The organism is Herbiconiux sp. (genome assembly GCF_023264855.1).
Classification (GTDB): domain Bacteria; phylum Actinomycetota; class Actinomycetes; order Actinomycetales; family Microbacteriaceae; genus Herbiconiux.
In genome coordinates, this window is sequence record NZ_JAHFUW010000010.1 from 1 (window position 1) to 57,420 (window position 57,420).

Genomic DNA, 57,420 nt, shown 5'->3' on the forward strand with positions numbered 1-57,420 from the left:
GGCGGCCATAGCGAGAGGGAAACGCCCGGTCACATTCCGAACCCGGAAGCTAAGACTCTCAGCGCCGATGGTACTGCAAGGGGGACCTTGTGGGAGAGTAGGACACCGCCGGACTTACTTCACAAAATGGCCACCCAGCAATGGGTGGCCATTTTGCTTTAACATCACCAACAGAGGAGCTGCCATGACGGAGCCGGACGACGAGAAGCGCCAGGGCGGCAAGACGCCGCACACGCCTCGACAGGGTGGCGACAAGCGACCCTTCGAGCCACGACGCGACAAGAGCTCGCGGCCGGACCGCGGTTCCCGTCCGGAGCGATCCGGTGGGCAGCGCCCCGATCGCGGCGGACGGCCGTCGTCCGGGGGACCGGGGGAGCGTCGGCTCTGGACCAAGGACGGCAAGCCGGCCCGCAACGACAAGGGCGCTCAGCGCCCGGAGCGGCCGCCGATGACCGAAGAGGAGCTGCGCGCCCGCGAGCTGCGTTCGGTGCGGACTCGGCACGACGATCCGCTGATTCCAGATGACGTGACGCCGCGCGACCTGGACAAGGTCGCGCGCAACGAACTGAAGACGCTCAACAAGGAGAACGCCGACGAGGTCGCGCGGCACCTGGTGATGACCGCTCGATTGATCGACGAGGATCCCGAGCTCGCTCACCAGCATGCGGTGTCGGCCTCGCGCAGGGCGGGACGAATCGGGGTGGTGCGCGAGACGCTCGCCATCACGGCGTACCGCACGGGAGACTTCGCTCTCGCGCTGCGGGAGCTTCGCACCTACCGCCGGATCACCGGCTCCAACGAGCAGCTGGCACTGATGATCGACAGCGAGCGGGGGATGGAGCGGCCCGAACGCGCGCTCGAGGCCGGCCGTTCGGTGGAGCGCTCGACTCTCTCCGTGCCCACGCAGGTATCGGTGGCGATCGCCATGTCGGGCGCCCGGCTCGACCTCGGCCAGACGGAGGCGGCCCTCACGGAGCTGGAGATCCCGCAGCTGAACCCGGACGTGGCCTATTCGTACAGCCCAGATCTGTTCGACGCCTACGCCGAGGTGCTCGAGGAGCTCGGTCACGACGCCGAGGCCGCGACCTGGCGCGAGCGCGCCCAGCGTGCGGACGCGGCCCTGAACGGCGAGGCCGACGACGAGATCGAAGTGTTCGAGGTGGAGGACCTGGAAGACGAGGGTCTCGAGATCGACGATGATGACGAGGAGAACGCAGCCGGTGGGCCTGTTCCGAGCGAAGAAGACTGACACCGTGGATCCGCTCGAGGGGATCGACGCCGTTCTCGCGGATCTCGACGGGGTGGTCTACGCCGGCCCGAACCCGATTCCGCACGCCGTGGAGGCTTTGTCGCAGGTTCGCGCCCAGGGGTTGCGCACCGGGTACATCACGAACAACGCCTCGCGTACCGACGCTCAGGTGGCGGAACACCTCAGCAGCTTCGGCCTGACCGTGGCGCCGGAAGACGTGGTGACCTCGCCGCAGGCGGCCATGCGCGTGCTCGGCACGCTCGTCGAGCCCGGCTCCACCGTTCTCGTGGTCGGCGGCATCGGGCTCGTGAGCGAACTGGAGAAGGCCGGGTACGTGGTGACCCGATCCGCCGACGACAAGCCGGCCGCCGTGTCGCAGGGCTTCGCACCCGACGTGGGCTGGACCCAGCTCGCCGAGGCCGCGTTCGCCCTGAGTGACCCCGCCGTGCACTGGGTGGCCACGAACACCGACTGGACCATCCCGGTTGCCCGCGGCATCGCCCCGGGCAACGGCACGCTGGTCTCGGCTGTGCATACCGCGGTGGGGCGGCTCCCGGTGGTCGCCGGCAAGCCCGAGAAGACGATCTTCGAGGTCGCGACCGCGCGCTTCGGTGCGTCGAATCCGGCGTTCATCGGCGACCGGCTCGATACCGACACCATGGGGGCCAAGCGCGCGGGACTGCGCGCCATCCACGTGCTGACCGGCATCGACCGGGCGAAGCAGGTGCTGGCCGCCCCGAAGGACTCTCGGCCCGACTTCATCCTCGAAGACCTGCGGCAGCTGTTCGAACCGTACCCGGCGACCCAGCGGTCGAAGGACGGCTCGGAGACCTCGGTGGGCGCCTCGGTGGTGCGGATGAGCGGCTACGTCGTGCGGGTGGTGAAGGCCGGCGACTCGTCGACCGATCTGCTGCGCGCCGGCTCGGCGGCCATCTGGGACTCGGGTCTGTCGATCCACGCGCTCGACGTCGATCCGGCGCTCTACAGCTGAGCGGGATGCGGTGCCGGCCGACGGTCGCGCCGGGTGTCCGGGGTACGCTGGAACAGTGGACACGGATGCGATCGAGACGGAGGGGGCCGGTGCCGACGACGCCCTGCTCCCGCGGCTCCGCGTGATCGAACAGCAGCCCCTGGACCAGCGCGCGACGGCCTACGCCCAGGTGCACGACGAGCTGAAGGCCCGCCTCGAGGGCGGAGACACCTCGCCGTCGGATGGGTAGCGCCGATGGGTAGCACCCGGCTCGACGCCGTCGTGGCGGCGCGCGGTTTGGCGCGGTCGCGCACGCACGCGGCCCGGCTGATCGCCAACGGCTACGTGCGTGTGGACGGCGTGAACGTCGTGAAGGCCTCGTTCCCCGTCGAGGAGGCGCAAGAGGTGACGGTCGACTCGGTCGACCGGTACGTGAGCCGTGGCGCGCACAAGCTGATCGCCGCGCTCGACGCCTTTCCGCAGGTGCGGGTGACCGATGCGCTCGCGCTCGACGCGGGGGCCTCCACCGGCGGCTTCACCCAGGTGCTGCTGGAGCGCGGCGCGCGCCGGGTGATCGCCGCCGACGTGGGGCACGGTCAGCTCGATCCGATCATCGAGCGCGACCCGCGGGTTGTGGCGGTGGAGGGGTTCAACCTGCGCTACGCGACCGCCCAGACGTTGGCCGGGGCATCCGGAGTCGCGGATCCGGTCGATCTGGTGGTGGCCGACCTGTCGTTCATCTCGCTCGGGCTGGTGCTCGCACCGCTGCAGACCGTGGCGAAACCCGAAGCCGACTTCGTGCTGCTGATCAAGCCGCAGTTCGAGGTGGGGCGCACGGGCATCAAAGAGGGCATCGTGCGCAACGCCGACCTCCGCTCCGATGCGGTGACGAACGTCTTGTGGGCGGCGTACGATCTGGGGTTGTCCACAGGCGGGATCATCCCGTCCCCCATTGCGGGGAACGCGGGCAATCTCGAGTACCTGGTCTGGTTCAATCGGGAAGCCGGATCGCATCCGACAGAATGGTTGGACCGAGTGGCCGAGATGACAGGAGCGTGACGCGTGCCGTCTGAGCGATACATGCTGGTGGTGCTGCACACCGGCCGCCGCGACTCCGTGCTCGCCGCCCAGAGCGTCTGCCGGCAGCTGCGCGACGCCGGGGTGACGCCCGTCGTGGCGCCCTTCGACGACGACGACAATGCCGAGGTGCTGGCCGAGCTGGGCGAGATCGTGTTGCTCGGCGAGGGTGTGTCGATGTTCGACCTCGAGCTCGTGATCGTGCTGGGAGGCGACGGAACCATCTTGCGCGCCGCCGAGATCGTGCGCGGATCCGCCGTTCCGCTGCTCGGGGTGAATCTCGGGCATGTCGGCTTCCTCGCCGAGAGCGACCGGGAAGACCTGGCCGAGACCGTGAACCGCGCGCTGGCACGGGACTACGAGGTGGAAGAGCGGATGACGCTTTCGGTGCGGGTGAAGGTGGGCGACGAGGTCGTCTACGAGAGCTGGGCGCTGAACGAGGCCACGGTCGAGAAGGCCAGCCGCGAGCGGATGCTCGAAGTGGTGGTGGAGGTCGACGGCCGGCCGCTCTCCAGCTTCGGCTGCGACGGAGTGGTGATGTCGACGCCCACCGGGTCGACCGCCTACTCGTTCTCAGCCGGGGGACCGGTGGTGTGGCCGAGTCTGGACGCACTGCTGATGGTGCCGCTCAGCCCGCACGCGCTGTTCGCCCGCCCGCTGGTGGTGGGGCCGGAATCCGCCCTCGCGGTGGAGGTGCTCGACCGTACCCAGGGCGGCGCCGTGCTCTGGAGCGACGGCCGGCGGATGTGGGACCTGCCTAAGGGTGCCCGAGTAGTGGTGCGGCGTTCGCCGACCCCCGTGCGGCTGGCGCGACTGCATCGGGCGCCGTTCACCGATCGCCTGGTGCGCAAATTCAACCTGCCCGTGAACGGGTGGAGAGGGCCGAGCGACCGTGATTGAGGAACTCTCCATCCGCGACCTCGGGGTGATCGGCGAGGCCGTGCTGCCGCTCGGCCCCGGCTTCACCGCCGTGACCGGCGAGACCGGCGCGGGCAAGACCATGGTCGTCTCCGCGCTCGGCCTGCTGTTCGGTGAGCGAGGCGACTCGGGGTCGATCCGTTCGGGTGCGGCTCAGGCCTGGGTCGAAGGACGCCTGCTGGTCGACGCCGGGGGCGACGTGGCCGAGCGCGTGCGCGAGGCCGGGGGAGACCTCGACGCCGACGGATCGGCCGGCGGAACGGGGGAGCTCATCCTCTCGCGCTCGGTGGCGGTGGAGGGACGCAGCCGCGCCGTCGTGGGTGGCCGCTCGGCACCGATCAGCGTGTTGTCGGAACTCGGCGCGTCACTGATCGTGGTGCACGGGCAGTCGGATCAGCTGCGCCTGAAGGGGCAGTCGGCCCAGCGCGGAGCCCTCGACAGCTTCGCCGGCGCCGAACTCGCGGCCCGGCTGAGCGAGTACCGCAGCCTGTACGAGTCGTGGCAGGCGCACGCCTCCGAGATCGAGGTGCTCGTCACCGAGCGAGCCGCGCGCATCCGCGAGGCCGAGCAGCTGCGGGCCGCGATCGACGAGATCAGCGCGGTGGCGCCCGTCGACGGGGAAGACGAGGAGCTGGCGGAGCTCGCCGGCCGCCTCACGAACCTCGAAGACCTGCGACTGGCCTCGGCCGAGGCGCGCGAGAACATCTCGAGCGAGACCGGCGAGCTGCCCGACACCATCGGGCTGATCGACGCCGCCCGGCGCAGCCTCGAGCGCGTGGCCCACCATGACACCGCTCTCGCACCGATCGTGGAGGCGCTCGCGAACGCGAGCTTCATCGTCTCGGACATCTCGACGCAGCTTTCGAGCTACTCGGCGGCACTCGAGACCGACGAGGTGGGCCGGCTCGACCAGGTGCAGGATCGCCGCGCCGACCTCACCGCGCTGATGCGCAAGTACGGCACGACTCTCGCCGAGGTGATCGCCTACGCGGCCGATGCCGAGCCGCGGCTGCTGGAGCTCGACTCGGACTCCGACCGGATCGAGCAGCTCACCTCGTTGGTCGACGACGAGCTCGCCGAACTGAACCGCCTGGCCGACGACGTCAGCGCTCTGCGGCGTGCGGCCGCCGGCACCCTCGCCGACGCGGTGACCGAGGAACTCGGCGCGCTTGCGATGCCGAACGCGAAGCTCGTGGTCGACGTGCAGCCGCGAGACGAGCTGGGCACGACCGGGCGCGACCTGGTGCAGTTCTTGCTGCGCCCGCACGAGGGCAGCGAACCGCGGCCCCTCAACAAGGGCGCCTCCGGTGGTGAGCTCTCGCGGGTGATGCTCGCGATCGAAGTCGTGCTGGCCAGCGCCGACCCGGTGCCCACGTTCGTGTTCGACGAGGTGGATGCGGGTGTGGGCGGCGCCTCGGCCATCGAGATCGGGCGCCGGCTTGCAGTGCTCGCCCGCACCTCCCAGGTGGTCGTGGTGACCCACCTGGCCCAGGTGGCGGCCTTCGCGACCAACCATCTGCGGGTCGAGAAAGACCAGGACGGTCCGGTGACGGCATCCAATGTCGTCAAGCTCGACGGGGAGCACCGGCTGGCCGAGATGGCACGCCTGCTCTCGGGTCTGCCCGACTCCGAATCCGGTCTCGCCCACGCGGCCGAACTGCTCGCTACAGCCCAGAGTCTCGCTGTGTCACACTGATACGAATTCGGGGGCTGAGGGGCGGGTTCGAGCGTGGCACGGTTGACGAACAAGGAGCTGGCCGAGCTGGTCGAGCAGCTCCAGGCCGAGAACGAGCAGCTGCGCGCGGCGGCCCGCGCGGAGGCCGACACCGTCGAGATCGAGTCGGCTGACGACTCCGCACCGCGAGTGAAGCGGCGGCGCGGCCGGCAGCGGGGCCGCACCGTGGCATCCGTCGCCCTCGTCGTGATCGGGCTCGTGCTCGCACCGGTGGCGCTTGCCGGGAACTGGGCGCAGGGTCAGCTCGCCGACACGGACACGTTCGTGGCGACCTACGGGCCGCTGGCACAGGATCCCGCGGTGAAGGCTTTTCTCGTCGACGAAGTGATGACCGTGGTGAACGAGCAGGTCGACTTCCAGCAGTCGACCAGCGACGTGTTCGACGCCGTGAACGAGCTGGGTCTGCCGCCGACGGCCGCCGCGGCACTGAACGCCCTCAAGCAGCCTGCCGCCCTCGGCCTCCAATCGCTCGCGACCTCGGTGGTGACGCAATTCATCGATTCGCAGGCCTTCGAAGACATCTGGGCGCAGACCCTGCGGCTGACCCATCAGCAGCTGATCGCCGCGATGACGAACGACCCGGGCAGCGCGCTGCGGATCTCCTCGACAGGGGAGCTGACCATCCAGCTCGGGCCGGTGATCGACGCCGTGAAGGGCGCGATGGTGGCGCAGGGGCTCGGGTTCGCCGAAGCGATCCCGTCGGTCGACATCGGAGTGACCGTGGCGAAGTCGTCGAGCCTCAGTCAGCTGACGCTGATCTACGGGCTCTCGGTGAGCATCGGGCAGTGGCTGCCGCTGGTGGCGCTGCTGTTCCTGGTGGCGGGCGTGGTGGTGGCCAAGCGCCGCACCGTGACGCTGTTCTGGACGGGACTCGCGCTCGGCGTGGTGATGGTGCTGATGGGGATCGCTCTGCGGGTCGGGCAGGTGATCGTGGTGGCCTCGACGGCGCAGTACGTGCCGGGGCCCGCCATGGCGGCGATCTACGACGGGGTCACCTCACTGATCGCCTCGTCGATCGTGGCGCTGGCCGTGCTCGGGTTCACCGTGATGCTGATCAGCTGGGCGCTCGGGCCGTGGCGGCCGGCGCCGGCCGTGCGCTCGGCCTTCGTCGAGGGAGCCAACCGGCTGCGGCGGGCGGGGGACCAGCGGGGGATCTCCACCGGGTCGTTCGGGCGGTTCCTCGGGCGGCAGCGGGTGCTGATCCAGGTGCTGATCGGGCTCGGTGCGGCGGCGCTGATCGTGTTCATCCGGCCGCTGAGCACCGCGCAGATCATCTGGACCGCGGTGGTAGCGCTGCTGCTCCTGCTGGTGGTCGAGGTGCTGCAACGGCCTCCGCTGCCGGCGATCGTCGCGCTCGACGACGAACTCTCCGGCTCGTCCGATGACGAGCATCCCGATACGGCTGATAGGGTGGAACTCCGTGGATGACGCTGATTACACGGACAAGACGAACGACACGACAATGACGAAGCACATCTTCGTCACGGGGGGTGTCGTCTCCTCTCTCGGCAAGGGCCTCACCGCCGCCAGCCTGGGAAATCTGCTGACGGCGCGCGGCCTCAAGGTGGTCATGCAGAAGCTCGATCCCTACCTGAACGTCGACCCGGGAACGATGAACCCGTTCCAGCACGGCGAGGTGTTCGTGACCGACGACGGCGCCGAGACAGACCTCGACATCGGGCACTACGAGCGCTTCCTCGACATCAACCTGAACCAGGCCGCGAACGTGACCACGGGGCAGATCTACTCCAGCGTGATCGCCAAGGAGCGCCGCGGCGAGTACCTCGGCGACACCGTGCAGGTCATCCCGCACATCACCGACGAGATCAAGCGCCGGATGCGGCTGCAGGCGCACGACGCCTCGCGCCCCGACGTCATCATCACCGAGATCGGCGGCACCGTCGGCGACATCGAGTCGCAGCCGTTCATCGAGTCGGCTCGCCAGGTGCGCCACGAGCTGGGGCGCAAGAACGTGTTCTTCGTGCACGTCTCGCTGGTGCCCTTCATGAACGCCTCGGGCGAGCAGAAGACCAAGCCCACGCAGCACTCCGTGGCCGCGCTCCGCTCCATTGGCATCCAGCCGGATGCTCTGGTGCTGCGCAGCGACCGGCCCGTCTCCGAGGGCAACAAGCGCAAGATCGCGCTGATGTGCGACGTCGACGAGCAGGCCGTCGTGAACGCCATCGACGTGCCCTCGATCTACGACATCCCGACCATGCTGCACGAGCAGGGGCTCGACGACTACATCGTCGACCACCTCGAGCTGCGCGAGAAGGCCGGCGACGTGGACTGGTCGGGCTGGCAGCCGCTTCTGGACGCCGTGCACGAGCCCAAGCATGAGGTGACCATCGGGCTGGTGGGCAAGTACATCGATCTGCCCGACGCCTACCTCTCGGTGACCGAGGCGCTGCGCGCCGGCGGGTTCGCGCACCGGTCGAAGGTGACGATCAAGTGGATCCCGTCCGACGAGTGCGAGACGCCCGAGGGCGCCGCGCGCGAACTCGGCGACGTGGACGGCATCTGCGTTCCCGGCGGATTCGGCGTGCGCGGCATCGAGGGCAAGCTCGGCGCGCTGCGCTTCGCCCGCGAGAACAAGATCCCCGCGCTCGGCCTCTGCCTCGGCCTGCAGTGCATGGTGGTGGAATACGCCCGCAACGTGACCGGGCTGCCCGGCGCCTCCTCGAGCGAGTTCGACCCCGACACCGAGTTCCCCGTGATCGCCACCATGGCCGAGCAGGTCGACATCATCGCCGGGGGAGACCTCGGCGGCACCATGCGACTGGGGCTCTACGAGGCCGTGCTCGCCGACGGGTCGATCGCGGCCGAGGTGTACGGCGCATCCGTCGCCTCCGAGCGTCACCGCCACCGCTACGAGGTGAACAACCGCTACCGCGAGCAGATCGCCGAGTCGGGCCTGTGGTTCTCGGGGCTGTCGCCGAACGGGCACCTCGTCGAGTACGTCGAGCTGCCGCGCGAGGTGCACCCGTACTACATCGCCACCCAGGCGCACCCGGAGCTGCGCTCGCGGCCCAGCCGGCCGCATCCGCTGTTCGCCGGCCTCGTCGGAGCCTCGCTGGAACGCCAGGAGGCGACCCGGCTGTTCCCGGTGCAGGACGCGGACGCCTGAGGATCCGGATGACTTCTGCCTCTGTGCCCGGTGAGCCCGAGCTGCTCGCCGACTCGCCTGCGCCCGTGGAGGTCTCCTCGAGCGAGGTGATGTTCGACGGGTACGTGTGGGACGTGCGCCGGGAGACCTTCGCGTACGGCGAGGAGACGCTGCGGCGCGACTTCGTGGATCATCCGGGCGCCGTCGCGATCTTCGCGCTGGACGACGAGGACCGGGTGCTGCTGATCAAGCAGTACCGGCATCCGGTGCGCCGGCGCGAATGGGAGCCGCCGGCGGGGCTGCTCGACATGGAGAACGAGTCACCGCTGGAGGCCGCCAAGCGGGAGCTGGCCGAGGAGGCCGATCTCGAGGCGTCGTCGTGGCATGTGCTGAGCGATTACCTGACGACGCCCGGGGGCAACAACGAGGCGATCCGGATCTTCTTGGCCCGGGGCGTGCGCGCCACCGGCTCGGTGTTCGAGCGCGAGGGCGAAGAGGCCGACATGGAGCTGCGCTGGGTGCCGCTCGGCGAGGTCGTGGATGCCGTGCTGGCGAGCCGGGTGCAGAACCCGTCGCTGGTGATCGGGGCGCTCGCGGCCGAGGCGTCGCGTTCGCGGGGCTGGGCGACGTTGCGGCCGGCGGATTCGCCGTGGACCGCGCATCCGCTGCACCGCGGCGACGCCGGATAGCACGGTGAGCGACGCCGACGCCCTCGCCGGGGGCGGCGACTCCGACGGGGTGGCCGGGGCCGACGCGGTCGGCGCCGACATGGTCGCCGAGGCTTCTGCCCGGGAGGCGGCGGATCGGGATGCGCTGGAGCGGGCGGTCGACGGATTCCTCCGGCACGTGACGGTGGAACGGGGACTCGCGGCGAACACCGTGGCGGCGTACCGGCGCGATCTCGGGCGGTACTCGGAATGGCTTCGCGAGCACGGCATCCGGGACGCCGCCGCTGTGGCCGAGCGCGATGTGAGCGCGTTCACCCAGGACACCCGCGGGGAGGGCGGGGCTTCGCTGAGCGCGGCGTCGGTGGCGCGCATCCTGTCGACGGTGCGGAGCTTTCACCGGTACCTCGCCGAAGAGGGGATCGTGGAGGTGGATGTCGCCCATGAGGTGAAGCCGCCGAAGCTCGCGCTGCGGCTGCCCAAGGCGATCACGATCGCCGAAATGGAGCGGCTGCTGACGGCGACCGGGGGAGACGACCCGGTGGCGCTGCGGGATCGCGCGCTGCTCGAGCTGCTCTACGCGACCGGGGCACGGATCTCGGAGGTCGTCGACCTCAACGTCGACGACGTGCAGGACGGCGACATGCTGCGGGTGACCGGCAAGGGCAGCAAACAGCGGATCGTGCCCGTGGGCAGCTTCGCACGTGTGGCACTCGACGCGTACCTCGTGCGAGTGCGCCCGCTGTTCTCGCCGCGGGGGAAGGCGACCCCGGCGCTGTTCCTGGGCATCCGGGGGCAGCGATTGAGCCGGCAGGGAGCATGGCTTGTGATCCAGGCCGCGGCTTCCCGGGCGGGGCTCACCACGCACATCTCGCCGCACACCTTCCGGCACTCCTTCGCCACCCACCTGCTGCAGGGCGGGGCGGATGTGCGGGTGGTGCAAGACCTGCTCGGCCACTCCTCGGTGGCCACCACCCAGCTCTACACCCACGTCACCGCCGACACCCTGATCGACGTGTACCAGTCCTCGCACCCCCGCGCCCGCTGAATCACCGTGTGACAACGCTGTGAGCCAGCCGGACGGCCGGTACAATCGATCAAGCCCGCCGGGATGGCGGACAGGAACGAGGAGAGCTTCGGTGCCGACCAGGAACACCAGAACGGCTAAGAAGAACACCCAGGTGGACGAGCTGACCGGCCTCGACCTGCCGAAGATGGGCCCCACCGGGCGGCCTGTGACCGAGTTCCCGGTACCCGCACCGTTGTCGTCGCACGGTCCGGCGCGCATCATCTCGCTCTGCAACCAGAAGGGCGGCGTGGGCAAGACCACCACGAGCGTCAACGTGGGGGCGGCGCTCGCCGAGTACGGCCGGCGCGTTCTGGCCATCGACTTCGACCCGCAGGGCGCGCTCTCCGCCGGGCTCGGCGTGCTGACCCACGACGCCCCGACCATCTACGACCTGCTCCTCGGTTCGATCAAAGACCCGGCCGAGGCCATCCAGCACACGAGCGTTCCGGGGCTGGACATCATCCCGGCCAACATCGACCTCTCGGCCGCCGAGGTGCACCTGGTGAGCGAGGTGGCGCGCGAGTCGATCCTGGCTCGTGTGCTGCGCAAGGTCAGCGACCAGTACGACGTCATCCTGATCGACTGCCAGCCCTCGCTCGGGCTGCTGACCGTGAACGCGCTCACCGCGAGCCACGGCGTGCTCATCCCGCTGGAGTGCGAGTACTTCGCGCTGCGCGGCGTGGCCCTGCTGGTGGAGACCATCGACAAGGTGCGCGACCGGCTGAACCCCGCCATCCAGCTCGACGGCATCCTCGCCACGATGTACGACCCGCGCACCCTGCACTCGCGCGAGGTGCTCGAGCGCGTGGTGGAGACCTTCGGCGACAAGGTGTTCGAGACCGTGATCGGCCGCACCGTGAAGTTCCCGGACGCGACGGTGGCGGGCAAGCCCATCACCCAGTTCGCGCCCGAGCACTCCTCGGCGAAGGCCTACAAGCAGCTGGCCAGAGAACTGGTCGCCCGTGGCGCGATCGCCTGAGCGGATGACGGCGGGGCCGGGCCTCGCCGCCGTGGTGGCGGAGCCTCCGGGGGAGGCGGCGCCGGGCTTTTCGCTGAGCCTGGACAACTTCGAGGGCCCCTTCGACCTGCTGCTCTCGCTGATCACGAAGCACGAGCTCGACATCACCGACATCTCGCTCAGCCGGGTGACGGACGAGTTCATCTCGTACCTCAAGGGCCTGGACTCGGCCGAGGAGCTGGACCGGGCATCCGAATTCCTGGTGGTGGCGGCGACGCTGCTCGACCTCAAGATCGTGGGGCTGCTGCCGCAGGGTGAGCTCGTCGACGCCGAAGACGTGGCGCTGCTCGAGGCGCGCGACCTGCTGTTCGCGCGGCTGCTGCAGTATCGGGCGTTCAAGATCGTGTCGTCGTGGCTCGCCGAGCACTTCGACGCGGAGTCGACGCGGCGGCCTCGCTCGGTGCGGCTCGAGGAGAAGTACCGGCAGCACACGCCGGAGCTCGTGTGGACGCTGACGGCCGACGACTTCGCGGCGCTCGCCGCATTCGCGCTGGCGCCGCGCGAGGTTCCCACGGTGGGGCTGGAGCATCTGCACGCCCCGCTGGTCAGCATCCGGGAGCAGGCCGCGCACGTGGTGACGCTGCTTCGCTCGGCGGGGGCGGCAGGGACGATCGTGTCGTTCCGGCACCTGATCGCCGGCATCGACGAGAAGGGCGTGGTGATCGCGCGTTTTCTCGCCGTGCTCGAGCTGTATCGGCGCGCCGCGATCTCGTTCGAGCAGCTCGAGCCGCTCGGGGAGCTGACGCTGAGCTGGACCGCCGAGAACTGGAGCGAAGACGACCTCGCCAACCTGGGAGCTGATTATGACAACTGAGGCGGATGTGACGGAACAGCCGGATGTGACGGATCAGCTCGACGGGATCGAGCCCGAGGTGCACGCTCCGGCGGCGATCGACGTCGACCGGGCGCTGGAAGCGATCTTCATGGTGGCCGACGAACCGCAGAGCCTCGTGTCGCTCGCCACCGCGCTGTCGCGGCCCGTGCCCGTGGTGCGTCAGGGCATCGAGCGCCTGGTCGAGGACTACGACGGGATCGCGCCGGGCAGCGTGCGGCGCGGCTTCGAGCTGCGCGAGGTGGCCGGCGGATGGCGGCTCTACGTGCGAGGCGAGTGGGACCAGCTGGTGCGCGACTTCGTGCTCACCCAGAACCCCTCCAAGCTCTCGCAGGCCGCCCTCGAGACGCTCTCGGTGATCGCCTACAAGCAGCCGATCAGCCGGGGGGCCGTGGCGAGCATCCGTGCCGTCAACGTCGACTCCGTGGTGCGCACGCTGCTCAGCCGGGGCCTGATCACCGAGGTCTCCACGCAGGCCGAGACCGGCGCCATCCTGTACGGCACGACCGAGCTGCTGCTTCTGCAACTCGGTATCAACTCGCTCGACGAACTACCCAAGATCTCTCCGCTGCTGGACGACGGCAGCGAGGGATTCGATGAGATCGGACTGACCTGATGACCCCCTTCGAGATTCCCCCGTGGGACGACAACGCCCCCGCCGAGACGGCCCTGCCCGATGGTGTGCGCCTGCAGAAGGTGATGGCCGCGGCCGGGGTGGCCTCGCGCCGCGTCTCCGAGCAGCTGATCGAGGCCGGCCGGGTGTCGGTGAACGGCGAGATCGTGACCGAGCTCGGCCGCCGCATCGACCCCGAGAACGACCTCGTCTCCGTTGACGGCGGCGCCGTGCAGCTGGACCCGACGAAGCGCTACGTGATGCTCAACAAGCCCGTCGGCATCGTGAGCTCGCTCGCCGACCAGCACGGCCGGCCCGACCTGCAGCGCTACACGAAGCAGTTCGAGGAGCGGCTGTTCAACGTGGGCCGGCTGGATGCCGAGACCAGCGGGCTGCTCATCCTCACCAACGACGGCGACCTCGCACACGTGCTCGCGCATCCGTCGTTCGGCGTGCTGAAGACCTACATCGCGAAGGTCGAGGGGCGGGTGACCCCGCAGACCCTCGCCACCTTGAGCAAGGGCGTCGATCTCGAAGACGGGCCGATCGCCGCCGACAAGGCGCGACTGCTCGACGTGGAGAGCGAGCACTCGATCGTGGAGGTGACCCTGCACTCGGGGCGCAACCGCATCGTGCGCCGGATGCTGGACGCCGTGGGGCATCCGGTGGTCGACCTGGTGCGCCGCTCGTTCGGGCCGCTGAACCTCGGCACGCTCAAGGCGGGCGGGATGCGCGAGTTGACTAAGGTGGAACTCGGCCAGCTGCTGACCCTCTCGCGCGACGCGAAGGGGGAGGGCCGGGCCGGGGACGAGACCGCCGGCGCCGATTCCGCGGTCGCCGATCCCGAGGAGTGAGTGTGGTGGAGAGCCGTCTGACCGGCCCCGTGCGGATCGTGGGCGTGGGACTGCTCGGCACCAGCATCGCGCTGGGGCTGCGGGCGCGCGGGGTCGACGTCATCCTCTCGGATTCGTCACCGACCAACGTGAGCATCGCCGTGGACTACGGCGCCGGGCGACACGCGGGCGACGCCGACGAACCGCAGATCGTGGTGGTGTGCGTGCCGCCGGACGTGACCGCCTCGGTGATCGTGCGCGAGCTCTCGGCCTACCCGCGCGCCGTGGTGACGGATGTGGCGAGCGTGAAGCAGCCGATCCTCGACGCCGTGCGCGCGGCGGGTGGCGATCTGTCGCGCTACGTGGGATCGCATCCGCTCGCCGGACGGGAGAAGGGCGGGCCCATGTCGGGCCGCGCCGACCTGTTTCTGGGGCGCCCCTGGGTGGTGGCCGGGCATCCGGACATCTCGTACCAGACCGCCTCGGCCGTCGACGACCTGATCCTCGACCTCGGCGCCGTGCTGGTGGAGATGACCGCCGCGGAGCACGACTCGAGCGTGGCCCTGGTGTCGCACGCACCGCAGGTGATCTCGACGCTGATGGCACGCCGGCTGACGGATGCCTCGGAAGCGGCCGTGGGACTGGCCGGAGGCGGCGTGCGCGACGTGACCCGGGTGGCGGCGAGCGACCCGGCGCTCTGGGTGCAGATCCTCGGCGCCAATGCGGCCCCGACCGCCGCTGTTCTGCGCGGGGTGCGCGACGACCTCGACGCCGTGATCGCGGCGCTGGACGAGAGTGCCACCTCGGATTCGTCGTGGCGGCGCAGCCTCGCCGAGATGCTCGTCGGCGGCAACGCCGGCGTGGCACGACTGCCCGGCAAGCACGGTCAGGACAAGCGCTACACGCAGTTCGTCGTGATGGTGGACGACGCCCCGGGCGAGCTGGCGCGGCTGTTCGCCGAGATCGGCGAGGAGGGCGTGAACCTCGAAGACCTGCGCCTGGAGCACTCTCCGGGCGCCCAGATCGGCCTGGCCGAGATCGCCGTGCTGCCCGAGGCGGCCGAACGACTGACCGCGGCCCTGCAGGCCCGGGGATGGAGGATCGCCGGATGACGGCATCGAAAGACGCAGGATCGACCGCCGGGGCCTCCCGCACCATCGGCCCGATCGTGGTGGCCGTGGACGGCCCGGCCGGCAGCGGCAAGTCGAGCGTGTCGCGGGCCGTCGCCCGTGAGCTCGGCTTCGGCTACCTCGATACGGGCGCCTCCTACCGCGCGCTCTCCTGGGATCTGCTGGACCGCGGCATCGACCCGGCCGACGCGGCCGCCGTGCTCGGCGCCGTCGACGACTTCGACCTCGTGATCGGCACCGACCCCGACGACGGCTACGTGGGGGTGGGCGAGACCGACGTCACCACCGCCATCCGCGAGCCGCGCGTCACGGCCGTGGTGAGCCTGGTCGCGCGTATCCCCGAGGTGCGCGAATGGCTGAACGCACGGTTCCGGATGCTCATGCTGACGACCCCGTTCGAGGGCATCGTGGCCGAGGGCCGGGACATCACGACCGTGGTCGCCCCGGATGCTCCGGTGCGCATCCTGCTCACCGCCTCGGAAGAGGCTAGAATGGGCAGGCGTTCGAAGGAACTGACCAGCGAATCGGCAGCCGAAGTCGGCGAGGCGCTTCGCTCTCGTGACAAGGCGGATTCCCGGGTGGTCGACTTCATGAACGCCGCAGACGGTGTCACCACCGTCGATTCCACGGAGCTCGACTTCGACCAGACCGTTGCCGCGGTGGTGGACGTCGTACAAACAGCGAGGACCTCGCATGGCCGATAGCCAGAACACCCCTGATTCCCCGAACATCCCCAATTCGCAGCGGGCGGGCGGAGGCGAGCCGGAAGAAGAGTTCGACGCGCCCGCCGACGACCTCGCGGACCGTCTCGCGAACGTCGACGAAGACCTGGCCGAGCAGCGCGCGGAGACGCTGCGCTCCGGCCTCGCCGACTACGAGCTCGACGACGGAGACCTCGACCTGCTCGAGCTCGCCGAGGAGTACCCCGACGGCGTGTTCTACATGCCCGCCCTGCCGGTGCTCGCGATCGTGGGCCGGCCGAACGTGGGCAAGTCCGCGCTCGTCAACCGCATCCTGGGCCGTCGCGAGGCCGTGGTGGAGGACAAGCCGGGCGTGACCCGCGACCGCGTGGCCTACAAGGCCGAGTGGGCCGGGCGCCGCTTCACGCTGGTGGACACCGGCGGCTGGGAGCCGGACGCCTCCGGCATCAACGCCGCCGTGGCCGCTCAGGCCGAGGTGGCCATCGACCTCGCCGACGTGGTGCTGTTCGTGGTCGACTCCAACGTGGGCGCCACGGCTACCGACGAGCACGTCGTGAAGCTGCTGCGCCGAGCGAACCGGCCCGTGTTCCTCGCGGCGAACAAGGTCGACGACGTGCGGCAGGAGCCCGCGGCATCGGCTCTCTGGTCGCTCGGACTCGGCGAGCCGTACCCCGTCTCGGCCCTGCACGGCCGCGGTGTGGCCGACCTTCTCGACCTCATCATGAAGGACATGCCCGAGGTCTCCAACGTCGCCAAGCAGGAGGTGGGCGGGCCTCGGCGCGTCGCCATCCTGGGCCGGCCGAACGTGGGCAAGAGCTCGCTGCTGAACAAGGCCGCCGGCGAAGAGCGGGTCGTCGTGAACGAGCTCGCGGGCACCACCCGCGACCCGGTCGACGAGCAGATCGAGCTCGGCGGCAAGGTGTGGACCTTCGTCGACACCGCCGGCATCCGCAAGCGCGTGCACCTGCAGCAGGGCGCCGACTTCTACGCGTCGCTGCGCACCTCGGCCGCGCTCGAGAAGGCCGAAGTGGCCGTGGTGGTGCTGGATGTGACCGAGCCGATCTCGGTTCAGGATCTGCGCATCATCGACCTCGTGCTCGAATCCGGGCGCGCTCTCGTGCTGGCCTTCAACAAGTGGGACCTGCTCGACGACGACCGCCGCCGCTACCTCGAGCGCGAGATCGAACAGGATCTGGCGCACGTCACCTGGGCTCCGCGCGTGAACATCTCGGCGCGCACCGGTCGGCACCTGGAGAAGCTGGTTCCGGCGCTCGAGCTCGCGCTCGAGTCGTGGGACACCCGCATCCCGACCGGCAAGTTCAACGCGTTCCTGGCCGAGCTCACGGCAGCGCATCCGCACCCCGTGCGCGGTGGCAAGCAGCCGCGCATCCTGTTCGGAACGCAGGCCGCATCGCGCCCGCCGACCTTCGTGCTGTTCACGACCGGGTTCCTCGACCCGGGCTACCGTCGCTACGTGCAGCGGCGCCTACGCGAGATCTACGGCTTCGAGGGTTCGCCCATCGTGGTGAACATGCGCGTGCGCGAGAAGCGCAAGCGCTAGCCCGGGCGTCTGTCGAGACGTCGCACATGGCCGCTATTCCTTCGGAGTAGCGGCCATTTGCGACTTCTCGATGTGGCCTGGGTCAGGGGAGGAGGTCGGCGCGGTGGAGGAGGCCCGCGGCGCCGATGAGGGGGGCCTCGTCGGCGAGTGCTGAGGGGAAGACCTGCACGCCGGGGATGGTGTCCAGGGGCGCGACCTCGGCGATCGTGGCGCGGATGAGGTCGAAGAGGTCGGGGGTGACCCGCGAGAAGCCGCCGCCGATCGCGACCGCCTCGAGGTCGACGAGCGCGCAGACGGAGGCGATCCCTTCGCCGACCGCGCGGGCGCAGCGTTCCACGGCCCGGCGGGCGAGCGGATCGCCGGACGCGTAGTCGCGGGCGAGGTCTTCGCCGGTCGCACCCGGCCAGCCCCGGCCCTGTGCCCAGGCGACGATGCTCGGACCCGCGGCGATGCCCTCCAACGTGAGAGACAGGTCTCTGCCCTCCCCTTCGCGGGTGTGCAGCTGGATCTGCCCGACGTGCCCGGCGTTGCCCGAACGTCCCCCGGCCAGGCGGCCGTCGATCAGCAGGCCGCCGCCGATGCCGGTGGAGATCACCATGCCCATCGCCGTGCGGTACCCGCGGAGCGAGCCGAGCCAGTGCTCGGCGAGCAGGATGCAGAGGCCGTCCAGACGCAGCACGACCTCGTCGAGCCCGGAGGTGCGCCGCACGAGATCGGCCAGCGGGTACTCGTGCCAGGCCGGGAGGTTCAGGGGCGAGACGGTGCCGCGGTCGAGGTGGATCGGGCCGGCACTGCCGACACCGGCGCCCCGGACGCGGGTGCCCTCGGGCGCGGCGGCCATTGCGGCCTCGATCGCCTCGCCGACGCAGCGCGCGACCGTCTCCCGGTCGTTGGCCGCCCCGGTGGGCCGACGGTGACGGGACCCGTCGAGCATCCGCCCCTCGTGATCGATGAGAGCCGCTTCGACCTTGGTGCCTCCGACGTCGACCGCGAGAACGAGATCGTGGGACGCGGTGAGGTCGGAGTCATTCTGGGCCACGGACCCAGTCTTGCATCGTGGCGGCCGGGGTGCGGGCATCCGCAGGGCATGCCGAAGGCCCCCACGGGATGCGTGGGGGCGTTCGGCCTCGGTCTCAGGCGGCGGGGGCGGGTGCGCGCGGGGCGTCGAGCGAACCCCACGCGGGCCAGCTGGCCATCACATCGGCGATGCGGGCCTCGGCGTCGGTGTCGTCGCCGGCCGTCCACTGCTCGAGCACTCCGACGACGCCACCGGCGATCCAGGCGGCCGCGATTCGGGGATCGACCCCGGCGGCGTAGCCCTGGCTCTGCCAGACGGTGACGGCGACGGAGGCCCGGGACAGGGAGCGTTCAAACAGCTCGCGGCGGAAGCCGGCGTCGACTCGCGTGCCGAACATCATCCGGTACGACGCGCGGTTGTCGCTGATGTGCGCGAGGGCCTGCTGGATGGAGTCGGCGTAGGCCTGCACGATCTCTTCGGGGGAGGGCAGGGACGGCTCGGGCTGTGCGAAATCATCGGGCTGATCGGACACCTCCACGAGATCGTCGAGCATGCGCGCGAACGAATCCGCCGCGAAGGCGAAGATGTCGGCGTAGTGGCCGTAGAAGGTGGTGCGGTGCACACCGGCGGTGCGGCACAGCTCGGAGATGCTGATCTCGGTGAGATCGCGATCGTTCAACAGATCGAACAAGGCGGTCGTCAGTGCTTCGTGGGTTCGGGCCGCTCGGGGTTCGGCCAGGTTGACGGACGCGCCCTGTCGTCGGGTAGGTGCGGGTAAGGCAGGTGACTGGGGCATGCCTAATTATGCAATGCCGAAACTCGGGATTCGCCTAGTTTGGGACTGTCTGTCCTAAACTTTTTCCCGCGAGGTGGGAGAGGGCGCTGCGGGGGCCGTCCGGGTCTTCCCCGCAGCGCGCCTCGAGACTGATTCTATGCATGCGCATTTAGTCGCTTTCGCCGTCCCGGGGCATCCGGAGCAATCCGTTATCGCTCCGTGACTCGCAGCAGGCGTGTCAGCGAGCACTCCCGGAAGGCGCTATCATGGACAAGTTGTCTTGAGCGGTTCGCCGGTTCGGGATGGCAAGCCACGGGCTGTGGCGCAGCTTGGTAGCGCACTTGACTGGGGGTCAGGTGAGTTGGAGCGGCAATATGGCTCGAAAACTAAACAACGGGATGTGGCGCAGCTTGGTAGCGCACTTGACTGGGGGTCAAGGGGTCGCAGGTTCAAATCCTGTCATCCCGACAAAAAGCCCTGGTGAGAGGTAACTTTCACCAGGGCTTCGTCGTTTCTGGATGTGGTCACTGGCTGGTCCACTTGCTCGATCTGCTCGAGCCTTCCGCTGACTAAGTGGACCAATCCCTTTCGAGCTCGTCGCCCGTGGGGTGCACCAATAGGTGCCCATGAGGTGGACCAGAATCCGGGCAGGCCGATGCTCCGGCCCGTTCTGGAAGGGTCGGAGCGGCTGTTCAGCGGTGGTCATAGGTGGGGTCCGTCGCGGCGGATTGGGTCCCTTCTCGTGGGTGCTGCGGAGAGGAACTGGTTGGCCTGTCTGGCGGCTTCGGCGAGGTGCCGGTGGTCGGGGTGCAGGTAGCCCTTGGTGGTCTCGATCGACTGGTGTCCAAGGATCTCTTGGAGCACGTGGAGGGCGATGCCGGCGTCGGCCATCCAGGTTGCTCCGGTGTGGCGGAGCCCGTGGCGGGTGAGGTTGTCGAAGCCGAGCTTTGCCACGAGGTCGTCCCAGTGGGTTGCGTCGCGGACGGTGGCTGTGGTGAGGACTCCGCCGCGTGGCCCCCGCAGGAGCGGGTCGTCGGGCTTCTTGTCTGCGGTGAGACGCCCGAGAATCGGTTCGAGGGCGTCGAGCATCGGGACGGGGCGGTCTCGGCGACCTTTGGTCTGTTTGATGACGAGACCGCCTCTGCCGGGGTAGTGCTGGCGTCTGATCCAAACGATGCGGTTTTCCCAGTCCACGTCACCTGCCCGCAGTCCTGCGACTTCGGAACCGCGGGCTGCCAGGAGGGCGGCGAGCATGACGTGATCGGAGTAGGACTGGTGCACTTCCCCGCAGGCTGCCGCGAGCTTCTGCAACGTCTGGAGGTCTGGGAGCGCGTACTGTCGGAGCGCTCCGGTGGTCTGGGTGACGTTTTTGCCGAGGTTCCGGCGGGCGCGGTGCTTGGCGGGGTTGATGGAGATGAGGTCGTCGCGGACGGCTTCGTCTAGGACCCGGACGAGTGGGGCGATGGAGTTCTTGATGGTCGAGGCGGAGTGCTCCGTCTCCCAGGTGTCGATGGTGCGGTCGATCATTCCGGCGGTGATCTTCGCGACCCGGATGTGCCCGAGCGCTGGCAGTACGCGAAGCCGGAGCCCGGTGTCGTACAGCTCGGCGGTGGAGGTGGGGTCGAGGCCCCGCTGCCACCTCTCGCCGATCGAGGCCGCATAGTCGGCCAGCGTCACGGTGGTGTCGGTGCCGGTTTCGGTCGCCGCCCGCATCTGCTCGAAGAACTCCTCAACCTCCTCCGCAGTTCTTACATGGCTGACACGGCCGACTCGTTTATGAGTTGAGGGATCGGTCCAGCGCACGCGAGCCCGATATCCATCGACGCGGCGCTCGACGTCGGTGGTGAGTTTCACTCCAACCGGCGGCATGCGGCGGTTGCGTGGATCAGCCATGAGCCTGCTCGTTCGCTTTGACCCACGCGCGCACCGATGACGGGTTGTAGCGGGAGATGCCGCCGACCTGGAGAAACGGCGGCCCGACCTTCGCCCTGCGCCAACGCGAGAGCGTTGCCTGGGAGACGTTCAAGAACTCGGCGACGTCCCTGGCACACCACAGCGTTTCGACGTTGCCGATGCCGTCGTCAATCCTCGGTTGGACGTTCATCGTCGAGACTCGCGTAGAACTCATCCTCAGCCGCCTGCCGTTTTGCGACGTCGGCGGTCACGAACGCTTCGAAGTCTGCCGAGCGGTCTGCGAGCACGACATCATCGATCGCGGGTCCGGGTTCCTCGCCGGGCCAGGTGGTCTGCCGAGTGGGGCGATCACGATCCAGGCGGGTCCCAGAAGCGGCAACCCAATCGCGGAGCCGTTGCCGAGTGTCAGCGAAGTCGCGATGCCACCCGAGAGGCGCAGACCCGTTCTGGTCGGGGTCGTAGGCGCACAGCCAATGCAGGTGCAGAGCCGACAGTTCCCACAGCAGTTCAGGGTGTCGGTACCAGAACGGTGGGATCACCGAAGCTGGAAGGCCGTACGTGCGACGGAGCCAGTGCACCCATTGGTCGAGTTCGATCCATTCGGCGCCGGCTTCGTCGGCGGTGAGCAGATTCCAGTTCACCGGATGCGGCGGCTCGGCGATCAGGCCGGTGTCTACCAGGCGATGCTTGTCGTAGTCGTCCTCATTGAGTTGGCGCGGCTCTGGTTCGTCGAACTCGGGAGCCTCGTTGATGTCCTCCATGGCTGTATTCCTCACAGCCCGATCGCGGGCGCGTTGTCCGGGGATGTTCGTCGAGCGTTTGCGTGTTCAGTTGCGGACCGGTCGGCGGGCTCGCGGTTAGGAGCGACTTGTTCGACGGCGGTCGGGGCACGTCGTGTGCGGTCGACTTCGTAGGTGGTGCGGGCGAGGTCGTGACCGATCTTCTTGGCGACGAACTCTTCAACGTCGGTGCTCTGCCCGTCGCGCTCGCTCGTGTAGGGGTGGACGTATCCCTCGGCGACGAAGCTGTCGCCCTTGGCGAATCGTTCATGGGCTCGCTCGGCGGTGGCACGGAACGCGACGAGATCGTGGAACGTCGGCTCTAGCCGGGTGAATGTCCCATCGGCTTCTCGGCGGAAGTGTTCCTGCCCGATCCGTGCGTAGAACCTCGCCTCACCCTTGGACGTGTAGTTGAGCTGCGGATCGGACGCGATGAAGCCCGAGATGGACTGCTGAGTACGGATAGCCATCGGGCTCTCCTCCTGGTGTTCGTGGCGACCGCCGGTGCGAGGTCGCTCGTATAAGGCAGGTGCACAGCAACGCCCAGGCGCGCTTTCGTCAGGAGCCGGCTGGGCGTCGTAGCCGCGCCTCGATGCCGGCCCGCTCCTCTTTGAGTTGGGCGCTATCAGGGCGCGAGGTCCAGGCCCGCAAGTCGGTGATGATTGGTGGCGCGGAGCGGAGCAGGGTGACGCCGGTGCCGAACGGCAAGGTGCGTATGCGGTCCGGCGGAAGGATCGGCACTCGGCGGATGGAGCGCTGGTTCGAGCGGCTGCCGTGGTCGCCGAGGGTCACGCTGTCGGTGTATTCGTCGCGTTCGCCGATGAGCGTGGAGAGGTCTTGGAGGTCACGAGAGTTGGAGGCGCCGCCAAGGATGATCTTCACGATGGACGCGTCCCAGATCGCACCGGCGGCGTTGTCCGACCATTTGTCCCGAGCTTGGGCCAGTGACTGAAGGACAGGCATAGTGGTGATGCCAGTGCCGCCGCCCTCCGCCATTAGCGTGGGCAGGGACGGTAACGGGGCGAGGTTGCCGATCTCATCGAGTGCGAGCAGCAAGGGTGGGTCGAGGCGTGCGCCGGGTGACCGCGCGGCGATGCGGCGAGCGGTCTCGATGAGGTCTTCAACGAGCGCTGCCACGAGTGCGGCGGATGCGCCGGCTCCGGCGCCGGTAGCGAGGAGATAGAGGGTGCCGCGTTCTCGGATGAACGTCTCGGGGTCGAAGCCTTCGCCGGGTCCGGGTGAGACGGCGTCGAGGACGCGGGGGTCAGCGAGGGCGCCGAGGGCGAGGGCGACGCCCTGCCAGATCGAATCGCGGGTCTTGGGGTCGGAGTCGATCATCGCCCCGAGGGAGTCCGCCCAGCCTGTCGCCGCTTGAGCACTGTTCGTGAGGATCGCGACGGCTTCGGCGGCAGCCGTGGGGTCGAGGGTCCACCGGAACAGTTCTGATGGTGGCCGCTGGTCGAGGGCTGCGGCGTGGAGGAGCGCTTGGAGGGCGGTGCGGGTTTTGCCTTCCCAGAATCCGCCAGATTCGACTCCGCCGGACGAGAGTCCGGTGGCGGCGGCGAGGCCGGTGGCGCGGATCATCGCGGTTAGCGGGTCGTCGCAGCCGCGGATCGGTGACCAACGCATGCCTGCTGGGATGCCTTCGGCGAGGTGCTGGGGGTCGAACACGGCTATCGGGCGTCCGTCACGTTCCCGCGCGCGGAGAGTGGCGGTGAGGTTGTCTGGGCGTGTACTGGTGGTGACGACAGCGCCCGGCGCATCGAGGATGGCATTGATGACGAGGTGGAGGCCTTTGCCAGAGCGGGGTGGCCCGATGAGCAGGATTGAGTCCTCGACGCTGGCCCAAACATCTCGCCCCTTGGACGTGCCGATCCGGTAGCCCACATCGCCAGGGGCGGGTCTGTCGAGGGAGGGGCGGAGCGTAGATGCCCGGCGGAGAAGCGCCTTGGCTGAGGCAGCCTTGGTGACGTCGTGGGCGGTGGCGGTGCCGATCAGACGCCGCGGGTCGGCGTCGACCTTTCGGGTATGCCGTCGAAACCGGACCCACACCCAGGTCCCTGCGGTGGCGAGGCTCGCGAGCAGGATTACGGTCGTACCCCAGTACACGATCGGACTGAGGCTGTGGGCGCCCAGCGCAGTGGCCGGGTCGCCCGGATTGGCGAGCACCGCCAATCCGGATGCTAGCCCCGATGCGGGTTGCGGCGTGCCGGAGAGGAACGCTGCCACGCTTCCGGCGGCACGCAGAATGAGCGCGACGCCGAAGATCCCCACCAACCCGATGAGTGCGGCGTTGGTCAGCTCATCGCCCACCGACCCACCCTGACGTTGCTGGGATGGGTTCATGGCAGCCGCCGAACGTGAACGGTGCCGGAGATTCGCCCGAGGAGCACAACCTCGCCGGTGCCGTCGCGTAGGACGGGGTCGAGGTGAGTCTTGTCGAGAAGGGTGCGGGCGCGGCCGGTCCAGGCGGCATCGGTGTGGGAAGCGATGACGGCGACGGCAACGTCCTCGCCCGGCACGTACCCGTCCGCTGTCACCTCGATCAGCTCGGGCGTTCGCGTCCTCGTGGCGTGCTTGCCGCCTTGTTTCCCCGACTCGGGTGCTGCCGGTCCTGGCGTGATGCGCCGGCGGGTGCGGATGATGTCGGTGAACACGCTCCCGTCGGTCTCACGGACTTCGATGCGTACTGCGGTCGCCCGGGCTTCGCTGATGGCATCCAGCAGGGTTCCGAAACTGCTTCGCGTCCACGCCTGCCCGTCGGTCGGCGGCGGGAATGCGGTTCCGTCGACAGTGACGTCCAGTTCGCCATCGTCAGTGACGGTGACGACCGCGCGCGGAAGCGCGATCGGGGTCTGCTCGGGTTCCTGCCAGGTCGAACGGCGGAGGGGCTTGCGGTGCATCACTTCACCCCCTGCGTGAGCCTGGAGCTGGTGTCGAACAACTCCAGCTCGGCGGGATGCAGTTGGTGTTGGGTCACGAAGGCCCGGTCCTTGATCCGCCACAGTCCTTGCCCGACACCTAACGAGGGGAGAAGCTTCTGCTCGGTGCCAGTGAGCCCGAGGGCCTGTGCCGTGGGGCCGAGCTGGTCGGATTCCTGCCGGTAGACGATCCTGGTCTCGGCATTCGCTAGCAGCGAGTTCGCCAAGGACCGCATCGCGGAGCCGGCATCGCCGACGTTGTCGAGGTCGCTCAGCTTGTGGAAGATCAGCATGTTCGCGATTCCGTAATGCCTAGCCAGCCGCCAGTGCGCGTCCATCCTGCGCAACAGTGCCGGATGGGACATGAGCCGCCACGCCTCGTCGTAGATGACCCAGCGTTGCCCGCCGTTGGGGTCCAACAAGGCGGATTCCATCCACGCCGAAGAGCACGTCATCAGCACGGAGATCAGGGTGCTGTTCTCGGTGACACGGGACAGGTCCAGGCTGATCATCGGAAGGGACGGGTCGAATGTCACTGTGGACGGGCCATCGAACAAGCCGGCGAGGTCACCGGCGACCAGGCGGCGCAGGGCGTGGCCGGCGAGCCGTCCGTCATCTGCCAACCGGTCGTCGACATCGGCAGTAGGGCGGAGGATGCGGTCAACGACCATGGGCAGGATCGGCACGGTGTTCTCCCGCACCGTCTGCGTGAGTGCCAGGTCGATCGCGGTGTGCTCCAACGGCGTCAACCCGCGAGCCAGGACCGTCTCAGCCAGTGACCCAATCAAGTCGCGGCGGCGGGACGCAACGGTGATCGCCCATTGCTCATTGGACAGACCGGAGGGCCGGTGGCCCTCGTCGAGCGGGTTCAGGCGGGTGTTGAGTCCGTGGCCCAGGACGATCGCCCGACCACCGACGGCCTCCGCGACCGCGGTGTGCTCGCCCTTCGGATCGCCCGGAACGTACACCCGGCGGCCGAACGGAATGCTCCGCGTGTAGAGCGACTTCGCGAGGCTGGACTTGCCAGAACCGACGATCCCCGCGAGCACCACGTTCGGTGCGGTAATGATGCCTCGGGCGTAGAGCACCCAGGGGTCGTACACAAACGACCCTCCCGAGTAGAGGTCTTGCCCGACGAACACCCCGTCGGCGCCGAGCCCACCTTCCGCGACGAACGGATACGCCCCCGCCAACGTCGCAGAGGTGTCCTGATGCCGAGGCAGACGGAACCTGCCAGGGGAGCGCAGCGCTGCCGGGCCGGGCTCACCCGCGGCAGGCAGGTAGGCGGTGGCTCGTCGTTCGGCGCGCTCGGCCTCCGCTTTCGCCTTCACTTCGGCGATCTCGGTACGGCGCTGTTCAGCCTGGAGGTGGGCGGCGGCCTGCCGGCGCTGCTTACGGAGCCGGCGGCGCTCGGAGGCTGGCGCGACGAGTACGGAGGTGTGCAATTGCTCGCGTTCGTTCACAGCGACAGCTCCCGCCCAACAGAGGCGGTCCCGCCGGCAGGACCGGCGAACCAGTCCCGATCCGCCACCGGCGACGTCCGCGTCGCCTCGCGACGGTGCGTTGCACTCGATCCAGCCAGCGGCGGATCAGGCGGAACCGGGAGCGCGCGTAGCAGGCTTACGTGCCCCATCGCTCCGTTCGAAGTGAGGATGTAGTCCCCATCGGCAACCACACGGTCCAGCGGCCCCGCCGGGGGCTCCTCGTAGACGTACCCGTTCTCCATCGCGGCTGAGGTGGTCTCGTCGCCGTAGTCGAATCTCTTCAGGTGTTCGATCGCCGCGTCCGTGCCGTCCCGGTCGATCAGGTCGAGCACCCCATCGGCGTCTTCGCCTTGGAGGAACACGACAGAGACCCACCGCCGCGCGGCGGGCTCGCTCAGCGGCGCTCCTTCGAGGGCGGGTTCGGGGTGCCAGGCGATCTTTCCCGAGTGACCGAACGCTGCATCGAGCCGGTCGTGCACCTGATCCAGCAGAGTGCCCGCCTGGTGCAGCTCATCCGCAGAGGTCAGGGCACTTTCTGCTCCGGCAGCGTGATTGCCGGAGTCGTCGTGGGCGCGTTCGCGGTGGGTCAGATGAGCGTCCGCGAGCTGATCGAGGACCTGTCGCAGCGACCGCACTCCGGAGATCACATCACCGAAAACGGCGTACGTGTCGGCGGGGTTGTCGAAGGTCCGGCTGGCGTGGGCGAGGCCGCGCAGCGCTTCTGATGCATCGGCGGCATCTGCGAGTGGATCGTTGAATGTCGGCATTGCGAGTCTCCTTGGCATGTGGCGTGTCAAGCAGGTGCGCGGTGATGAGCCAAGGGTGTCCGTGGTCGGGCGTAGCGTGGCTACGAGTGGACGCAATGGAGCGAGGGGGAGTCAGATGAGCGCGAGTCAGTACCGGGGTCAGCTTGAACGGAAACGCAAGCAGCGGATCGAGGCCGAGAAGAAGGCCGGTGAGTATCGGACGAAGGAGTCCAAGAAACGTGCCGAGGCTGCCAAGGCCCGACAGTCCGCTTCGAAGACCAAGAGCGAGACGACTGCGAAGAGCAAGCTTCGCGAAGCTGATCGCAAGGACCAGGAAGCCGAAACCGCCGGTAAGGAAGCCGGCCGGTGAGCCTGTCAAGTTGTTTGTGTAAGCGGGTGTCGTCTCGGTCATCAGAGGTATGGGTTGATTCGGTCGGGGAAGGCGATGGCGAGTTGGGCCAGGGCCTGCTTCCAGTTCGTGGTGATCTGGCCTTCGATCAGTTTCGGTGGGGCCTTGCGCTCTGAGGCTGGCTTGCCGCGTTCTCTGGCTCGCTCGCGGGCGCGTTTGTCCTCGATGTTGCAGATCGCGAGCCAGAGCAGTTTCACCACGGCGGCGTCGTTGGGGAAGTGCCCACGGTTCTTGGTGACCTTGCGCAGCTGGTAGTTCAGCGACTCGATGCTGTTGGTCGTGTAGATGACCCGGCGGACCGCTGGCGGGAACCCTAGGAACGGGGTGAACCGCTCCCAGGCGTTCTCGAACGCCGCAACGGTGTGTGGGTTCGTCGTGCCCAACGGCGAGGCGGCGAATGCCTCCAGCGCAGCCTTCGCCGCTTCGGCGTCAGCGGCTTGGTAGATCGGCTTCAACGCTGCGGCGACGGCCTTGCGTTGGCCCCAGTTCACGAACCGCATCGAGGTGCGGATGAGGTGGACCACGCAGGTTTGGACCAGCGAGTCGGGCCAGGTGGCTTCGATCGCTTCGGGGAAGCCGGTCAGTCCGTCGCAGCACACGATCAGCACGTCTTTGATGCCGCGGTTGGCGAGTTCAGCGCAGACACTGGCCCAGAACTTCGCGCCCTCGGTGGCCTGGATCCAGATCCCCAGCACGTGCTTGACGCCGTCCATGTCGACGCCGACAGCGATGTGTGCCGCCTTGTTGCGGACGTGGCCGCCGTCGCGGATCTTGACCACGATCGCGTCGAGGTAGATCACCGGATAGAACGCCTCCAGCGGGCGGCGCTGCCAGGTGAGGACCTCCTCGGAGATCTCATCGACGATCTTGGAGATCGTCTCGTAACTGATCTCGGTGCCGATCGTCGTCACGAGGTGATGCTCGATGTCGCGCAGCGTCATCCCGCCGGCATAGAGCGAGACGATCATGTCGTCCAAGCCGCCGAGGCGCCGTGATCCAACCGGCACCAGCCGCGGGGTGAACGACCCGTCGCGGTCTCGAGGGACCGCCAACTCGATGTCCCCAGCCTGCGAAGCCACCGTCTTGGCATACGAGCCGTTGCGTGAATTCGGATGTAACACCGCTTCGGCATCGCCCTTCTCATAGCCCAGATGGTCACTGAGCTCAGCCTGCAGACCGCGCTCGAGCCCGGTCTTGATCAACTGCTGGATCAGCCCATCAGAGCCCCCGAGCTCCACTTCACCAGCATCGATCTTGTCGAAAAGGTCATCGAGAACACCCGACTCCGTAAGCCGTCGAGCACCCTCGGCCTGCACTCGTCGACGCTCCTCACGAGCGTCCCTATCCATCATGGTCATCAGTGTCGTCCTTACGTAAGGAGATGACACCCCTTACACAAACCATCTGACAGGACCCGGCCGGTTGCAGTCGAAGGCCGCCGGGTACTCGAAAGAAGAGTCAGCATTGCTGACCAAGCTGACGCGAGCCGAGCAGTCTGAGGCAGATGCCGCGGAGCGCCGCCGTAAACGCGAACAGCAGCAGGCGGACCGGCGGACTGCCGCCGATCGGGCAACACTGGAGTCACGAATCAGTGGAACCGAATCAGCCGTCGACCAGGTTCTTCGCCAGCTTCCTTCCCCAAAACCGGAAAAACTTCGGGTACTGATTCTCGGGGCATCCTCGGAAGGAGACCTCCGAGTGGGAAGGGAACAGAAACGCATCCGGGCGGCCGTCGAATCCGCTTTGCACCGCGATCAGATCGAACTCGACGTCCGTCCGGCGGCGACCACCCATGACCTCCTCGACGGAATTACCAAGTTCCGCCCCCACGTGGTGCACTTCTCAGGCCATAGCAACGAGGACCTCATCGTGTTCGAGGACGAGCGGGACGCGCCGCACACCGGCGTGATCGTCACGGCCCGCGCGTTTGCCAACGCCATCCGCGCCACCGATGAGCCGCCGCTGCTGGTGCTGTTGAACTCCTGCAAGTCCGCAGCCCAGATCGATGACCTGGTGGACCAGGTCGTGCCGTTCGCGATCGGCATGGCCGACAGCATCGACGATGCCGACGCGATCAACTACGCGGCCCAGTTCTACGCCGCTATCGCCAATGGGCAGTCGGTCAACTCAGCCCACCTGGCCGGACAGGTCCGTCTCGAACTCGACGGACTGGACAGTGCCGATCTGCCCACGCTGGCGTGGGCAGCCGATGTCGACCCGACAACAACCATCCTCGTCAGGCCCACCGACCCCGCCTGAGCTTCACACGGTCCGGCATAGCGGCAGTGCGGCGGCCGTGAATGCGGCGGCCTGCTGACCGACGAGCGGTCTGGTCTCGCAGGAGGCTTGGATCGCTGCCTGTTCAATAGCCGCGACCGCGGCCTCCAGCTCGTCGACGGTGGGGGCCGAGACGCTGATGAGACCGGTGTAGCGCAGTACCCCGTGGCCCGCGGTGAGGTCGGCTTCCTGCTGGAGAACGTCCTGGTATTCGGCAGTGAGGGCGGCGTCCTCGATCTGGCCGATCTTTGCCCGCTGAGCGGCGTCGCTGATGTGCTCGACCTTCTTCTTGCGGATGTCCCGGGCAGCTTGGTCCGAGCGCATCGGAGTGCAGATCAGTGAGAAGCTGCGTTTGATGCCGGTGGACAGCAGCACCGGCGACAGGAATCCGGGATAGACCATCGAGCGGGGCCACTCACTGATCCACAGTGTCGTGTGGTGGGCGGAGTCGGTGCGCAAGCGTGTCCAGGACTCGTTGACTGCGACCGGGCCGGCGGTGGCGAGGTTCTGTCCCAGCTCGCCGTGACGTTCGAGGGTGGCGGCGATCGCCGGGTCGTAGGCACCGCGGAGGATGACGGCGATTTGTCCGGGGGTGAGCCATCTGGACGGTGTGAGGTCGGCGGAGCGCAGCGCTGCAACGAGGGTGGACATCTCCTGGCGGAGTACGGCCGCGCCGCCGCGGATGCCGCCCCCGGCGGTCCTGATCTGCCGGGCGGCGGCTTTCATGTCCAGTGAGAGAGACAGGGTGGTGGCGTGTCGTTCTCCGGCGGGCCCGGCGCGGTCAATGAGTTCGGCGTAGGTGGTCGCGGCCCAGGAGTCGTTGGAGATCCCGTGGGAGGCCCACCATTCGGCAAGCCCGGTCCCGGAGTCCGGAAGAGTGCGTTCGAGTACTTGCAGGGTCGCGATCCGTCCCGACCGGCAGACCGTCGCCAGGACGCGCCCCCAGGAGGTGACGCGGCGTTCCTGCTCGCCCGGGTCGAGGAGCACGAACGCGGGATGGCTGACTTCGCAGACGACGGTAAGGGTCTGCTGGTGGGGGTCGTGAATCATCCCGGCATTCGTGTCGGGGTCGGTGTATTCGCGGAGCCGCGCCGTGTCACCAGGCAGGGCGAGAGTGCCGACCGGGCGTGGTGTCACCACGCGCCGCCGGTAGAGGAGCTGCCCGCCGGTGGAACGCCACAGCCACCAGAACGCGACCGGTAGCCATTCGACAGCGGGGCGTCCGGCGATAGGTGTCCAGGTCAGGGCGGCGGCAAGGACCCAGACGGGTGCGGTGTAGGCGAGGAGAATGCCGCCGCCGGCGTACAGTGCGCCGACGATGCTCAGGATGCCGGTGGCCAAGGTGATGAGCTGGGACAGAGACAGGCCCAGCAGCACTCCCCGGCGGGTGAGGCGGGAGAACTTCACTGGTACCAGTTCCGACGACATGGCGCGCTCGTTCTTGGTCGTCATGGTTCTCACTCCTTCCCGGTCGGCTTCGGAGCCGGAGATGGGGTCTGTTTCGGTGCGGACGGTGTCTTGGGCGCCGGGGTGGATGGCGGGGGTGTCTGTGACGGTGGGGGTGTGCTGCCTGCCTGGGAGGCGGAGTCGGCGGCGGTCTCGCCGTGCCCGCCGAGCGCGGCGCCGGCTTTGGGCCCGGCGGTAGCTGCATCTTTGGCGACCTTCGCTCCGATCACTGCCGCTGCGACTGGGCCTGCTGCCGCAGCACCCGCACCGGCGGAGCTGCCGCCCGCGGCGGCAGCCTTCCCGGCTCCGGCTCCGGCAACGCCACCAGGGTCCTGGGGTGCCGTGTCCTTCGGTGGCGGCGGGGTCTTTCCACCCCCACCGCCTCTGGAGTTGTTGCCGCCGTCGAGAATCTTCTTTGGGTCGCCGCCCTGTGGCTTCGACGGTGTAGGGATGGGCCGGTTGAGGGCGTTTTTCGCGTCCTGCTCGGACCCGATCGCGTGGTACATGTCGAAGCCCACAAAGGACAGGAACTTGTACGTCAGGTAGGGAGCGAACGCGGCCATCGCCATCAGCACGATCCCGGCGATCGGATCGGCGACGGAAGATAGATCCCCGTCGATCGGCGCGGAGACTTGGGTGATGGCGACGAGGAACATGACGACCAGGACGAGCTTGGAGACGATCAGGGCGATGACGAACATCGCCCATTTGCTGATCCACCCCTTCGTGGCGTCCCATGACGCACCGGAGAACGCCAGCGGCGCGAGAACGATCGCGACCAGCAGGAGGGCTTTGCGGACGAGGAGGGAGAGCCACACGATGGCGGCGGCGGCGATGGCGAGGCCGGCGAGGAAGATCGTGATGATCGCCCCGACCCCGGGGGCGGCGATGTTGATCCCGACCAGTCCCGCAGCCAAGAGCGTGATCTTGTCTCCCATCGACTCGGTGGTCTCGCCGGCGGCTTGGACGATGCCGATGCAGAGCTGATCGACGATCTCCAAGAGCAACGCGGTCAGGGTGATGACGACGAACGATCCGAGGACGGATTTCGCCAGGCCCAGTGCCGCCCGGGACAGGGCGGTCGGATCTCGACGGATGAGGCCGGTGATGAGTTGGAGGCAGAAGAAGATCAGCATCACGAACACGGCGATGCCGAACAGGATGTTGTAGACCGCCACATACTCCGGCCGCGTGATATCGACCAGGGTGGTGGTGTCGAACACGGTCCAGACGGCCTCGAACAGCCAGCCCGCGGCGGCGCCCATCGCGGAGGCGAGCCAGTCGAACGGTGCAGCCACGAGGGACGCGGCGGCTTCGCCGGCCGTGTCGCAGACGGACGAGATGATGGGGACATCGCACACACCCACCGCAATCACTCCTCACACATAGGGTTCGAGTCGGGTGGGTGGGGTCAGACCTGCTGGCCGACGTTCCAGAAGAAGTTGATGAGCGTCACCGACGCTCCGCAGATCACTGCCGCACCGCAGGAGACGAGGACGCCGACCTTTCCCCGTCCGGCGAGGTGAGGGTTGGAGGAGTTCGCGCCGAAGCCCCACACGATCGCCGAGATGATCAGCGCCAGGACGGACAGGATCAGGCCGACGGTCATGACGGCGCCGACGATGGTGCGGAGCTGTGCGATACCGGGCAGGCCGTCGCTGTTGGGATCGATGTTGATGTCCATCGGCATGAGCGCGGGCAGGGCGGTGATGAGATCGAACACGGTGGGCCTCCTGACGAATGACCTCCGCCCCTCGGCGGAGAACATGGATGGGTTCGTCGGTCAGGTGCGCGGCCCAACCCGTGAAGCCGCGAACACGACAGGTTCGGGACGTGGGCGGCAGGGCGTCGTCAGAGTTGCTGGCCGAGGGTGATGAGCCAGTTCATCCACGCGACCCCGCCGCCGGCCACGACTGTGGTCGCGAGGGCGGTCCACGCGCCGATGCGTGCCTTGGACGCAGCGGTGTGGTTGCCGTTGGCGGTAGCGATGGCCCAGATGATGGCGGAGACGATCAGCATCAACACGGCGGTGATGAGCACGAACGTCAGTAGTGCGCCGATTACTTCGCGTAGGTCGCCGATGCCGCTCAGGCCCTCGAAGTCGGGGAACACGTCCATGGTCGTCAGCTTCCGGCCCGGACGGTGACGTGGAGGTGGTCGATGTGACGGGTGGTGATATCGGTGCCGTGGGTGTAGTCGCGCCATCCTTCGGCGTCTCGGGCCAGGGACCAGATCTTGTTCTGCCAGATCAGGTACTCGACGCCGAGGCTTTCGGCGTGGTCCTTCATCCAGTTGGTGACCTGCCATCCGGCCTCGAGCTGCGGGGGAGTGGGTGGGGTGCCGATGGCGTTGCCGAACGTGAGATCGCACGCCCGCCCCAGAGGGTGTTCGGAAACGGTGCCCGGACGTGGCGAGTAGCAGGACCACGAGGTCTCCGGGAACGCTGCGGTGGCCTGGGTGTGGAGGTTCAGGAGGCGGGCGGTGATTTGCCCGCCGGTGGTGGGGTCGTCGACCATTCGGTCTGGGTCGCCATCGACCGGTTCCGGGTCGCCGCCGGGTGTTCCGGTGGCGGGGTCGCAGCCGGCGGGTGCGCCGGTTGCAGGCTCGGGCAGGTCGGCGGCGTTGTGGGCGTTGAGCCAGGCTGCCGGGTCGGTGTGCTGGCCGTTGGTGCCGCCGTCACGGACCTCGAAGTGCAGATGTGGGCCGGTGGAGTTGCCGGCGGAGCCGACGTCGCCGATGTGCTGTCCGGCGGTCACGGTGTCGCCGGCGGTGACGTGGATGCCGGTCTCCCACATGTGCGCATACGCCGTTGCGACGACTGCTCCGTCGATGTGGTGTTCGATGACGACGAGTCCGCCGTAGCCGCCGGAGAACTCGGCGACGGTCACGGTTCCGTCTGCCGCGGCGAGGATGGGAGTGCCGTCGGGGGCGGCGAAGTCAGCACCGGTATGGAACGAGTTCTCCCCGCTGATCGGGTGGACCCGGGGCCCGTAGTCCGAGGAGGGAACCCAGGTGCCCTCCGGCAGCGGGAACACCACCCGCGACGACTCCGCCGCGGTCATCACTAGTGGCGCTACTGTGCCGCCGGTCGAAGTGCCCGCAGTGGTCGTGGTGGTGGTGAGGGTGGTCAGGATGGTCTCGGCGACGGGCTCGTAGTTGCGGTACCGGTCGGGGTAAGCAGATACCTCGACGGCCTGGGCGGCTTCGCCCTTGTCCATCGACTCCCAGCCGGGGATGTCCAGCAGCCCTCGGGGACTGGGGTAGTTCGGGCCGTGTGGTCCTCCGAAGAACGCCCGCGCCTGATAGGTGGGGTCCATGAGGTCGGCGACCGTGCCCCACCCGGACTGTGGCCGCATCTGGAACAGGCCCAGCGAGTCGTGGTCGGAGCCGTCACCGTCGTTGGGGTAGTTCCCGGACTCGGGGTAGCTGCCCGTGTTGGCGAGCATGCGCAGGGTGGATTCGGTGAGCGCGGCCATCAGCGCGATCTGGAGCCCGTCCCGGGTAACCCCGTCGATGCTCGCGCCGGTCTCGATGATCGTTGCGGCGTGGGTGAGTTGCTGGTTGTTGAGGGTGAAGGTCTCTCCGTTCGCGGTGGTCACGGTCAGCGACTCGGGGATCTCGCCGATCGTGATGTCCTTCCCGGGCAGGGTGCACGCGGCTGTGGAGGCAGGGTTCATCAGGGCCCCGATCCCGACCAACGCGAACGACGGACCGAGCAGGATTAGAGCGAGAGCGGCAGTGACGAGCTTCTTCACGAGTGATTCCCCCCGGCCCTATCGGAGGGGGTTGTCGAGCTGGGAGAGCCGCAGCAGATGGCAGGTGTCGTAGGTCGGGCCGCAGACGATGAACACCGTGAACGTCACCGGATGTTCGGAGGCGACCGGTTCGTTGTTCCAGAGGCCAGAGCGGTGGCGGGTGCCCTCGATTGTGTAGGCGGTCGTTCCCGCAGCGAGCTGTCCCGGGTGAGCCTGGCCGATGGCGGTGTCCCAGGCATCGGGGACGAACAGGGTGTCGATGGTGAGGTGCTGGGTCGTGGCGTACTGGCGCAGCTCGACCCACGCTTCCCGGGTGGGCAGGTAGGTGGCGATGTCGGAGGCAAGCCCGGCTTGCTCGGCGCCAGTGGGGTCGCCGACAGCAAGGAGAACTGAGGTGTAGTCCAGGGGCATGAATCCGGACGCGGTGTCCCAGGCGAACAGGGCGGTTGCAACGTTGCGGGCGAAGGTCTCCGGATCGTCCGACCCGGCTACGACGGGCAGGTGTGGTGTCGCAGTCGGCGCCGGGGCGGTAGGTGTCGTGGCGATTGGCCCAGGACCGGTCGAGCCGCTGTCGGTGCCTGCTGGCGTGGGTGGTCCGGTGATCAGGCCGTAGACGCCGACACCGGCCAGCACGAGAACCGCCGCGACTGCGGCGAGCACGGCGATCCACCGGCGACGGATACGGGGGTCAGTGAGGTCGGGTGTCTTCATGCCCCGTAGGTGCACTACCGGAACCCAGCGGCGCGGAGTAGTCAGAGGGCGCGCAGGTGACCGCCGACGGGCGCGAGGTCGCCGCTGGTCTGTCTGTCGTGGGCGGCACGCAGCTCGTCTGCGAACCGGCCAGTCCCGGCGACAGTGTCCAGGAAGGACTCAATCTGTTCGTCGCTGAGTTCGGCGGCGAGATGATCGGCGTCGTAGTGGGTCCACCAGTCGACCAGTTCGCCCCAGGTGAGCACGAACGCCCGTACCGGATACCGCACTGGCTCACCACCTCCATCGGAGGGCGGGATGGGGCGGGGTGTGTGTTTCTTCGTCTTGCTGTTCTTGGCTCGGGCGAGTGCGTCGGAGGCGAGTTGGTGCAGGTCAGTCTCGCGCTGATCTTGAGCGGTGGTCGCGGTGGCGCGGACGGATTCGTATATGGGATGCACCGGTGCGCCGGCATCGATGCGTGCCAACTCAGCGGTGACGTGCGCGCGGAGTTCGGTCGGTTGGGCGGGGTCGGCGGCGATCTGCTCCAGGTAGCCGATCTTGTCGAGGGTCTTGTAGGAGGCCCCGCCCGGGATCATCGCCGCGGCCTGCTCGCGGGTCTTGCCGCGAGGGCCGGGTGACGGTGGTGGAAATTTTCCACCACCGTCAGCTCCCGGCTGGTGGTCGCTGCTGAACATGGTTGCTGCTTGTCGCCGTTCGGCGTCTTCGGCCATCAGGGTTTTCAATTCCCGGTAGAGGGCGGCGGCCTCGGTCTGCGTCAGTGGCTTGTGCAGCGCGTTGTCGTCCTGTTCGGCCAGGAGATGTCCGAGGCGGTCGGATATTCCGGAGCGGACCCACACGTTGACTTTCTTCCATCCGAGACGTGTGATTGCCGCCAGTCGGCGTGCACCGCACACCAGCATCCCATCGGGGGTGATCGTGATGGGTTGCAGGAGCCCGTCGCGCTCAATAGACGCAGCAAGTTCATCGATGTCGCCCAGCTCGGTGCGATGCCGGCGTCCGACCCGAATCGAGGCGACCGTCCGCTCCAACTCGATGAACCCCGATGGCGCTCTCACCGCGACCCACCCCCGCCAGGTTCGCGAGGTGCGGCGAGAGAGACGGCGAGGACGAGGTCGTCATCACGCAGCAGCACCGCGACGGGCTCGCCGATCAGCAGCCGTAGCAGCACGCCCCGCCCGGCAGCGGTCGCGGCATAGGCCGGGTGGGGATTGCCCAGCGCCGCTTTCAATAGGGCAGTCCAAGAGGTCCGGGGGATGTCGAGCTGGGCGCGAGCGTGCTTGTCGCGTCGCAGCGCCTCGTAGGTGGCCTGGCGGGTGCCAGCCCTGGTCAGTGCCCCGCAGACGTGTTCGATCCCGGCTCGCGCGGTCGACGGCGGCCAGTCCAGCAGGGTGAAGAACGCGATGGCATCCTCTACCGCAGCCGACGCCGAGGTGGACGCCCCCGCCGAGGGCTCGTCCTCATCCTGGCTCTTGCCGTCGCCGGTTGGCGTTGGATCGGTGACGTGGAACGCGGGATCGTAGTCGATCAGGGGATTGTCGCGGTCGCTGAACCGTTCCGGGTCATGGAACGCCGACACATGCGGGCGTCGTGCCTGATGCACTGAGCACAGCAAGCCTTGGGCACGTTCCTCGAAGATGCAGGTGATCCGTACCGCATGAGTGACCACCGCCCACGGATCGATCGCGGTCCGGGCGGCCCGGGTGCGCATCACGTCGAACGCTGCGGACGCGGCCTCCCACGGGTCCAACCCGTGCTTGCGCGCCAAGGGCGCGTACTTCTCGGCTACGAATACCATCAGCTCCGCTGCCATTGGGTCGCGTCGCCATCCGCCCGGCCCTGAGTCGTGGAGCCGGTGCAGCAGGACCCGTAGGCCTTCGCTGGTTGTGTAGTCCTCGACGCTCTTGGTCGGGCGCTTGGTGGTGGTGTGCGTGTTCTCGGTCATGGTCAGGGCACCTCCTGACACACAGGTGCGCACGCGTCCCCAGCAGACGTCATCGGCGACGTGTTGGTGCTGGGGGCGCGCATCGTCAGCTCACCCCAACCCGATCCCCGAACGCGTCACCCACGACTGTGACCCACCCGAACGACCGAAGTCCGACACCGGCGGTAAACGCCGTGCCCGCTCGGCCTCGACGGCTTGTTCGTCGCTGATCCGGCGTCTGCCCGCACGGACGGCCTGTCTCGGGAGGCTACGGGTGCGGCGGGCCAGCTCGACCTCGAAATCGATACCCCGACCCGCCAACGCGGCACCGTGACGAGCCATCAAATCGGTAGGCCGCACCCACTCCACACCCCGCACACGGCTGACGGACGCTCCTGCCGGCGACGTGTCGCTGCCCGGACGGCTGACTCTTGCGGCCTGCACCGCCTCCGGGGTTTCTGTCCTATCGGCACGCTCCGATGAGGCGGGCGTCGTATCCGGTTCGGGCGCGTGTTGATGGCGCTCGTCTGGCTGGGCGAAATGGCTGCTCATGAGTTCTCCGCCTCCTCGACGTCGGCATCTTCGGTGTCGTCGGGAAGGTGCGCGCTGGCGAACCACCGGCCCACAGTCGAGGGATGCACCTGGAGCTCGCGGGCAATCTTCTTGTTAGACCACCCCCGGCCATGGAGCTCCCGGGCATGGTCGCGCCGATCCGCGGCAGCAACCGTGCGGAGCGGTGCTTCCTCAACAGCGGGGAGTCGTTTCAAGAGCGTGCTCCCAACGCGCGGCGGTGCGACGGGGCTTCGTTGCGCGGTCGTGGTGCCTGAGACTTGCGGCGTCTCCTCAGCGGTTGACGGCTCCCCAGCGGTGGGGAGGGGGCGGGTGAGGATGACGGTCAGATGGGTGATCGCCAGCAGCACAACCGGCGGGACTGCCGCCACACTCGCGGCCAGCACACCTGGGACATCGGCGTCGGCGGCGACGACGGCGTGAATCGCGTTCGCGGTCACAGACACGGCGGCCCCGCCGACCAGCAGCGCCCATGGGTACCAGGCCGACCGCTGTCCGGCCAGAGCGACGACGGCGACCGTGGCGACCACGATGATCCCGTCCACGATCAGCGGCCAAGCCCACGCTTGTTCCTCACCGATCCCGGACCGGGCGGCGAGATCCGACAACGCCGTGAAGCTGAGCCAGAACGCCCCGGCGGCGATGAACACCGTCCCGGCCACAGCCGTCACTACCGCCCAGTGCCGGCCCGCCTGCTTGTCGAGAACGGAGGTGGCCATCACAGGACCCGCGTATTCGACGGACCCACAGCAGCAGGATCTCCGGCAAACCAGATGTCTGCCTCTGAAGGTGCCAAGGCTCGCACCGAGGCCGAGGCCGCCTCCCTGTCGGGATGAGCGGCACGGTAGGCAGAACGGATGGTTGTGATGATCTCCCGTTCACCCAAACCCGCATCCGAAGCAGCAGCGCCCAGTACGTCGAGGGCATTGGAGGTTGGCAGGCCGTTCTCCGCAAGCCGGCACGCGGCCCAGAACAGGCTGCGGTTCCGCTCACCCTCCGCGCGTCCAGCGACCCACGCCGCCAACCGCGACACATCCGCACCTTGCCGCCGAGCTGTATTCATGGGCTCGCGAACTGTGGGGCGCGGGTCGAGGAAATCTCGCAACCGATCCGAGTCGAGCACCGAGGACGTTCCGGCCTCGACCCGCCGCACCCGATAACCGACAACGTCTCCGGCGATGGACATCCGTGAGGGTGGGACGACGATGTATCCGCCGTCGCCACGGAAGTCGATCCCCGCGCGCGCCGCCTGCCAGGACCGTTGCACCTGACCAGGCGTTGATCGGTAGTAGGCGTGCATCCCGCCGGACGGCGTGGATACCAGGAGCTGCCACCCGTCCAGCAGATCCGCTCGATGGGCGCGCGAGAAACCACGAAACCCATCGATAGGGCCATGGACATCGACATCCACCACGACCATTCCCGAGGGTGCGCCGGTCGGGACGCCGATGTTCGCCCCGGGAGACCGGCCCCACCATGCGGCTACTCGGTCGGCGTCGGTGGTGGCGTCGTGGAAGCCGTGCTCGGTCAGCGGTCGCTTCCCGCCCGGTATGCACGGGAACACCGGTACTCCCACGCGGGCCAGCTCTTCGGCGGCAGCAGGCAACGACTGCGGGGCGGATGGTCGCGTCAGCGCACGGGCGAACACGTCTGGAAGGGCCATCACATGCCTCTCTCTCGCGCCGTTGCGGTTGCTACGGTCGTGACCCGCGCGCCAGCGTCATGTAGTAACGCTGCGCGTTCGGGCGCTGACCGTTCGCTACCGGGCTGGGTCCGTTGCGGTGTCTCGCGGTCCAAACCCGGTGGGGTGCCGTCCCCGATCTGGGTGGTATCGAGCTGGTCGAGGATTCCCATCGCGGTCTTGCGAACCCGCTCACCGGTGGTCTTGACGATCTCGACCGGCTCCTTTCCGTCGACCCTGGCCGCCCACGTCGACACGTACGGAATCGTGTAACCAGACGTGTCCATGCCGTGGGCAGCGCCGATCATCAGCGCGACCGACTCTGCCTCGACCTCCCCGATTCCACGATGCTGGCGAGCGTTCTCGGCGTCAGGGACGTGCATGAGCACATGACCGAGTTCGTGAGCGAGAGTCTTCACCTGCGAGGCCGGGTCCATGTTTTCTCGCACCGCCACCGTCTTCGCGGTGTAGTCCGTCATCCCGTTGGCACCGTGGATCATCCCCTCATGCGGGACCCGCAGCACCTCAAACCCGCGCTCCTCGACCACGGTTGCCAGTCCGCGCCATAGACCGGCAGGTGCCTCGCCTTTCAGCAGGCGTGGTGAGGGCGGTTCCGGGATCGGGTCTCCAGCCGTCTGCGCGACATCCCACACGTAGGCAGGGCGGGCGGCGATCATCTTCGACCGCACGACCTCGCCCGGCCGGGGCCTATCGCCCTTCCCAAGCCGACGCCATGAATCGGAGGCAGCGGGATTCGATGAGGCGAAGCGTCCCGTTACCGGGGCGAAGATCATGTACCCCGACTGGCCCTTCTCCACCTGACGGCCCAACCCCTGCCACTGCCTGTAACCCGCGACAAAGGACGGCATCGGGTCGGGCACGCGACCTGCCTCGTAGGCGGCCTCATGCTGCGCCCAGATCAGCAACGTGTTGGAAAACGATCGCGCCCGAAACCGTGCCGCGAACGCGAGCGCCCGAGCCCAGTCATCACCGGAGACGAGCTGTTCCACAGCGCCGGTCAGGCGCTCATGCAGCTCGTCGAGCTTTGCCTCCCGCGCCTCCTGGGATTGCTCCCGCGTTCTGGCCATGGCCTGGTCTCCTCCCGATACCCTGAGCACCGGGCCGATCGGGCTCGGTGACCATCAGGTACGCCGGGACCACCAGCAATGAGACGGACAGCGAAACGAGCGATGTGACCGTCGGGCGCGGCGGTGAACCCAACGAGTCTTCACCGGATTACCAGCCAATTAGCCACCTCGGGCGAAGCATCGGGCGAGGATGCGGATGCATGTACCGCCGATGCGCACATGTGTATCGCGACTCAGACTGTGAACGTTTGTCGGCTCAGTTGTCGGTACCTGACCGGAGTTACTCCAACGGCTTGGCGAAACATCCTTGCGGCATGGCCCCGGCTCTGCCAGCCCACCTGCCGCATCGCCACTTCGACGGGTAGGTCTGTGTCTCGCAGCAATCGCGCTAAACCCTCGGCGCGCACGGTCGACAGGTAGGTCATTGGCGTCTTACCGTAGGCATCCACAAACACTCGGCCGAGTTGCGACGGCGACAAGTGCACAGCAGCGGCGAGAACTTGGAGTGTCCACTGTTTCTCGGGGTGGTTGTGGAGCAGTTCGAGCGCCTCTCGGGCTTCGGCGCGCAACGGTGCAAACCGGCGAAGCGACGGAGGGCCAGGCCGGCGGGTCGTCTTCCGATCGCTAGGAATGCGGCGCACTGGGGTGGTCCTCATATAGGGAGTAATCACGTCGAGCACCGCGAAAAGTAGGGCTTGCATCCGAAAGAACCGATCCGAATCTGCGCCGTCGATGCTCAGTGCCACTAGTTCGTCCAGCCAGGGCATGAGCATCCCGGCGCGCTCCTCGCCGAGGCGCACTATTTGGGCTGGTTCGGAGTACAGCTCGTTAGCGAAGCCTTGCGCATCCCATCGGTCGGCGAGCAGCGCGGCGTGCTGCCAAAACACCTGGTCGATGATGTATTCATGGTCGAGGTAAAGGGTGCTGACAGTGATTGAGCCTTCGGGCTCGCTTCCACACAGCGTGTCGGCAGCAAGAGCGATGACGTCACCGACTTTTACGGGTTTCTCGCCGAACTCACTTCGCACGATCGCGGAGCCATGACGAACGAAGATCACCTTGACACAGTCGTAGGCCACCGGCTCCATGGGGTGATGTATCGTCCGGGTGCGTGCCACTATCGGACTGAACGGACGCGCCGGACCAAGGTTGGCGTGATTCATGACGGCGGCGGTTTGTGATATCCGGACAAGTGCGGCAACTATCTGCCGGAGGCGCGTCGACGATTCAGGCCGAGTTGCCCGCGGAGGCGCGTCACGGTGCGAGCGCTGATTTGGACCTGGACTTGTTGGAGTTTGAAAGCGGTTCGAGATGCCGACAATTTGTGTTCACGGCGCATCCCTTCGATCTGCGTCTTCGCATCGCCGCCCGTCCCAGGGGGCTTCCGGTCGAGCTCGCATGATCTGTCGAGAAGTCCGGCCGCGCTGAACTGCCGGTATCGATTCACCCGCTTGGACGCGGTTGCCCGCGAGATTCCCATCTCGCGGGCAACTTGAGCGATCGGGCGGGATCGGCAGCGTTCGAGGAGCCGATGGCGGCCCTCAACCGTGAGCGGAGCGTTCGCGTGCGTGCTCGACTTGCGACGCCGTGGAGCCGGCGCCCTCTCAGTCAACGACTCAGCCGAGATGGCGGGCGAAGAAGCGGACGGCATCCTCACCTGCGAATCGCGGGACGCCTGTATGACCACCCATATTGGCGCAGAGCGTCTTCTCAGTCGATGAGAAGGCGTCGAAAAGATCGAGAGCCATTCCCCGGTCATTCCCCTCGTCATCCCACTGGAGGAGAACGTGCAGCGGGATGGTGACCTGGCGCGCCTCTTCCATCGTGACACGCGGCACGTAGCTGCCAGCGAAGAGTCCCGCTGCCGCGATACGCGAGTCGATGGCCGCGAGGCGTGTGCCAATCGCGATCACGCCGCCCGAGAAGCCAACTTTCTCGCCGATCTCGGGGAGGTCGAGGACCTCGTCGAGAGTGATCTGCCACTCTGGTACAGCCTGGTCGGTGAGCGGAAGGATCAGTCGGTCTACAAGGTCCGCTCCGGGCTGGTCGCCCGTGGAGATTGCACGGATGAGGTCTGCTCGAGCCTGCTCTACGCCGGGTAGCGGGATGCGGGTGCCCGCCCCAGGCAGCTCTATGGAGACCGCAGCGAAGCCTTGCGCTGCGGCGCTGAGCGCCCGTGCAACGAGGCGGGGATACATCCGTCGAATCCCAAACCCGCCGGGCTGGCCCAACAAAATGAGTGGAACTGGCGTGGACGAGGAAGCTGCTGCTGGCGTCCACAAAATGCCGGAGAAATCACCGAGAGTGAACTCACGCTCGGTGGTGCCGTCGTCGAGAATCTGTTCAGAAGTGAGGTGCATGGTCGTGCCTTTCGGGAGTGCTGCAAATATGCGGCGCTCCCAGACGACCTATCGCCCGACCGTGACTCCCCAGAGGAGCACCAACGTCAATTCGTTCACGGGTACCACCTCCTCAAATTCCTGCACGGACGCCTCAGCATATCAGCACCCAGCTCAGCAACAACTAGCAGTTCAGTGACGAGCCGTCGCGCGGCGAGAGTCGTAGGCGCACCCGCGCGGAGCCGCCCGGAACAAGTCCTGTCCCGGCGCTGCCAGATCCATTCACAGAGCTGCCAGATCCATTCACAGAGCTGCCACGCCTCTTGCAGGTCGAGGAGCGGCACCCGTGCCGGAGAATGGGTGAATGCCTGAATCTTGTGCTTTCTGCGGGTCGGTGGGGCCCCTGACCCGCGAGCACGTTTTCGGTCAGTGGGTGAGCAGGACTGGCTTGGATCTCGCTCCGATGCGTCATCACGCAGGCCCGTTGAATGCTCTGCCGCGCGACATGGGGGAGCAGCCCGCATTCCGGCTGACAGTGAAGAGCTTCTGCGCCTCTTGTAACAACGGGTGGATGAGCAACCTCGAAACGGTCGCGCAGCGAGTGCTCACCCCGTTGATCCTCGACGAGTCCGGGACGATCGCGCTGGAAGATCAGGCGGCGATCGCAACGTGGGTGCAGAAGACCGCGCTGACAGCGATGCTCCTCTCCAGCAAGGAGCAGCGGGAAAACGGCTACGGGCTCGCCCCGTCGGAGTACAGGGCACTCTACGAGCGCCGCGAGCTGGTGCAACCGCTGGATTTCAGCCAGTTCTGGGTCGGCCGATTCGAAGGAGTCCAGGGATTCTCGGCTGTACGCGTCACGCCGCTGACAGTTCGCATCCCAGGCTTTCCCGAGCCGCCGCGGCCTCAGGGCTACGCGATGACGATCGTCCTTGGAGCGCTCCTCCTGCACGGCGTGCGGTTCACCACTCCAGGTCTTCAGGCGGACTCGAAGACGGAGCTGGGGATGCCACCGTTGTGGCCGTCGGAAACGTCGTTGATGTGGCCGGCGGGGCAGACGTGCACGGAGAAGTCTCTGCTTGCTCTCGCGGATGGGGGGACGTTGCGTGCAACGGGTGGGGAGGTGCGACTGCAACCCTGGTCTCACGCAGCTCACCTGCCGCAGAGCGCCTTCGAGAATGGTGCAGTCAAAGTTCCGGCGCTGTGCCGTAAGCACGACATCTACTACCCCGCGGCGCTTTTGCAAGAAGCGCAGCAGGGGCGGTTCTACGCATTCATGACTTCGTGCGAGTGCAGTGCCTATCTGATCCATACGGATTCTGACCGCATCCGCTTCCGAGCCGCGGGCGAACCGGAAGGCATCGGGGCCATGTACGTGGACATGGTTGGCGACGAGTTCCTCATCGAGGACCATATCGGGGAGTTCGCCTGCAAGAGACTGCCCGCCTGACGCGACCGGCAGCGCCAAGCGCGGGCAGGTGCACCTGCTGCATGTGACGGTCTCGATGCGAGTGATGTCCGCAGGTGACGGCTACAAGTACCTCCTGCGTACGGTCGCCGCCGCAGACGGCGACAGGTCGTTCTCGACGCCCTTGACTCGCTACTACGCCGAGGCGGGAACCCCTCCAGGCCAATGGCTCGGGTCGGGCGTAGCGTCCCTCGGGAGCGGTCAGCTCGCGGTGGGTGATCGAGTGTCCGAGGCGCAGCTCCAGCTCCTCATGGGGATGGGCCGTGACCCGATCACCGGAGATCCCCTCGGGCTAGCGTTCCCGGCCTACAAATCCACCTCAGAGCGGATCGAGGCGCGGATCGCAGACCTCGCCCCAACGATGTCTCCCGGTGCAATGGGAGACGCGGTCGCGCAAATCCAGGCCGAGGAGACCGAGCGCGGGACGCGACGGGCGGTGGCGGGCTTCGATTTCACCTTCTCGATTCCGAAGTCTGCATCCGTGTTGTGGGCGGTCGCGGATGCGGGGACGCAAGCGTTGATAGGGGAGGCGCACCACACGGCGGTTGCGGAGGTAGTTGCATTCATGGAACGCGAGGTTGCAGCCACTCGCACCGGCGCGACCGCCGGCGACGGGGCCGTTGCGCAGGTCGATGTCACAGGCCTGGTCGCGACGGCCTTCGACCACTTCGACTCCCGTGCCGGTGATCCCCACCTGCACACCCATGTCGTCATCTCCAACAAGGTCCGAACCGCTCTCGACGGGAAGTGGCGGAGCCTCGATGGACGGCCGATGCACGCCGCCGTCGTCGCGCTATCCGAATTGCACGAGGCCGTGTTCGCCGACCACATGACCCGCACGTTCGGTGTCAAGTGGGAAGCCCGTGACAGGGGTCGTGACCGCAATCCCGCATGGGCGATCAGCGGCGTGCCGGAAGAGTTGGTGGCCGAGTTCTCGACTCGCGCCCGGCACATTGATACCGAGACCGACCGCCTCATCGCCGACTACGTGAGCAAACACGGCAGGCGGCCAGCCCCGGCGACGATCTTGAAGCTGCGCGCCCAAGCAACCCTCTCCACACGGCCCGACAAGGAGGTCCGATCGCTGGCTGACCTCACTACCGAGTGGCGGTCGCGCGCCACCGCCGTTCTCGGTCAGGACGCCACGACCTGGGCACGCAACCTCACAAACAACAACAGCCCGCTCCTGCTGCGCGCCGACGACGTGCCGCTGGAGAGCATCGAAGAACTCGGTACCGCGGTGGTAGAAATTGTCGGCGAGAAGCGGTCGACCTGGCGGCGATGGAATCTGATGGCTGAGGCCTCGCGGCAGACGATGCGCTGGCGCTTCGCGTCCATGCGGGATCGAGAGGCGATCGTCGGGATGATTGCTGACGCTGCCGAACAGGCGTCGCTGCGGCTGACCCCACCGGATCTTGCCACCAGTCCAGCCGCGTTTCGCCGTGTTGACGGAACCAGCGTGTTTCGGCCCAAGCACTCGACCGTGTTCTCTTCCGAGCTGTTGCTGGCCGCCGAAGACCGACTGGTCGACCGCTCTCGCACGCTGACGGCACCCGCGGTCTCGGTGGGCTCGGTCGAGAAGATCACCTCTCGCCCCGACTCCGAGGGCCGGGTTCTGAGTGAGGACCAGGCCGACGCGCTCATGAAGATTGCTGTCTCTGGCCGGATGCTCGACGTACTGGTCGGCCCCGCTGGCGCGGGCAAGACGACGGCGATGAATGCCCTGCGCCGCGCGTGGGAAGTCGAACACGGGACAGGGTCCGTGGTCGGGCTCGCGCCGTCCGCGGTGGCCGCGCAAGTGCTGGCGGACGATCTTGGCATCCAGACCGAGAACACGGCGAAATGGTGGCAGAACCACCTTGTGCACGGGACCTCGTTTGACGCAGGTCAGCTCGTCATCATCGACGAGGCGTCGCTGGCTGGCACCCTGTCCTTAGATCGGATCACGCACCTGGCTGAGCGGGCAGGAGCGAAGGTGTTGCTGGTCGGCGATTTCGCCCAGCTCCAGTCCGTAGACGCAGGCGGCGCGTTCAATCTCGTGGTGGCCGACCGGGACGAAGCGCCGGAGCTGGTTGACGTTCACCGCTTCACGAACGCGTGGGAGAAGTCAGCATCGCTGGCTTTACGGCACGGACGTACGGAGGTAATCGGCACCTACCTCGACCATGACCGCATCCGAGGCGGTGAGGCCGATCTGATGACCGATGCCGCCTACTCGGCATGGCGAGCCGACAGAGATATAGGACTGGCATCGGTGCTGGTCGCGGAGACCCGCGACCAGGCGACCGCGCTCAATACCCGCGCCCGCGCAGACCTCATTCTCGACGGCACCTTGATGCCAGGCCCAGAAGTCGAACTCGCTGACGGGACGATGACCGGCGCGGGGGACACGATCATCACCCGCCGCAACGACCGCAGACTGCGCAACGGCAAGGACTGGGTCCGCAACGGCGACACCTGGGCCATCAACGACGTCCGCGACGACGGGTCGGTCACCATCCGCCGGACTGGACGCCGCTTCGGCGGGGCGATCGTGCTTCCGGCTGCCTACGTGGCTGAGCACGTTGACCTCGGCTACGCAGTCACGGCCCATCGTGCACAGGGCATCACCACCGATACCGCGCATGTCTTGGTGGAGCCGACCACGACGAGGGAGAACTTCTACGTCTCGATGACCCGCGGCAAGCGTTCCAACCACGCATATGTGGTCCTCGACCGAGCCGACGACGGCCACGCCGCCCCGCACCCGGGCGACAACCCCGATGCCACAGCACGTTCCGTGCTCTACGGCGTCCTGCAACACGTCGGTGCCGAGCTGTCCGCGAACGAGACCATCACCAACGAACATGAACAGTGGGGCTCGATCGCCCAGATCGCCGCGGAGTACGAGACCATCGCGGCGGCCGCCCAACGAGACCGCTGGGCCACTCTCATCCGCGACTCTGGTCTCACCGACGATCAGGCAAGCTCTGCTGTCGACTCCGATGCATTCGGGGCTCTGACTGCCGAGCTACGCCGGGCCGAGGCAAACCATCACGACCTCGACCGCTTGCTCCCGCGTCTCGTGGCCGCGCGGGGATTCGGTGACGCCGACGACATCGCCTCGGTCCTCCACCACAGGGTGGCGCGGGCAACCGCACGGCCGGCACGCTCGGGCCGCGTACGCGAGGCACCGCGGCTGATTGCCGGACTTGTCCCGGCTGCGAGCGGTCCCATGGCCGACGACATGCGCCAAGCACTCGACGAACGACGCGATCTGATCGAACAGCGAGCCGATGCCGTGCTCGACAGCGCCCTGAACGATGGGGCCACGTGGACGAAAGCTCTCGGCTCGCCACCTCGCCCGCAGGCGAAGCGACAGGCCTGGTTCAGAAACTCCCGCACTGTGGCCGCCTACCGCGACCGATACGGCATCACCGACGACACTCCTCTCGGCCCCACCCCGGTGGCGACCGCGCAGAAGATCGATGCCGCCCGTGCGAAGGCGGCGCTCGACGGGGCACGTAGTGTCACAGCCGGCCAAGAAGAGGCGCTGGGGCGGCAACGTGGACGCGAGCCGTTGGGCCGTTCGTTCTGATCGCCGGCCCTTCCCGGTGTCGCCGCGAAGTCGTATCGTAGATGTCGAGGCGGCCTCTATATTGGCGCTGTCGCTCCTCGCGACAGTATGACCTTCCCGGCAACGGGCAGTCCTTTCAGGTTCTTGTCGCCGAACCCTTGAAGAGGACTGTCCATGTTCCGAATCATCTGGGCCATCAGCGTCCGCACCCGGTACTTCCTGCGCCGCTACATGCCCACCAACATCCTGCTCGACGCCATCCGCACCAGACGCGGCCTGCGATGGGGAGTCCCAGCGATGGCGCTGGCGATCCCGTACCTGTACGCCGCGAGCATCAGCGCACAGCTCGCTGAAGGTGGCGGTCCCGGGTGGCTGCACCTCTTCGTGATGCTGTTCATCTGGAACGCGCTGAAGTTCGCCTTCATCGGGCCCATCAGCCTCGCCCTGCTGATTCGTGTTCGCCTCAAGGAGGACTCACGCTCACATCGTGCCGTGGATGTCGGCGCGGCTCAGTAGCCTAATGACCGCCACCGGTAGGATTGGCGAAGGATGTCAGCACTCAACTGAGGGAGGCGAGAGATGGCGCGCGCCGACCTGCTTCTTGACCTCGTTGAGGCCGAGCGTCACGGGGACCGTGATCGGTTCCGCACCCTCGTAGAAGCGGTGATCGCCGAAGAGCGTGCCAACCAGCACCACCTCGTGGCGGACCGTCTCTCTGAGCTGATTACCACGACCGGGCAAGGGCTTGTCCGCGATGATCGCGCCACCGCGATTCGAGACCTGGTTCACGAAATCGTCCCCAGTCGTCGCCTCGATGACCTTGAACTCGCCCCCGTTCCACGGCGGGTCGTCACAGAACTGATTGAGGAGCAGAAGCGCGCTGAGCTGCTCCGCAGCTACGGGATCGAACCTCGCAACCGGCTCCTACTGTCCGGCCCCCCGGGCAACGGTAAGACCAGTGTCGCGGAGGCGATTGCTTCCGAACTGATGCTCCCCTTCTACGTGATTCGTTACGAAGGCGTCATGTCCAGCTTCCTCGGCGAGACAGCCGCCAGGCTCGACAACGCCTTCGAGTTCGCGCGCACGCGACGATGCGTATTGTTCTTCGACGAACTCGACACCATCGCGAAGGAGCGGTCAGATCAGCACGAGACGGGCGAGATCAAGCGCGTCGTGTCCACCCTGCTGCTCCAGATCGACCGGCTCCCTGCGCACGTACTCTTCGTCGGCGCGACCAACCACAGCGAACTACTCGACCGCGCCGCATGGAGGCGCTTCCAGATTCGGGCCGAACTCGAACCCCCGAGCCGCTCCGAAGCAACGCGGTTCCTAGAACGGCTCGCCGCACGGCTCGGCGGTGACCTCGGCTTCGCTCCACGCACATTGGCAGACAAACTCGCTGGCGCCAGCTACTCCGAACTGGAAGAGTTTGCTCTCGACGTGCGCCGCCGAGCGGTGCTGGAACTGCCGGACAGCAACCTACGGCGGATTGTGCAAGAACGTCTTGAGCACAGGCGCGGTCAGGCCACTGCGTGACCGCGGAGCGCCGACCGCTCCTGGCATTCGGTCCGCCAGTCGTCGCCGAACGGCCCACGCAGACTCCGCGAGACATGCCGCGCCTATCCAAACCCAGTGCGGGCAGGCAGGGAGAGCGGTTAGCGCCTCAATTCGGTGACCTGACCGCAGCGTTCGACGCCGAGCGGGTGCGTCTCTCCGCGGAAACCCCCGACGAAGTCGATCCGGCGCTGGTGGTTGTTTTCGACCTCGCAGGCAGCATCAAGGACTTCCGCAACGCGATCGACCAGATCGACGGCCTTGAGTTCCTGTCGGAGTTGCTGGGGGACCAATCCGATCCAGACGACGACTTCTACATGGCCGAACGGGAAGCTGGGCGCACGGACAAACCCATCACGCACTCCCTCTACCTCGTGATGTCGAACGCCAAGGCGATCGAAGAACTCTTGAGATTGTTCACCCTGTGGCAAGAGGATCCATCGGCCTCATTCGTGCACGGCCTTGGCAAGTTCAAGTCGGCGTTCCAACAGTTGACCGCGATCCGACGATGGGGCCCAGAGGACCGCATCCGTGAGACAGGGCTACGCGAGCAGTGGCAGGAAACCCTCGACCTCGTCGGACAGTCCGTCAGCACGGTCACGGTCGAAATCGAACTCTGGTACCGACGCGACGCGGTGCAGCGCGTCAGCGCCCAGACCCACATTGAACAAACCATCACTGCCAGCGGTGGACGGGTTATCGACCAATCGCAGATCGGCGACATCGGCTATCACGCAGTGCTCGCGGAACTTCCTATCCAACAAGTTCATTCCGTACTCAACAATGGCGCGGAATCCATCCGACTGCTCACAACCGACGAGGTCATGTTCGTCAGCCCGTTCACGCCCATGAGTGTCGCGCCACCTACCCTCGAACCCGTCGCCGAAGTTCGACTCCCACCCGGAGATCGAGTGGACGGCCTACCACGCATCGCACTCCTTGACGGGCTTCCGTTTCCGAACCACGACGCCCTCGCAGGCCGGCTAGTGGTCGATGACCCTGACGGCCTTGCTGAGCGCTACCCGCTGTCATCACGCAACCACGGCACTGCGATGGCGTCACTCATCGTGCAAGGCGACCTCTCCATCGGCGGCGAACCGCTGGACCGCCCCTTGTACGTGCGACCCATCATGCGGCCCCACGAGTTTGCCGCAGGGTACGAGCAGATCCTCCCCAACAGACTCCTCACCGACCTCCTACACCAGGCCATCAAGCGCATTGTCGAGGGCGAAGGGGGAAGGGCAGCAGTCGCACCCAGCGTCCGAATCGTCAACCTCTCCATTGGTGCCCAAGCGAGAGCCCTCGTGAGAAGGATGAGCCCCGTCGGACGTCTGCTCGACTGGCTCGCCCACTCCTACAACCTGCTTTTCATCGTCAGCGCAGGCAACCACAGCGACCCGATTATCATCCCCGCCGCGGCCCTTACGGATTCCGACGCCGCGCGGTCAGCGGCAACCCGTTCCGTCTACGACGCCGCGCTCCTGCGGGGCATCTTGCCCCCGGGCGACGCACTCAACGCACTCACCATTGGCGCTACTCACGAAGACGGACTCGGAGACATCGACGTGCCCGACACCGTCTGGGACATCACCCACCCACGCGCGCCGGCTCACTACGGTGCGACAGGTCCCGGTGTCGATCGATCCGTCAAGCCGGACCTCCACCACACCGGCGGAAGGGCGCTCTACACCCGCCCGATCACCACGCCCGGTGACGAAACAGTCACCATCGAGCCGGCCCATACAGCAATCGCGGGCCCCGGCCTCCAAGTAGCCGCTCCCGGACGAGCGGGCGCGACCAATAACACCGTGTTTACGGTCGGCACCAGCAACGCCACCGCATTGGTGACGCGCGAGGCGAGTCGCCTGTTCGACATCCTGGAAGCAGGCGCACCCGATGCTCAGGACGCAGCATTGCCCGATCCGCAATACCACCCACTGCTCGTACGCGCCCTCCTTACCCACGCAAGCAACTGGGGCGACTGGGAACCGAGACTTCGCCGCGAACTTGGACTCAGCAATCAGCAGGCCCGCCGGAGCCTGACAGCGCTTCTCGGATATGGGCGGCTCGACGCCAGCCGGCTCGGAACCGCCGCAACAAACAGAGCTGTACTCGTTGGCGGAGGACTGATCGCGCGGAACCAGCGCCACACGTACGACTTGCCGCTGCCGCGGTCTCTTCGCGCGCGAGCGGAGTGGCACCGCTTCACGATCACCCTCGCATACATGGTTCCGACCGTGGGTCAGCTCACAAGGTATCGAGGTGCCAAGGTCTACTTCGCGACACCCGATACCAGCCTCGCCGGCGGAGACCGAACGGACGCTGAGCACAACGCGGTTAGGCGGGGGAGTCTCCAGCACGAGATCGTCCAAGGGACTCGAACGATGGTCTTCGGCGACGGAGACGCGTTCCCCATCCACGTCGAATGCATGGACGATGCCCAACGGCTCCGTGCAGGCAAGACCGTCCGGTACGCGCTCGTGGTCTCCGTTGAAACGGCCGAGGAAACTTCCACGACCATCCACGATGAGGTTCGCGCGCAGCTCCGGCAGCAGATTCGCGAGCGTGCCCGCGGGCGTGTGCAAAGTTGACCCGGGAGACGGACCACGATTCCGGCGGCAGGAGTGCCGTGTCAGCGTACGAAGAGTGGTACCAGCGGGTTCTTGCCAGCCACAGCGAATCTGCGGATCTTCGTGTCGCCTCACAGAGAGTGTTGTCCATCGCGGGGGAGATCGACGGCTCACCACTCGTTGGCGACGAAAAGGCTGCGCTGAGATACGTTTGCTCGTCACTCGTCATCAACGCGGGGGCCGACCTTGCCGATGTCGGGCTCCTCACCGAAGGCCAAGAGCTTGCGTCACGCGCGCGCAGCGACACTACTCCCGAGCAGCCGCTGCACTTTCAGTGCATGTACAACGTCGCTAACGCAATCGTCACAGCATCTGACCTCGGCTTGCCCACGCAGGCAACCTCCGAAGAACGAGCGAGCGACCTTGCGGAAAATCGTCGCGCCAACCGAGTAGAGCTTCGCCGTGCGAGGCAAATGTTTCTCACCGTCGGATCTTCGCCGTACGCAGATCCACACACGCGGTCGGCTGCATACTGCAATCTTGCGAACTGTCTCGACCACTCCGGGCGATGGGCTGAAGCCTACGACTTCTACCTACATGCGCTCGAAGCCGATCCATCGAACGGCAACGCCGCAGGAAATCTTGCCCAGCTCCTCATGAACAGAGTCCAATCAGGAGTCGGACAGACCGGTCACATCGCAGCAGTCTTCGACAAGTACGTGAAGATGGCCCAGTCCCTGCGCGACGGCACCATCAGCTTCGCCGGCGCGGACACGGCCAACCGATGGGATGGACTCGAGCCCACCGAAAGCCCAGGACACCTTTCGCACGGCTTGGATGGCGTCGAGGACGAGTACCTCAAATGGATCGCCGCGTACAGACTCGCCCTGTCACCGGCCGTTGAAGGACTCGGCACCGAGGACCCACACTGGGACAGCGCCTCGATCGAAGTTTTATACGGCGGTTCTCCAGAGGAAATGTCTCCGCCGATTCTCGCCGAGATGAATGTCTTGAAATCTGACTTCCTCGTCTCGCGTCAGTTGGCGTACGAGGGGTATGTGCAAGTCGCCGAAGGCCCGGAGCAGAAGGATGACGACTCCGGATACTACGTTGAGACGCTCGACTATTCGCTCTACGGCCTTCAATATTCGAAGCTCCTTCTCGCTCAACGATCCGCCCTCGACGTTCTGGATAAAACAGCCGTCGTCGCCAACGATCACTTCGAGGTGGGAGACGAGGCGCGTCGAGTTTCCTTCCGGAAGTTCTGGGCAACCAAGGACGGCACTGTGCGGCCTGAGCTGGTGAAGGCCCCACGACACGCATTGCCCCCGTACGCGCTTTCCGAACTTGCATACGACATGGAAGATGCAGGCATGTATGCCCCCTCGCAGGCTCTTCGCAACGCCGGCACCCATCGAATCGTCCATGCGGCATTCCTAGACCCGACGGGTGTGACGGTTGACGCCCGCAGCCGGGTTGATCTCTTCGAACTCGTTGACTCAACGATGCTCGCACTCCAAGTAACTCGGTCCGCTTACCTCTACCTCATCGACCTTGTCGCGAGCTGGAACCACCCCGCCGATCATCCTGGTACGTACATGCCCTTCCCCTCCTTCGAGTACATGCAGTTCCCCGAAGACCCCGAACAAGATCCGCAGGCCGACGCGCACGAATCCAGGGAATCAGCTGGGGCACAACCAGGCCCGGACACTGACAGAGATGCAGGACCGGACTCGTAGGTGCACCCGACTCGGCGAGCCAGCGTACGGAGCACGCTAGGACAGGTCGCCCACGTTGATAGATCGCTCGGCACGCAGAATCGCTTCCAGCACCACATTCGGATTACACCGGTGCCCGGGCTCAAAGAGATGCTGGCGCAGACCGACCTACGTGCCCGAGCGGATGCCGACACGACGGTCGCGCGTCCACGCTTCGCCGAGGCGACCTGACCGCGGTGCGATATCCGCGGCACTCGTCTATGCCTGCTTCCCCCTGCTGGAGCCCGCCCCGTACAAGATGCGGTCAAATCATGCTCGTACGGCGGGGTCAGATCGGATTGGCTCGATGTGCGGAGCATCATGGGAATGTGAGTCCTCGCCACCACCTCGTTCCGCAGTTCTACCTGCGAAACTTCGCCGATAGCAACCAGCAACTGGCACTGGTCGATCGCGACCGACCAGACCGCGTCGTACGAAGCGCTGTTCGGAAAGCCTGCGCCGAAGTCGGCTTCTACCGGATTGAGACCGAGGTCCTTGCTCGCGACGAAGATCGTGCCGGCCACGACCCAGAGTCGATCGAGCACCACCTGAGCCAGTTCGAACAGGCCGCGGCTCCCGCCGTGTACAAGCTGCTCCGTACAGGCTGGGCCGACTTCACCACGGAGGACTGGTACCACCTGATCAATCACATCGCTCTCCAGACCATCCGCGGACATCGGTGGCGTGAGGACTTCAACGCGATGGCCACCCACCACATGCGGCTACAACTCGGAGAAACAGTCACAGACGACAGCGTCCGGACCTGGCTTCACGCGAACGGCCGCCCCGCCTCCGCGGATGACGTGGGCATCTTCAAGGCTGAGATGCTCGGCCCGTCCGGGCCCAAGTTGGTGGCACCCGACGCTGTGATGATCCAAGAGGGCATCAAGCTCGCTTTGGGCGAACTCGGAGAACGTCTGGCCCACCAGATGACTTGGTCACTGATCCTGAGCGACACCGAGCCCGTCCTCACCTCAGATGAACCAGTGTGCTGGTGGTCACCAGGTGATGCGCCAGTTGGCTATCTGACGGCAAGCATCGTGTGGCTTCCTTTGAGTCCGCGCGTGATACTCCAGTTGCGTGACCGCGAGGCTGAGCATGAGGAGTTGGGCCTTCCTCCGTGTTCCACTCCCGCTGGCCGCGATGAACTCGTCCGCCTAGTCAATAGTCAGATCGCGAACCAAGCACACCGATGGGTCGTCCATCACCCAGACGACCGTCCGCTCGACGGCCTCCAGATAGCGCTGCGAACAACGTGGGGCGACCAGTTCATCAGCGCTAAGAAGGACGGAAGCACGAGTCATGAGCTTTGGGTCCACCGACGGTTACCCGCGCAATAAATGATCATGTCGACATGATTGTGTCGGCCGCCGCGACAATACGGGAGGCGCATTGTCTGATCGAGATACGCTGGCTGACCAGGAACTGATGACCGCCCCGAAATCACGTTCATGTGCAGAGATCCCAGACACGGCGTCCGAGACTGCGTCTCGACGCGCGCGGTACAACCACGCAAAGACGCACCTCTCCGCCAAGATGGGCAGATGGACGATGATCCTCCTGCAGCCTTGAATCCCGACGCGCTCGCCGATCGCGCATGGGACGAGGCGCTCGCCGCGGCGGTGGCGGCGGGTGGTGACTACCACGACTACTGGACGGCTATCGGCAGTGCTGCCAAGGCGGCTCGCGAATCGGCCCCCGAGCTAGAGCGGACCTTTGCACTGTTCGCGAGTATTGCATCGCTTATGCTGCAACCCGACAAGCCGGCCGAGCCATACACCCCAGCAATCGTGATGAGCACGGGCAGGACCATGGCCGAAGAGGACTTGGGGCAGGAGGAGTTGGTGTTCCTCGGGTCGGTGGTCAGCACGCTCGAACCTCCGAAGTTACGTGCAAGGGTGGGGGACATTCTGTGGCGAAGGAGCGAGCGTGAGAGTCGATATAGGTTTGGGGTGATCGCGCTTGACGCTTTCCTGCTGGTCGACCTGACCCCTGACTCTTGGGCCGGTGATGGCGAAGACTGTTGGGCGCGGGCGATCGAAATTGCCTATCGCAGTAACGCGAAAGAGAAGCTAAGCCAGATCTGTCAGCACCTCCTGACTCTCTTCGACGAGGCCACAGTCAACGACGGCTACTACTTCATGGCGCTTGCCACCCTCCTGTTCCGGTCGCGGGTTCCGGAGGCAGACACCCACAAGGTTGCCGATCGCTTGCACGCCCTAAGCAGCGAGCTGGAGGAAAGCGGCGACCTCTGGCGCGCGAGAGATTTCCTACTTGAAGCGGAGCGCTGGTATCGCAAGCTCGGGGCGCGCGACACAATCCTCGACATCCACGTTCGCGAAGCGGACCTATGGCAGCGCGAAGCCGCCATGGCGTCGTCGGGGGAGGCAGCAAGGCCCGCGTTTGTAGTGGCAACCTATCTGGAGAGCGCGCTCAAGGCATTGCTGAAGGTTCCGCGGGCGCAGCGGGGACCACGCGGACTCGACCCCAGGATCGAAGTGATTAGGTGGGAGATCCGAGACGCACACGCCGCCGCGGTGCAGCAGATGGTTGCCTTCGACTCACCGGTCATCGACCTGACCAAGGCAGCACAGCAGGCTCGCGCCCGGGTCAAAGAACTCGACGTGATCACCGCCTTGAAGAACTTCGTGACTCTCGCACCGTATGCCTCAGACGCGGAGAGCAGGCAACAGGCGACCGCAGCGGTGAACGAGCCACGCATATTGAACCTGGTAAGCCGTGTCGTCTACACCCCGGACGCCCGAGTCGCGGCACGAAGCACGCCAACGCTCGGCGAGGAGAACCAAAACGAGCGGATCTGGCATGTCATGGTCTCAGAGTTCAGCGAACGCGCGACCCGGATAGCGCACGGGGTGATCTTGCCGGCTTTGTCCCAGCTTCACGTCGATCATGGTCTCTCACTTCGAGACTTTAAAAACATTGCTCAGTCCTCCGCCGTGGTGCCGGCCGACCGCGAGGGACTGTTTGCGCTTGCGCTGTTCCACGGGTTCAACCGAGATTTCACGTCGGCTCTGTACATCTTGGCGCCGCAGATGGAGAACCTTGTCCGGCAAGTACTGAAGTCAGCGCGGGTCTCCACCAGCACCTTCGACGCCGACAATCTCGAGACCGAGAACAGCTTGAACGCGCTGCTGGAGCGTCCTGAGGCGGCCGAAATCTTTGGCCCGGACCTCGTATTTGAGT

The 57,420-nt window shown here is 66.9% G+C and carries 52 protein-coding genes, 1 tRNA gene and 1 rRNA gene (1 of these 54 only partly in view); 29 read left to right on the forward strand and 25 right to left on the reverse strand.

The window, feature by feature from the left end; all coding sequences use genetic code 11:
- The 18 genes from rrf to der form a co-directional block, all read left to right on the forward strand.
- Positions 1 to 114 (forward strand): 5S ribosomal RNA (rrf, locus tag Q0D75_RS05790); the annotation flags it as partial.
- A 70-nt stretch (positions 115 to 184) separates the two neighbouring features.
- Complete coding sequence (locus tag Q0D75_RS05795) at positions 185 to 1,249, forward strand: hypothetical protein (protein WP_291050372.1); 1,065 nt, start codon at positions 185 to 187, stop codon at positions 1,247 to 1,249.
- Positions 1,200 to 2,240 carry an HAD-IIA family hydrolase gene (locus Q0D75_RS05800; RefSeq protein ID WP_291050492.1) on the forward strand — a complete coding sequence of 347 codons (1,041 nt, stop codon included), beginning with the start codon at positions 1,200 to 1,202 and terminating at the stop codon, positions 2,238 to 2,240. Before Q0D75_RS05795 ends, Q0D75_RS05800 begins: the two co-directional genes overlap by 50 nt.
- 55 nt (positions 2,241 to 2,295) lie before the next feature.
- Positions 2,296 to 2,469 (forward strand): hypothetical protein, encoded by a 174-nt coding sequence (locus Q0D75_RS05805; protein ID WP_291050374.1) that lies wholly within the window; start codon positions 2,296 to 2,298, stop codon positions 2,467 to 2,469.
- Positions 2,470 to 2,474: 5 nt separating this feature from the next.
- Positions 2,475 to 3,278, forward strand: a complete 804-nt coding sequence (locus Q0D75_RS05810; protein WP_291050376.1) for a TlyA family RNA methyltransferase — start codon at positions 2,475 to 2,477, stop codon at positions 3,276 to 3,278.
- Positions 3,279 to 3,299: 21 nt separating this feature from the next.
- Positions 3,300 to 4,196: an NAD kinase gene (locus Q0D75_RS05815; RefSeq protein WP_291050494.1), complete on the forward strand. Its 897-nt coding sequence runs from the start codon at positions 3,300 to 3,302 to the stop codon at positions 4,194 to 4,196.
- Complete coding sequence (recN, locus tag Q0D75_RS05820; protein ID WP_291050378.1) at positions 4,189 to 5,910, forward strand: DNA repair protein RecN; 1,722 nt, start codon at positions 4,189 to 4,191, stop codon at positions 5,908 to 5,910. Before Q0D75_RS05815 ends, recN begins: the two co-directional genes overlap by 8 nt.
- 33 nt (positions 5,911 to 5,943) lie before the next feature.
- A complete protein-coding gene (locus tag Q0D75_RS05825; protein ID WP_291050380.1) occupies positions 5,944 to 7,377 on the forward strand; it encodes a hypothetical protein in 1,434 nt (477 codons plus the stop codon).
- Positions 7,378 to 7,411: 34 nt separating this feature from the next.
- A complete protein-coding gene (locus tag Q0D75_RS05830; protein WP_291050382.1) occupies positions 7,412 to 9,076 on the forward strand; it encodes a CTP synthase in 1,665 nt (554 codons plus the stop codon).
- Between the two features lie 8 nt (positions 9,077 to 9,084).
- Positions 9,085 to 9,744, forward strand: coding sequence for an NUDIX hydrolase (locus tag Q0D75_RS05835; protein ID WP_291050384.1), 660 nt, complete (start codon positions 9,085 to 9,087; stop codon positions 9,742 to 9,744).
- A gap of 79 nt (positions 9,745 to 9,823) precedes the next feature.
- Positions 9,824 to 10,768, forward strand: coding sequence for a site-specific tyrosine recombinase XerD (gene xerD, locus Q0D75_RS05840; protein ID WP_291050496.1), 945 nt, complete (start codon positions 9,824 to 9,826; stop codon positions 10,766 to 10,768).
- A 166-nt stretch (positions 10,769 to 10,934) separates the two neighbouring features.
- On the forward strand, positions 10,935 to 11,768 hold the full coding sequence (locus Q0D75_RS05845) for a ParA family protein (protein WP_291050498.1): 834 nt from the start codon (positions 10,935 to 10,937) through the stop codon (positions 11,766 to 11,768).
- Between the two features lie 4 nt (positions 11,769 to 11,772).
- Complete coding sequence (locus tag Q0D75_RS05850) at positions 11,773 to 12,621, forward strand: ScpA family protein (protein ID WP_291050386.1); 849 nt, start codon at positions 11,773 to 11,775, stop codon at positions 12,619 to 12,621.
- Positions 12,611 to 13,255 (forward strand): SMC-Scp complex subunit ScpB, encoded by a 645-nt coding sequence (locus tag Q0D75_RS05855; protein WP_291050388.1) that lies wholly within the window; start codon positions 12,611 to 12,613, stop codon positions 13,253 to 13,255. Before Q0D75_RS05850 ends, Q0D75_RS05855 begins: the two co-directional genes overlap by 11 nt.
- Positions 13,255 to 14,106 (forward strand): pseudouridine synthase, encoded by an 852-nt coding sequence (locus Q0D75_RS05860; RefSeq protein WP_291050390.1) that lies wholly within the window; start codon positions 13,255 to 13,257, stop codon positions 14,104 to 14,106. Before Q0D75_RS05855 ends, Q0D75_RS05860 begins: the two co-directional genes overlap by 1 nt.
- Entirely contained in the window at positions 14,103 to 15,197 is a 1,095-nt protein-coding gene (locus Q0D75_RS05865) for a prephenate dehydrogenase (RefSeq protein ID WP_291050392.1), read from the forward strand. Before Q0D75_RS05860 ends, Q0D75_RS05865 begins: the two co-directional genes overlap by 4 nt.
- Positions 15,194 to 15,919 carry a (d)CMP kinase gene (gene cmk / locus Q0D75_RS05870; RefSeq protein ID WP_291050394.1) on the forward strand — a complete coding sequence of 242 codons (726 nt, stop codon included), beginning with the start codon at positions 15,194 to 15,196 and terminating at the stop codon, positions 15,917 to 15,919. The genes Q0D75_RS05865 and cmk overlap by 4 nt, the downstream gene beginning before the upstream one ends.
- A complete protein-coding gene (gene der / locus Q0D75_RS05875) occupies positions 15,909 to 17,477 on the forward strand; it encodes a ribosome biogenesis GTPase Der (RefSeq protein WP_291050396.1) in 1,569 nt (522 codons plus the stop codon). Before cmk ends, der begins: the two co-directional genes overlap by 11 nt.
- Positions 17,478 to 17,559: 82 nt before the next feature.
- On the opposite strand, the gene Q0D75_RS05880 is transcribed toward der, so the two are convergent.
- Together Q0D75_RS05880 and Q0D75_RS05885 are read right to left on the reverse strand one after the other, a co-directional pair.
- On the reverse strand, positions 17,560 to 18,516 hold the full coding sequence (locus Q0D75_RS05880) for an ROK family protein (RefSeq protein WP_291050398.1): 957 nt from the start codon (positions 18,514 to 18,516) through the stop codon (positions 17,560 to 17,562).
- 94 nt (positions 18,517 to 18,610) lie between these two features.
- Positions 18,611 to 19,174, reverse strand: coding sequence for a TetR/AcrR family transcriptional regulator (locus Q0D75_RS05885; RefSeq protein WP_291050400.1), 564 nt, complete (start codon positions 19,172 to 19,174; stop codon positions 18,611 to 18,613).
- Between the two features lie 490 nt (positions 19,175 to 19,664).
- Between Q0D75_RS05885 and Q0D75_RS05890 the strand changes: the two genes are divergently transcribed.
- Positions 19,665 to 19,738, forward strand: a tRNA-Pro gene (locus Q0D75_RS05890).
- A 234-nt stretch (positions 19,739 to 19,972) separates the two neighbouring features.
- On the opposite strand, the gene Q0D75_RS05895 is transcribed toward Q0D75_RS05890, so the two are convergent.
- From Q0D75_RS05895 to Q0D75_RS05930, 8 genes are all read right to left on the reverse strand, one after another.
- Positions 19,973 to 21,163: a tyrosine-type recombinase/integrase gene (locus Q0D75_RS05895; RefSeq protein WP_167305280.1), complete on the reverse strand. Its 1,191-nt coding sequence runs from the start codon at positions 21,161 to 21,163 to the stop codon at positions 19,973 to 19,975.
- Positions 21,156 to 21,374 carry a helix-turn-helix domain-containing protein gene (locus Q0D75_RS05900; RefSeq protein WP_159906750.1) on the reverse strand — a complete coding sequence of 73 codons (219 nt, stop codon included), beginning with the start codon at positions 21,372 to 21,374 and terminating at the stop codon, positions 21,156 to 21,158. The genes Q0D75_RS05895 and Q0D75_RS05900 overlap by 8 nt, the downstream gene beginning before the upstream one ends.
- Entirely contained in the window at positions 21,352 to 21,945 is a 594-nt protein-coding gene (locus Q0D75_RS05905; RefSeq protein ID WP_159906752.1) for a hypothetical protein, read from the reverse strand. Before Q0D75_RS05905 ends, Q0D75_RS05900 begins: the two co-directional genes overlap by 23 nt.
- A gap of 11 nt (positions 21,946 to 21,956) precedes the next feature.
- Positions 21,957 to 22,433, reverse strand: a complete 477-nt coding sequence (locus tag Q0D75_RS05910) for a single-stranded DNA-binding protein (protein WP_159906754.1) — start codon at positions 22,431 to 22,433, stop codon at positions 21,957 to 21,959.
- A gap of 88 nt (positions 22,434 to 22,521) precedes the next feature.
- Entirely contained in the window at positions 22,522 to 24,309 is a 1,788-nt protein-coding gene (locus Q0D75_RS05915) for a type IV secretory system conjugative DNA transfer family protein (RefSeq protein ID WP_159906756.1), read from the reverse strand.
- Entirely contained in the window at positions 24,306 to 24,866 is a 561-nt protein-coding gene (locus Q0D75_RS05920) for a hypothetical protein (RefSeq protein WP_159910173.1), read from the reverse strand. Before Q0D75_RS05920 ends, Q0D75_RS05915 begins: the two co-directional genes overlap by 4 nt.
- Positions 24,866 to 26,347, reverse strand: a complete 1,482-nt coding sequence (locus Q0D75_RS05925) for an ATP-binding protein (RefSeq protein ID WP_159906758.1) — start codon at positions 26,345 to 26,347, stop codon at positions 24,866 to 24,868. The genes Q0D75_RS05920 and Q0D75_RS05925 overlap by 1 nt, the downstream gene beginning before the upstream one ends.
- Positions 26,344 to 27,135 (reverse strand): hypothetical protein, encoded by a 792-nt coding sequence (locus tag Q0D75_RS05930; protein WP_159906760.1) that lies wholly within the window; start codon positions 27,133 to 27,135, stop codon positions 26,344 to 26,346. Before Q0D75_RS05930 ends, Q0D75_RS05925 begins: the two co-directional genes overlap by 4 nt.
- Positions 27,136 to 27,250: 115 nt before the next feature.
- On the opposite strand from Q0D75_RS05930, the gene Q0D75_RS05935 reads away from it, so the two are divergent.
- Positions 27,251 to 27,484 (forward strand): hypothetical protein, encoded by a 234-nt coding sequence (locus Q0D75_RS05935; RefSeq protein WP_291050413.1) that lies wholly within the window; start codon positions 27,251 to 27,253, stop codon positions 27,482 to 27,484.
- A 41-nt stretch (positions 27,485 to 27,525) separates the two neighbouring features.
- Here Q0D75_RS05935 and Q0D75_RS05940 read toward each other — a convergent pair whose 3' ends face one another.
- Entirely contained in the window at positions 27,526 to 28,875 is a 1,350-nt protein-coding gene (locus tag Q0D75_RS05940) for an IS256 family transposase (RefSeq protein WP_291050500.1), read from the reverse strand.
- A gap of 112 nt (positions 28,876 to 28,987) precedes the next feature.
- Between Q0D75_RS05940 and Q0D75_RS05945 the strand changes: the two genes are divergently transcribed.
- On the forward strand, positions 28,988 to 29,782 hold the full coding sequence (locus tag Q0D75_RS05945) for a CHAT domain-containing protein (RefSeq protein ID WP_291050415.1): 795 nt from the start codon (positions 28,988 to 28,990) through the stop codon (positions 29,780 to 29,782).
- A gap of 3 nt (positions 29,783 to 29,785) precedes the next feature.
- Here the strand turns inward: Q0D75_RS05945 and Q0D75_RS05950 are convergent, their stop codons facing one another.
- The 14 genes from Q0D75_RS05950 to Q0D75_RS06010 all read right to left on the reverse strand — a co-directional run bounded on the left by Q0D75_RS05950 (position 29,786) and on the right by Q0D75_RS06010 (position 43,332).
- On the reverse strand, positions 29,786 to 31,252 hold the full coding sequence (locus Q0D75_RS05950; RefSeq protein ID WP_159906764.1) for an SCO6880 family protein: 1,467 nt from the start codon (positions 31,250 to 31,252) through the stop codon (positions 29,786 to 29,788).
- Positions 31,253 to 31,257: 5 nt separating this feature from the next.
- Complete coding sequence (locus tag Q0D75_RS05955) at positions 31,258 to 32,613, reverse strand: conjugal transfer protein TrbL (protein WP_159906766.1); 1,356 nt, start codon at positions 32,611 to 32,613, stop codon at positions 31,258 to 31,260.
- Positions 32,614 to 32,657: 44 nt separating this feature from the next.
- Positions 32,658 to 32,969 carry a DUF6112 family protein gene (locus Q0D75_RS05960; protein WP_120773564.1) on the reverse strand — a complete coding sequence of 104 codons (312 nt, stop codon included), beginning with the start codon at positions 32,967 to 32,969 and terminating at the stop codon, positions 32,658 to 32,660.
- A 128-nt stretch (positions 32,970 to 33,097) separates the two neighbouring features.
- Positions 33,098 to 33,364: a DUF6112 family protein gene (locus tag Q0D75_RS05965; protein ID WP_159906768.1), complete on the reverse strand. Its 267-nt coding sequence runs from the start codon at positions 33,362 to 33,364 to the stop codon at positions 33,098 to 33,100.
- Between the two features lie 5 nt (positions 33,365 to 33,369).
- The gene (locus Q0D75_RS05970) at positions 33,370 to 35,001 is read right to left on the reverse strand and encodes a M23 family metallopeptidase (RefSeq protein ID WP_159906770.1); all 1,632 of its coding nucleotides are present in this window, start codon (positions 34,999 to 35,001) and stop codon (positions 33,370 to 33,372) included.
- A gap of 18 nt (positions 35,002 to 35,019) precedes the next feature.
- Entirely contained in the window at positions 35,020 to 35,712 is a 693-nt protein-coding gene (locus tag Q0D75_RS05975) for a hypothetical protein (RefSeq protein WP_159906772.1), read from the reverse strand.
- Between the two features lie 41 nt (positions 35,713 to 35,753).
- A complete protein-coding gene (locus tag Q0D75_RS05980) occupies positions 35,754 to 36,767 on the reverse strand; it encodes a ParB N-terminal domain-containing protein (RefSeq protein ID WP_159906774.1) in 1,014 nt (337 codons plus the stop codon).
- Positions 36,764 to 37,654: a hypothetical protein gene (locus tag Q0D75_RS05985; RefSeq protein WP_159906776.1), complete on the reverse strand. Its 891-nt coding sequence runs from the start codon at positions 37,652 to 37,654 to the stop codon at positions 36,764 to 36,766. The genes Q0D75_RS05980 and Q0D75_RS05985 overlap by 4 nt, the downstream gene beginning before the upstream one ends.
- 527 nt (positions 37,655 to 38,181) lie before the next feature.
- Entirely contained in the window at positions 38,182 to 38,922 is a 741-nt protein-coding gene (locus Q0D75_RS05990; RefSeq protein WP_159906778.1) for a DUF2637 domain-containing protein, read from the reverse strand.
- Positions 38,922 to 39,866 carry a bifunctional DNA primase/polymerase gene (locus Q0D75_RS05995; protein ID WP_159906780.1) on the reverse strand — a complete coding sequence of 315 codons (945 nt, stop codon included), beginning with the start codon at positions 39,864 to 39,866 and terminating at the stop codon, positions 38,922 to 38,924. Before Q0D75_RS05995 ends, Q0D75_RS05990 begins: the two co-directional genes overlap by 1 nt.
- On the reverse strand, positions 39,866 to 40,972 hold the full coding sequence (locus Q0D75_RS06000) for an ImmA/IrrE family metallo-endopeptidase (protein ID WP_159906782.1): 1,107 nt from the start codon (positions 40,970 to 40,972) through the stop codon (positions 39,866 to 39,868). The genes Q0D75_RS05995 and Q0D75_RS06000 overlap by 1 nt, the downstream gene beginning before the upstream one ends.
- A 233-nt stretch (positions 40,973 to 41,205) precedes the next feature.
- A complete protein-coding gene (locus Q0D75_RS06005) occupies positions 41,206 to 42,060 on the reverse strand; it encodes an AraC family transcriptional regulator (protein ID WP_244259422.1) in 855 nt (284 codons plus the stop codon).
- 113 nt (positions 42,061 to 42,173) lie between these two features.
- A complete protein-coding gene (locus Q0D75_RS21010; RefSeq protein WP_366513414.1) occupies positions 42,174 to 42,623 on the reverse strand; it encodes a leucine zipper domain-containing protein in 450 nt (149 codons plus the stop codon).
- Complete coding sequence (locus Q0D75_RS06010) at positions 42,589 to 43,332, reverse strand: alpha/beta hydrolase (protein ID WP_159906788.1); 744 nt, start codon at positions 43,330 to 43,332, stop codon at positions 42,589 to 42,591. Before Q0D75_RS06010 ends, Q0D75_RS21010 begins: the two co-directional genes overlap by 35 nt.
- A 550-nt stretch (positions 43,333 to 43,882) precedes the next feature.
- Between Q0D75_RS06010 and Q0D75_RS06015 the strand changes: the two genes are divergently transcribed.
- The 8 genes from Q0D75_RS06015 to Q0D75_RS06050 all read left to right on the forward strand — a co-directional run.
- A complete protein-coding gene (locus tag Q0D75_RS06015) occupies positions 43,883 to 44,761 on the forward strand; it encodes a hypothetical protein (RefSeq protein ID WP_159906790.1) in 879 nt (292 codons plus the stop codon).
- Positions 44,762 to 44,816: 55 nt separating this feature from the next.
- Positions 44,817 to 48,356: a MobF family relaxase gene (mobF, locus tag Q0D75_RS06020; RefSeq protein WP_291050502.1), complete on the forward strand. Its 3,540-nt coding sequence runs from the start codon at positions 44,817 to 44,819 to the stop codon at positions 48,354 to 48,356.
- Positions 48,357 to 48,509: 153 nt separating this feature from the next.
- On the forward strand, positions 48,510 to 48,851 hold the full coding sequence (locus tag Q0D75_RS06025) for a sulfate permease (protein ID WP_159906792.1): 342 nt from the start codon (positions 48,510 to 48,512) through the stop codon (positions 48,849 to 48,851).
- A gap of 63 nt (positions 48,852 to 48,914) precedes the next feature.
- Positions 48,915 to 49,871 (forward strand): ATP-binding protein, encoded by a 957-nt coding sequence (locus Q0D75_RS06030; protein WP_159906794.1) that lies wholly within the window; start codon positions 48,915 to 48,917, stop codon positions 49,869 to 49,871.
- A 74-nt stretch (positions 49,872 to 49,945) separates the two neighbouring features.
- Complete coding sequence (locus tag Q0D75_RS06035; RefSeq protein WP_244259423.1) at positions 49,946 to 52,480, forward strand: S8 family peptidase; 2,535 nt, start codon at positions 49,946 to 49,948, stop codon at positions 52,478 to 52,480.
- Between the two features lie 38 nt (positions 52,481 to 52,518).
- Positions 52,519 to 54,198 (forward strand): LA2681 family HEPN domain-containing protein, encoded by a 1,680-nt coding sequence (locus Q0D75_RS06040; protein WP_159906798.1) that lies wholly within the window; start codon positions 52,519 to 52,521, stop codon positions 54,196 to 54,198.
- A 347-nt stretch (positions 54,199 to 54,545) separates the two neighbouring features.
- On the forward strand, positions 54,546 to 55,556 hold the full coding sequence (locus Q0D75_RS06045; protein ID WP_159906800.1) for a DUF4238 domain-containing protein: 1,011 nt from the start codon (positions 54,546 to 54,548) through the stop codon (positions 55,554 to 55,556).
- A 204-nt stretch (positions 55,557 to 55,760) separates the two neighbouring features.
- Positions 55,761 to 57,420, forward strand: the 5' portion of a protein-coding gene (locus Q0D75_RS06050; protein ID WP_159906801.1) for a DUF4209 domain-containing protein. 203 nt of this gene lie beyond the right edge of the window; the window shows 1,660 of its 1,863 coding nt (coding positions 1-1,660); it begins with the start codon at positions 55,761 to 55,763; the stop codon falls past the right edge of the window.

Excerpts from the sequence above, each read along its gene's own strand:
- Q0D75_RS06035 (WP_244259423.1), top strand. The coding sequence starts at position 49,946 with ATGCCGCGCCTATCCAAACCCAGTGCGGGCAGGCAGGGAGAGCGGTTA.
- Q0D75_RS06030 (WP_159906794.1), top strand. The coding sequence starts at position 48,915 with ATGGCGCGCGCCGACCTGCTTCTTGACCTCGTTGAGGCCGAGCGTCAC.
- Q0D75_RS05895 (WP_167305280.1), bottom strand. The coding sequence starts at position 21,163 with ATGGCTGATCCACGCAACCGCCGCATGCCGCCGGTTGGAGTGAAACTC.
- Q0D75_RS05985 (WP_159906776.1), bottom strand. The coding sequence starts at position 37,654 with ATGACCGAGAACACGCACACCACCACCAAGCGCCCGACCAAGAGCGTC.
- Q0D75_RS05910 (WP_159906754.1), bottom strand. The coding sequence starts at position 22,433 with ATGGCTATCCGTACTCAGCAGTCCATCTCGGGCTTCATCGCGTCCGAT.
- Q0D75_RS21010 (WP_366513414.1), bottom strand. The coding sequence starts at position 42,623 with ATGCCGTCCGCTTCTTCGCCCGCCATCTCGGCTGAGTCGTTGACTGAG.
- Q0D75_RS05950 (WP_159906764.1), bottom strand. The coding sequence starts at position 31,252 with ATGACGACCAAGAACGAGCGCGCCATGTCGTCGGAACTGGTACCAGTG.
- Q0D75_RS06015 (WP_159906790.1), top strand. The coding sequence starts at position 43,883 with ATGAGCAACCTCGAAACGGTCGCGCAGCGAGTGCTCACCCCGTTGATC.
- cmk (WP_291050394.1), top strand. The coding sequence starts at position 15,194 with ATGACGGCATCGAAAGACGCAGGATCGACCGCCGGGGCCTCCCGCACC.
- Q0D75_RS05860 (WP_291050390.1), top strand. The coding sequence starts at position 13,255 with ATGACCCCCTTCGAGATTCCCCCGTGGGACGACAACGCCCCCGCCGAG.
- Q0D75_RS05930 (WP_159906760.1), bottom strand. The coding sequence starts at position 27,135 with ATGCCGACATTCAACGATCCACTCGCAGATGCCGCCGATGCATCAGAA.
- Q0D75_RS06025 (WP_159906792.1), top strand. The coding sequence starts at position 48,510 with ATGTTCCGAATCATCTGGGCCATCAGCGTCCGCACCCGGTACTTCCTG.
- Q0D75_RS05965 (WP_159906768.1), bottom strand. The coding sequence starts at position 33,364 with ATGGACGTGTTCCCCGACTTCGAGGGCCTGAGCGGCATCGGCGACCTA.
- Q0D75_RS06005 (WP_244259422.1), bottom strand. The coding sequence starts at position 42,060 with ATGGAGCCGGTGGCCTACGACTGTGTCAAGGTGATCTTCGTTCGTCAT.
- Q0D75_RS06010 (WP_159906788.1), bottom strand. The coding sequence starts at position 43,332 with ATGCACCTCACTTCTGAACAGATTCTCGACGACGGCACCACCGAGCGT.
- Q0D75_RS05900 (WP_159906750.1), bottom strand. The coding sequence starts at position 21,374 with ATGAACGTCCAACCGAGGATTGACGACGGCATCGGCAACGTCGAAACG.
- xerD (WP_291050496.1), top strand. The coding sequence starts at position 9,824 with ATGGTCGCCGAGGCTTCTGCCCGGGAGGCGGCGGATCGGGATGCGCTG.
- Q0D75_RS05920 (WP_159910173.1), bottom strand. The coding sequence starts at position 24,866 with ATGCACCGCAAGCCCCTCCGCCGTTCGACCTGGCAGGAACCCGAGCAG.
- Q0D75_RS05915 (WP_159906756.1), bottom strand. The coding sequence starts at position 24,309 with ATGAACCCATCCCAGCAACGTCAGGGTGGGTCGGTGGGCGATGAGCTG.
- Q0D75_RS05795 (WP_291050372.1), top strand. The coding sequence starts at position 185 with ATGACGGAGCCGGACGACGAGAAGCGCCAGGGCGGCAAGACGCCGCAC.
- Q0D75_RS05830 (WP_291050382.1), top strand. The coding sequence starts at position 7,412 with ATGACGAAGCACATCTTCGTCACGGGGGGTGTCGTCTCCTCTCTCGGC.
- Q0D75_RS05855 (WP_291050388.1), top strand. The coding sequence starts at position 12,611 with ATGACAACTGAGGCGGATGTGACGGAACAGCCGGATGTGACGGATCAG.
- Q0D75_RS05905 (WP_159906752.1), bottom strand. The coding sequence starts at position 21,945 with ATGGAGGACATCAACGAGGCTCCCGAGTTCGACGAACCAGAGCCGCGC.
- Q0D75_RS05940 (WP_291050500.1), bottom strand. The coding sequence starts at position 28,875 with ATGATGGATAGGGACGCTCGTGAGGAGCGTCGACGAGTGCAGGCCGAG.
- Q0D75_RS05935 (WP_291050413.1), top strand. The coding sequence starts at position 27,251 with ATGAGCGCGAGTCAGTACCGGGGTCAGCTTGAACGGAAACGCAAGCAG.
- Q0D75_RS05815 (WP_291050494.1), top strand. The coding sequence starts at position 3,300 with ATGCTGGTGGTGCTGCACACCGGCCGCCGCGACTCCGTGCTCGCCGCC.
- mobF (WP_291050502.1), top strand. The coding sequence starts at position 44,817 with ATGCGAGTGATGTCCGCAGGTGACGGCTACAAGTACCTCCTGCGTACG.
- Q0D75_RS05845 (WP_291050498.1), top strand. The coding sequence starts at position 10,935 with ATGGGCCCCACCGGGCGGCCTGTGACCGAGTTCCCGGTACCCGCACCG.
- Q0D75_RS05975 (WP_159906772.1), bottom strand. The coding sequence starts at position 35,712 with ATGAAGACACCCGACCTCACTGACCCCCGTATCCGTCGCCGGTGGATC.
- der (WP_291050396.1), top strand. The coding sequence starts at position 15,909 with ATGGCCGATAGCCAGAACACCCCTGATTCCCCGAACATCCCCAATTCG.
- Q0D75_RS05990 (WP_159906778.1), bottom strand. The coding sequence starts at position 38,922 with ATGGCCACCTCCGTTCTCGACAAGCAGGCGGGCCGGCACTGGGCGGTA.
- Q0D75_RS05835 (WP_291050384.1), top strand. The coding sequence starts at position 9,085 with ATGACTTCTGCCTCTGTGCCCGGTGAGCCCGAGCTGCTCGCCGACTCG.
- Q0D75_RS05995 (WP_159906780.1), bottom strand. The coding sequence starts at position 39,866 with ATGGCCCTTCCAGACGTGTTCGCCCGTGCGCTGACGCGACCATCCGCC.
- Q0D75_RS05800 (WP_291050492.1), top strand. The coding sequence starts at position 1,200 with ATGACGAGGAGAACGCAGCCGGTGGGCCTGTTCCGAGCGAAGAAGACT.
- Q0D75_RS05850 (WP_291050386.1), top strand. The coding sequence starts at position 11,773 with ATGACGGCGGGGCCGGGCCTCGCCGCCGTGGTGGCGGAGCCTCCGGGG.
- Q0D75_RS06000 (WP_159906782.1), bottom strand. The coding sequence starts at position 40,972 with ATGGCCAGAACGCGGGAGCAATCCCAGGAGGCGCGGGAGGCAAAGCTC.
- Q0D75_RS05810 (WP_291050376.1), top strand. The coding sequence starts at position 2,475 with ATGGGTAGCACCCGGCTCGACGCCGTCGTGGCGGCGCGCGGTTTGGCG.